Genomic DNA, 55,711 nt, shown 5'->3' on the forward strand with positions numbered 1-55,711 from the left:
AAAGACATTCTTCGCCAGATCGAGCCCGACCGTGATAATCTCCGACATGACCGCTCTCCTTTGTGGATCGTTGCAGACCCACCTTGGCACGTTGATGCCGTCGGGGGGCGGTCACATCATCAACGCCGGTCAGACCCCGGTTCTTCAGGCCCAGGGTCCGGATTTGGTGCGATCCCGTGTCCTGGGAACACGGCTGGGGGACAGGGGCTGGCGGCGCGCGCCCGAGGTGTGCCCGGCTTGCGATGCCATCGCGCGCAGCGCGGCCACCCGGTTTTCCGTCGCGGGGTGCGTCGCGAAAAGATTGTCGTGCTTGTGGGCGTGCAGCGGGTTGACGATGAACATGTGCGCCGTCGCCGGATTGCGTTCGGCCGCGTGGTTGTCGATCCGGGCCGCGCCCATGGCGATCTTTTCCAGGGCCGAGGCCAGCCAGAGCGGCTGCCCGCAGATCTCGGCACCGGCCTTGTCGGCGGCATATTCCCGCGTCCGGCTGATCGCCATCTGAACCAGCGCCGCCGCCATCGGGGCGAGGAACATCATCAGGAGTGTCCCGACCAGCCCCATCCGCTCGCGCGATCCGCCGAAGAACAGCGCAAAGTTGGCCAGCATCGAAATCGCACCGGCAAAGGTCGCGGTGACGGTCATGATCGCGGTGTCGTGGTTGCGGATATGGGCCAGTTCGTGGGCGATCACCCCGGCCAGCTCCTCGCGCGTCAGGCTGCGGACCAGGCCAGAGGTCACCGCGACGGCCGCGTTCGCAGGGTTGCGTCCGGTGGCAAAGGCATTGGGCTGCGGCGTGTCGATCAGGTAGACCGCCGGTTCGGGCAGGCCCGCGTTGCGGGCAAGTTCGGCGGTCAGGGCGTGCAGGCCGAGGCGGTCGCCGCGGATCACCGGCTGGGCGTTGTGCATCCGCAGCACCAGGCGGTCCGAGTTCCACCAGGTAAAGGCGTTCATCGCTGCCGCGACGACAAGCGCGAGCAGGGCGCCGCCGGATCCTCCGATCAGGTAGCCCACGCCCATGAAGAGCGCGGTCATCGCGGCCATCAGCATCGCTGTCTTCACATAGCCCATCCTGGTCTCCTGGTCGTCACGGTGGGGACGTGAGGGAATATGGGGAGGTTTCCGACCTGCACAAGCATGCGGTGCCGTGGCCACGGGCAAACCGGGCGTTCGGACACGGCTGTCCATGGCAGAGCCTTGCCCTGGCGGGGCGGACTCGACGGCACCTCGGGCATGCGGCCCGGTCGGTCGCGGGGGGTGGCAAAGGTGCTGTCGCCGGTCCGCCCGCTCCGATAAGCTGTTCTCGCTGGAGAGGGGTGCAGGCATGGAACTGATCGCAAGAGCAACGGCACTGGTGGGCGGCACGGTCGCGTTCGTGCGGCGTATGAGTGCGCCGTCACACCAGGCCTTCGGCGCCGCGCCGGATATTCCCGAGGCGCGCAAGCAGGGCATCATGACCCTCAAGATGCCCGTTGCCGAAGGCTGGAAAAATGGCCGCCTGCCCATCTGCGCGCCCGGCCTGACGGTCAATGCCTTTGCCTCGGGCCTTGACCACCCGCGCTGGATCGAGGTGCTGCCGAACGGTGACGTGCTCGTGGCGGAATCGAAGGAGCAGGCCGGTCCGCCGAAGACCCTGATGGACCACGCCGCGCAGGCGACGATGCGGCGGGTCAAGGCGATCGGCAAGAGCGCAAACCGCGTGACCCTGTGGCGCGACGCCGATGGAGACGGCGTTGCCGAGATCCGCAAGGTCTTTGTCGAAAACCAGAATCAGCCGTTCGGCATGGCGCTGGTGGGAGAGCGCTTTTACCTGGGCAATACCGACGGCATCCGGGTCTTTGACTATGCGCCGGGCGACACCGCGCTGTCGGGTGCGGGGGAAAAGCTGGTGGACTTCAAACCGCACGGGCACTGGACGCGCAGCCTGCTTGCCTCTCCCGATGGCACGAAGATCTACGCCGGCGTCGGTTCGCTGTCCAACATTGGCGACCAGGGCATGGCGGTCGAGGAAGGGCGCGCCGCGATCTGGGAGCTGGATGTCGCCACCGGGCAGGCCCGCATCTTTGCCTCGGGCCTGCGCAATGCCGTCGGCATGGCCTGGGAGCCGGTGACCGGCAAGCTCTGGACCGTGGTCAACGAACGCGACGGCCTGGGCGACGAAACCCCGCCCGACTACCTGACCTCCGTTCAGGACGGCGGGTTCTACGGCTGGCCCTACTGCTACTGGGGCAAGACGGTGGACGACCGGGTGCCGCAGGATCCCGCAATGGTCGCGCGGGCGATCCGGCCGGATTTTGCCCTCGGTGGCCACACCGCCCCTCTGGGCCTGTGCTGGATGCCCGAGGGCACCCTGCCGGGCTTCGGCGCGGGCATGGTGATCGGCCAGCACGGGTCGTGGAACCGGTCGACGCTGAGCGGCTACAAGCTGATCTTCGTGCCGTTCCGTGACGGCGCGCCGAGCGGCCCGGCCCGGGACATCCTGACCGGCTTCCTTTCGGAGGACGAAAAACTGGCCTACGGGCGGCCCGTCGGTGTGGCCCTGGGACCTGACCGGAAGTCGCTGCTGATGGCGGATGACGTGGGCGACATCATCTGGCGCGTCACGGCGGCCTGACTGAGGCACGTCGTCTGCCAGATGGATAGAACTTACGCGTCCGGCATCATCCTTGGGCTTGGGAATGGCGAACATGGTGCCATCCGAAGGGCGTCACTCACGAAGTCCAGGCTCCAGCGCCGATTGGGAGCATCTGGCACCAGCATCGGCCTGCGCGTTCCCAATGTCAGTTTCCGGTCGCCCCGACGGCGCACCTGGAGCTTTTCTTCGCGGTAGAGGCGCCTGAGCTTCTTCAGGTTCATCACGATGCCTTCTCGTTCGAGCATGATGTGGAGGCGACGGTAGCCGAAGCGCCGCCGCTCTGCCTCGACGGCTTTCATCGCCGCCCGCGCCTCGGCGTCAACCCCAAATGTTCCACAAGGGCGGCCGCACTTTGGCGAGGCTCTTCTTCCTGCTGAACTGATGGAGCAGGCAGGCAATTTCAGCGCGAACCGACCCACCCGCGAGCCACCGATTGCTTTGCTATACAGGGGCGTGTTCGAGAGAACCGAGCCAAGTAGCCTACTATTTGCCTATTAGTGCCAAACTCCCCCAAGAGCCAACCTTGCGAGTAGGCTAGCAACGTATTGCTACTCTGAGGAATTTTTGGCTCCGGCGGTAGGGGCGGGTGCCAGCCAGCAAACACCTCTGAAATCAAAGGAAAATTTGCTTCGAGTCCGGACCGAATCCGGCGGTGTGTAAGCAGAAATGCCGTACCCTGTGCACGTCGTCAATCGGTGCACATGTCCGCAGCGTCGCGAATGGTGTGAATGCATGTCCTTTCGCCCGAGGAGGACCGCGATCTGCACATTTCTGGCGAACGAGGGGTGCGGCAACGCCGCAACGATCTGGGACACGACAGCAGACCCTCATGAGCCAGCGCTGCACAGGGATCCGCCGCGGCAGGATCGAAGGGGGCCGCCAGCGGATCACGGTCGCAAGCTCTGCCGTCGCGTGGCATTAGATTTGCTCGCGTCTAAGGCATCCTATTGTGCGATGTCGAATTTCAGTCGGGTTGCCCCTGCACCGATTTCCTTGAAGAGACCCCGCCCGGCGGCGCTCAGTGGGTTCGGTGTGCGCATCGTGCGCGTTCTGGAAAAGCGCGAATAGGACGCGATCTCCATATTCGCCGCTGATCGCATCTCCAACACCACGTAGGCTCTCATACGGCCGTATTCCTTCTTTCGCAGCCGCAGCGTGCTCCAACTGATCCGTGAGAAGCTTTTCAAGTCGCTCGGACGGCGTCATTTCGACATGACCCGAATCTCCAGAGAGGAGCGAACTGAACTGCCCGATTGCTTCTGGTGCCAAGCTTTCCCCATTATCTCGTAAATCTTCCGAATTCTCTTGAATACAACTTATCTCACCCAATTCAGAAATTTCGAGTATTCAGCTGAAAGCGTTGAAACCCATGGCCTTCGATCTGTCGATGCTTGCAAGTTTGGTGCCTCGATCTCGATGCCGGCGGTAGTCTGCAAAGAGGCCAGAAATATCCTTCTCGAGCAAGTCGACCGGGAGATACAGCGGGCGGACCATTAGTGCCGACCTCCTGCTTTTGCACGGCCATCATCGACAACCGGGTAGTACGGGCGCCCCCAGCCTTCGGCGGGGTTGTCCATCATCAGGTCCACGAAGACGGGGAGCAGGAATCCCAGGATCTCCGCTCCGTCCGAGACCTGGCCCCGGTTCACGCTGCCGTTCCAGGTGGCGCCGCCATGCATGATCTGGTTCCGCAGGACATAGAGCCGGTCGAAGACGCAGGTCAGCACGGCGGTCGTGTCGCGCCGCGTGACGGCGTCACCGAAGAATCGTGCCGAATGCTGAAACCGGGCTTCCCAGTCCTCGTGCCCGGCGATGCCGTTATGGTGTGACCAGAACGGATTGAAGACGTAGCGGTTCTGCATCTGGAGGCGGATCGGTCCCGAGAAGCGGGTCCAGATCGCGTTGTAGATGCGATGATTCGCATCGAGGCGGATCAGGCGGGCGAAGAAGCTCTCGAAGTCCTCCCGTGCGGCGCCGAAGGACCGTCCGCCTGCATCGCTCTCGTCGGCATAGGCGGCGTTGAAGGCGATCCAGAGAAAGATGAAGCGCGCATCAGCGTCTTCGGATTCCCTTTCCGCCCGGCCGATCCAGGATATCGCACGATGCACGCGAAGGCCCATATCCTGCTCGAAGCCGTCGCGAATGGCGCGTTGTTTCGACTTCAGATCGTCGAAAGACAGGTCTGGCATTGCTTCCTCCAATTCCACTGATCACGTCGAAACACGTCAATTTGGCAAATTTGCGGATAACCCCGGGTTTCTCACGGCAGTATTCCGAAGTCGCGCCGACCCGGGTGAACGAGGTCACGCAGCCCGGCGGGTTCGAGCACTTCGACCTCTTCACCCCATTGGTAGAGAAACCAGGCCATCTCGAGCCATCCGCATGCCTTGAAGCGCACGATCAGGCTGCCGTCGGGGAGCGTTTCCTGCTCCTGTTCCGGATGAAAGAGAAACTCCAACGCGGCCTGCGCCGCGCGCGGTGTGAATTTCCATGCGACCGGACCGATCTGAGCGGGATCGTGGTAGGAGCCGAAGGCTTCACTCGCATGGGCGTTGATGTCGAACGCGGGATCGAGCGCGATCCACTCGTCGGTGCTTTCCGCCGCGAGGATGCGGTCCATGCGAAAATGGCGGAAGGCGGTGTCCTCGGGCACGCGGGCAACGAGGTAGCTTCGGGGGCCGAGCAGAACACCCAAGGGCTCGACATCACGCTTGCGGACGTCGCCGCCCTGCGAACGGTAGCGCATTCGAAGGCGGTAAGGGCCGCGGAGCGCGTCGTAGACGGCGTCTGCCACCGCTGGATCAATTCGGCCTCGCGGACCAGGGCGCGCGACACGTCCCATCGATTGGAGTATCGCTTCGGCATCGGTCTCCGCCGCTCGGGCCCTGGCGCCGGGGACCCGCTGCAGGAGATCGTCGCGCAACCGCATGAGTGTCCGGGCATGGCGGTGACGATCGGCGTCCCGGGCCTCGCGGATGGCGAAGTCGAGCGCTTCGATACTATCATCGACGGGCGGCGACAGGGCCGCCGGGACCGGATCCGGCAATTTCCACGCCTTGCGGCGATCGGGCTTGGTCGGATTTTCGATGCCGGAAAACGTCTCCTCGAGTGCCACGGTCATTCTCTGCGCCGTGCGGTGCGGCACCTGGAACCGATCGCATATTTCCTCGAGCGTGACACCTCCATGTCGTGCATGCGCCATTTTGGCGAGTTCAATCAGATCCCGGGCTTTCGTGAATGACATCTTTGACCATGACCGTTTTTGACGTGCACCAGAGTTATGCTGAATACGGGGCCGAAAATCGAGCGAATCGTGTGTGAAATGGAGGCCCGGATTCCGTGCAATTGATTGAAGGCAAATTCCTGTTCTCTGCATCAGACCTGATGCGGTTCTCCGGCTGCACGCATGCGACGTTTCTCGATCTCGCCCGGCTCGAGGGGCATGGCCCGCAGCCGCGGGCGGACGACGAGGAGGCGAAGCTTCTGCAGGAGATGGGAGACGCGCACGAGGCGGCGCATCTCGAAGCCCTGAAGGCATTGGGACGGCACGTCGTGGAAGTGCCGCGCGAGGGTTTGTCGCTGGAGAGCGGGCTGGCGGAAACCAGGAAGGCGCTGGCCTCCGGAGCGGATGTCATTTTCCAGGCCGCGCTCCACGGCGGCTCATGGGGCGGGTGGTCCGACTTCCTCGAACGGGTAGAGCGGTCCTCGGACCTGGGAGACTGGAGCTACGAGGTCACCGACACGAAGCTCAAGCGAAAACCGGATCCGAAACATCTTCTCTAGCTGGTCCTCTACTCGGACTTGCTCGCCGACCTCCAAGGTGTCGCTCCCGACGCCGCTCATGTCGAGCTTGGCAACGGCGAACGGGCGAGTTTCAGGCTGGCCGACTATGCCGCATACGCCCGGCGCGCACGCCTGCGGCTGGAGGAGTTCGTCCGAACCCGGCCGGGAACGCGGCCCGAGAGATGCGCCGCCTGCACCCTCTGTCGGTGGCAGGACCACTGTCAGGCCGTCTGGGACGAGACCGACAGTCTCTACAACGTCGCAGGCATCAGCACCGGCCAGATCGCGAAGCTGGAAGCCGATGACGTCCGCACCATGGAGGCGCTGGCCTCGCGCGACGCCTCCGTGCGGCACATGGCGGCGGCGACGCTGGACAAGTTCGTCGCGCAGGCACGGCTCCAGCACGCCCGCAAGGAAGGCGCGCCTTCCTTCGAACTCAGGGCACCGTCGCCCGGCAAGGGGTTTGACCTTCTGCCGCAGCCGCAATCTGGCGACGTCTTCTACGATATCGAAGGCGACCCCTACTATGAGGGCGGGTTGGAATACCTCCACGGGCTCTGGGCCGATGACGCCTTCACCGGTTTCTGGGCCCACGATCACGTGCAGGAGGCGCGGGCGCTTGCGGATCTCTTCTCCTGGTTCCGGGAGCGCCTGGCAGCTTTCCCGCACGCCCGCATCTATCACTACGCCGCCTACGAGGTGACGGCGCTCAAGCGGCTGACGGCGAAATACGGGATCGGCGAGGCCTTTCTCGACCGACTGCTTAGGGAACACCGGTTCGTGGACCTCTACGCCGTGGTGCGCGGCGGACTGCTGGCTTCGGAGAAGAACTACTCGATAAAGTCGATGGAGGCCTTCTATCGGGGCAAGCGGGAGGGCGACGTCACAACTTCAGGCGGTTCGGTGGTGGCCTACGAGGAGTGGCGCCGGACAGGTGACGACGCGATCCTCGAAGAGATCCGCGCCTATAACGAGGTCGATTGTGTCTCGACCGAGGAACTGCGCGACTGGCTGGTCTCGATCCGGCCCGAGGGACCCTGGCCGGCGCTGGCCGCTGAGAGCGCCGGCGAGAAGGAGGCGGAGGCCGACGAGCGGACGGAGGCCCTCCGCGCGCAGCTGGCTGCGTCGGACCTGCCGGAGGACCGCCAGCAACTGCTCTTCGACCTGGCGCAATATCACTGGCGCGAGGACAAGCCCGTCTACTGGTCGATTCATGACAGCATCGCGAAGGAGGAGGACGAGCTTGTCGAGAGCGTCGACGCCGTGGGTGGGCTGGTTCGAGCGGGCGGAGCTTTGGCGATCAAGCAGTCTGTCGGTCAGCGGTTCACGTTCCCGCAGCAGGAGACGCGACTGAAGGAGGGTGCCCGGCCCGCGATCGGCTATGACGAAGACGGGTTCATCGCGACGGCGGCTCTGCATGACTTCGACGCCGCCGCAGGAACCCTAACGCTGAAGATAGGAAAGGCGAAGGCCGGCCTTTTGGGAGGTGTGACGGCGTTGCATCCGGAAACGCCCCTGAACACGAAGCCGATCCGGGACGCGATCAATGCGGTGATCGACGATCAATGCGGTCCCAAGGTGCTGCGGGCCGCCGACGCCCTTCTGACCCGCGCCACACCCGGTTTCCGGGGCGGGCCGCGCGCGGACGTCCTGAACGGCCGCGACCCGGTGGAGGGCACGATCGGTGCGGTGATGGACATGGACGGGACAGTCCTGCCCATCCAGGGGCCGCCCGGCACCGGCAAGACATACGTCACGGCCCGCGCCATCCTCGCCCTGGTCCGGGCGGGCAGGAAGGTGGCCGTGGCGTCGACCAGTCACGAGGCGGTCAAGAACGTCCTGATGGGTATCCTCGACGCACACGAGTGGGACGATCCGGACTTCACCATTGTGCACAAGCTGAGCGACGACACCTACACGGAAGACTGCCCGATCCAGCGAACGGACAAGAATGACGAGGACTTGTTCCGCGTGGCGGACGTGGTCGGCGGCACCGCCTGGCTGTTCTCGCGCGAGGGATTGCGGGGGCATTTCGACCACATCTTCGTGGATGAGGCGGGGCAGGTCGGGCTGGTCAACATGCTGGCCATGTCGACCTGCGCCGAGAATGTCGTCCTGGTCGGAGACCCGCGCCAGTTGCCTCAGGTGCAGCAGGGCGCGCATCCGGCCCCGGCCGACTTGTCCTGCCTCGACTGGATGCAGGGCGGCGATGCCGCGATCCGATCCGACAGGGGAATCTTCCTCCCCGTCACGCGGCGGATGCATCCGGACGTCTGCCGGTTCATCTCGAACCACGTCTACGAAGGACGGCTCGAGAGCCACACTGATACTGCGCGACAACGCTTAGATGGGGTGCCGGAATGGCCCGCCACGGGCGCACATCTGGTCCCTGTCGAACACGAGGGCAACTCGCAATCCGCGCCGGAGGAGGTGGCAGCGATCCGCGCCGCCGCGGCGGATCTGCTGACCGGCACCTGGACTGATCGGGAGGGCTACACCCGTCCGATGACCGAGGCCGATATCATCGTCGTTGCGTCCTACAACCTCCAGGTCAACGCCCTGCGCCGGGCCTTGCCGCCGGGGATCCGCGTCGGAACGGTCGACAAATTCCAGGGACAGGAGGCGCCGGTCTGCCTCGTCTCGATGACCGCCTCCTCCGGCGAGGAGATGCCGCGCGGCATGGAGTTTCTTCTGTCGCGGGAACGGATCAATGTCGCTGTCTCCCGTGCGAAGGGTCTGGCGCTGGTCTTCGTATCGCCGCGCCTGCTGGATACGACATGCACGAGCGTCGAGCAGATGGCTTTGGTGAACCTGCTCTGCGCGCTTGCTGAACAACAGACAACGCACATTCGAAACGAGACGGAGGAATGTCCATGACGCGGGTGAAATCTCTGGCCGAGCGACTGGCGACCATGCCGGGGGAAAAAAGATGGGAGATCGGACGAAGGGCGACGCAATGGGTCGAAGACGGCGGACCCGATGCCGAGCGTGGTGCCGAAGCCCTGGAAGATATCGCCTGTTTCGAACGTGAACTCTATGCCCAGCGACGTATCACCATCGGTGCGCTATCTTGGGAGCCGCATGAGGGACAGTGGCTGATGCGCGGTTTCGACGGTGACCATCAAGTCGCTGGCATCGAGTACACAGCCACTCATACGGCGAGCCGCAAGAAGGTGTTCCGTCTGACCGTTCTCGGCCAGCGCCACGCCGAGATGTTTCACCATGTGGATGAGGCGCGCGCCCACGCGGACGAACTCTACCGCGAAAGGACCACGTCGCGATGATCCATTTCCTCCACGCCTCGGACCTTCATCTTGGCAAGCCATTCGGCGGATTCCCCGAGGAGGTGCGGCACCGCCTTCGGCAGGCTCGCCAAGAGTCCATCGGGGCGCTTGCCAAGGCCGCGCGTGACGGGGGCGCGAGCCATGTCCTGCTAGCCGGCGACACCTTCGACGCCGAGACCCCGACCCGTGCCACGCTGCGGCAGGCAATGAATGCCATGGCAGGACATGACGACCTGACCTGGGTGCTGATGCCCGGCAATCACGATCACCTCAGCGCGGCAGAGATCTGGGGCACGCTGGAGCGGGAGCGACCAGACAACGTGACACTCGCACTCGCCCCCGAGCCTACAAGACTCGGGGACGGCGCGATACTTCTTCCCGCGCCCTGCACGACGCGCAATCCGGGCCGTGACCTGACAGAATGGATGGACGGCGCCGAGACCGGCGAGGCGATCCGGATCGGTCTTGGGCATGGCTCGATCCGCGATTTCCGATCGGTGGACGAGATGGGCGGCGAAGGTGGCGCCGTCATCGCACCCGACCGGGCCATGCGGGCGGGGCTCGATTACCTCGGGTTCGGCGACTGGCACGGCCGGATCGAGGTGGCGGCGAATACCTGGTATTCCGGCACGCCCGAGCCGGACAGCTTCAAGCCGCACCGGCCCGCCGGAGCCTTGCTGGTGTCGCTCGCCGCAGCCGGCGCGGCGCCCGAGGTGACGGAGGTGGAGACGGGACAGATCGACTGGACCCGGTTGATGCTCGATATTCTCGATACCGAAGACGCGACAGAGCGTCTGTCTGAAGCTCTACGGAATGCCCTTGTCGGTTCCGAAGTCCTCCGGGCCGAGCTGAAGGATCTCCTCCATCCGCATCCCCTGGTGCCGTGCGATCAGCGGGGCCCAGAACAGAGGATCTCCGATGTCTTCGAGCGGCTCCTGGAAAATCGGGGATCCCCAAAGGTCGTAGACTCGGTCGTCCCAGGCTTCCCGTTTGCGCTGACCCTCGGTGCTCTTGAGGTCCTTTTCGTCGTCGTTGCTCCACGTGCAGATGCTGAAGGGGTTCTGGTCGATCAGCTGCATGTCCATCAGCATCTCGCCAACCCCGCGCAGGACGCGCCCATGCTTGATGTATGTCGTGACCGTGATCCGGGCTTTCTCACCATCGAGGCGCTTCTTGTCGATCTCCTCGGAGCTCGCGCCGCTCGCCTTTGCGGCCGCGATATCCCTCTCGAGCTGAACCTGCGCAGCGTCCGCCTTTTCGATCAGCTCCATGACAGTGTATTTCTCACGATCTTTCTCGGACTTGCTATGGTTTGTCGGGAGCCGCCGGAAGTATTCGAGAGCATCGTTCACCTCGTCGACATGGATCTCATCGACCGGTTCATCACCGAGCACGGCGGGCCAGAAAGCGAGCGCCAGCCGGCGCTTGCTCTTGTGATCCTCGCAGAGGCGCTCCTCGACAGACGCGGTTTTCAGCTTCTCCGGGATGCCTTTGCGTTTCTGATGCTTGTTGAAGGGTGCCCTGTAGCCCCAGCTCAGCAGCTCGAAATAGAGTTCGATCGACTCGGTGACGGTTATCCCACGCTGCTTGTCGAGCGCCGCACGGGACTCTTCCGACAGCAGCTTCCGATCGACCAGAATGCAAGGCGGGCGCGCCGCGACACGTGCTTTCTGCCAAGTTTCCTCATCATAGCCGTGGGGAAGGTCGAACCCGGCCGGCACGATTGCCTGGGATAGGGATGTCGAATTCCTGAGAGACAACACGGCGGCCGAAGGTTCTTCCTCGGCGGCGTCGTCTTGCGGCTGATCCGACACGGTCGGTGCCTCGGCTGCAGCGGATGCTTTGGGAGCGTCGGCACGGTCGTCGGTTGCGAACGACGCCGGGGCAGGTGCAACAGGTGCGTCAATCACCGCGTCGCTCGCGAAGGCTGCCGGTGCAACGGTGATCTCTGCTGGGGCGGTTCGATCCTCGCGCGGGGTTATTCCGGCCGTTCTGACCGCACGGCGGAAGAACAGTGTCGGCTGTTCGTAGATCCCTTGCTGACGGCGGGAGCGCTCTTGGCTTTTGTCGAGCAGGACCTTGGTCGCCTCGTAGGCCAGCGCGCTCCAGTCCTCGTCGCGCTCGTCCAGTTCGAGGCCGAGGTGCGCGGCAACATGGTGCAACGGGCGCTGCGCGACCTGCCGGTCGCCGAGATAAATCGCTTGTCGCAAGGTCGTCTGCAGCGCCTCTTCACGCCGCAGATCCTGGGCGGCGGCCTCCGGACTGCGGGGAGCGGCCACGGCGCGCATACGCTCGAAGGCCTCGATCTCGAACCGAGCGAGGCTCTCCAGCATCCGGACCTGAATTTCGGGCGCAATCGCCATCATCGTCTCCGCGTCTGCGGCGAAGACCAGGTCACTCATCTCGGTGAGGCGGCGGGCCAGGATCTTCGCGTCGCGGAGGATTTGGTTGCGAAGGGAGAAGCGCAAAAAAAACTTTCTTGGGCCTCGTCATGTTTTCTTCTCCCGGCAGGTCGGGCCAGGGCGCGCCCCGGTCCCGTAGGGACCGGGGTAGGCGTCTGCGCCAGAAGTAGCCGGCGCGGCGGATTTCGAGGTGGGGCGGCAAGCTCCGATTCCGGGGCATGGACATGCCCTCCTGTGCACACGTTGTGCACCACCGTGTGCAGCAGACTGTGCACCTCGTCGTCGAGCTCCGATTCCGAGCCTCGAAAAACCAATGATTTCAGGGGGTAGCTGGTTTTTTGGCTCCGGCGGTAGGGATCGAACCTACGACCAATTGATTAACAGTCAACTGCTCTACCGCTGAGCTACGCCGGAACACGTGGCGTCTATAGCAACGTCGACTCCGGGCGTCCAGAGGGTTTTGTCACAATAATTCGCAGGCCCGCGATCATGCCCTAGCGGCGAGTGAAAACCGCGTCGACGCGCAGGGGGCCATCCGCAACGACGATGGATTTCTCCGCAAGATCAACGAGGTGCGCCAGGACATTCCGGGCCGCGGCGGGCAGGAGCGCCGTCGGGGTGTCGGTGTAGATGCGCTGTGCGAGCTGCGTGGCTGTCGCCGGGGCCTCGGCGAGCGCGGCGAGGATCGCCGCCTCGCGGCCGCGGCGGTGCGCCAGCAGTTCGGCCAAACGCGCCGTCGGGTCGGCGACGGGCGCACCGTGCCCGGCGTGGAACACCGACCAGTGCCGCGCCTGCAGGCGCTCGAGCGAGGCCATGAAGGCGGTCAGATCGCCATCCGGTGGAGAAACCAGCGAGCTGGCCCAGCCCATCACCAGGTCGCCGGTGAACAGCTTGTCGTCCCAGGCAAAGGCGAGGTGGTTGGCCATGTGGCCGGGCGTGTGCAAAGCCTCGAGCCGCCAACCGTCGCCCTCGACTGTCGCGCCGTCGGCCAACGCCGTGTCGGGCTGGAAATCCGGATCCACACCTTCGCCGCCGCCGACCAGCCCTTGGCGCGCCAGCCGCTCCATCACCGGGCGGCGCCCCGCCGTGGCGGGGCCGAAGCCGAGGACCGGCGCGCCTGTGGCCTGTGCCAGGCGCCGCGCCAAAGGGGCGTGATCGAGGTGGGCGTGGGTCACCAGGATATGCGTCACGCGCTGTCCGGGTCCGACCGCCGCCAGCACGGCCTCGAGATGTCCGGGATCGTCCGGGCCGGGGTCGATCACCGCAAGACCGCGCGTGCCGACGAGATAGGTGTTTGTGCCCCGAAAGGTCATGGCCGAGGGATTCGGCGCCAGCACCCGGCGCAGCCCGGGTCCGAGGTCCTCGGCCTGGCCTGGAAGCGGGCGGAAATCGGGCTGCGGGTCTTGCATCGTCGGGGTTCCTCTTGCAGATGGCGGGGCGGGGCGCCGCAATCAGGGGTAGCGCATGTTCTTCCAGTGGCTCAAACGATATATGCCGCGCACGCTGTTCGGCAGGGCGGCGCTGATCCTGGTGCTGCCGGTGGTGACGCTGCAACTGGTGGTGTCGGTGGTCTTTGTCCAGCGCCACTTCGAAGGCGTGACACAGCAGATGAGCGGCGAACTGGCCCGCGCGGTGAACCTGGCGGTGAGCGGCCTGCCGGACAGCAGCCTGTCCCCGGTGCTGGGCATCCGTCCGGTGGCGGTGCGGGACACGGACCTGCCGGCCGTGAATGAGCGGCGATGGTATGATTTCACCGGCATCGTGGTGATCCGGGAACTGGGCGCGAAGGTCGCGGGGCTGGAGCGTGTGGCGCTGCCGAATGACCGCGAGGTGGTGCTGTACCTGCGCCACGAGGGCAATCTGTACCGGGCGATCGTCGACCGGCGTCGCGCCTCGGCGACCAATGCGCACCAGCTGTTCGTCAACATGGTCTTCTTCGGCGCGCTGATGACGCTGATCGCCTTTCTCTACCTGCGCAACCAGCTGCGGCCGATCACCCGGCTGGCCGAGGCGGCCGAGGCCTTCGGCAAGGGCAACGTCGTGCCCTATTCGCCGTCCGGCGCCACCGAGGTGCGCGCGGCGGGGCAGGCCTTTCTCGACATGCGTGACCGGATCGAGCGGCACATCGAACAGCGCACCATGATGCTCTCCGGGGTCAGCCACGATCTGCGCACGCCGATCACCCGGCTGCGGCTGGGCCTGTCGCTGCTGGACGACGAGGATCGCGAACCGTTGGAGCGCGACGTGGAGGAGATGCAGCACCTGATCGACACCTTCCTGGATTTCGCCCGCGGCGATGCGGCGGACGCGCTGTCCGAGCCGACCGACCCCTTCGACCTGGTGCGCCGCATCGTCGAGGACGCGCAGCGCGGCGGGCAGTCGGTCGAACTGGGCGAGATGGCGGGCGAGGGGGGGACCGTCCTGCTGCGGCCCCGGGCCCTGCGCCGGGCGCTGGAGAACCTGGTGGCGAATGCCGGGCGTTACGCCGATCATTGCCGGGTGTCGGTGTCGCTGACCGCCAGCGCGCTGCGCCTGCGGGTCGAGGACGACGGGCCCGGCATCCCGCCCGAGAGCCGGGACAGCGCGCTGCGCCCCTTTGTGCGGCTGGATCCGGCGCGCAACCAGGACCGCGGGTCGGGGGTGGGCCTGGGACTGGCGATCGCCGCCGACATCGCCCGCGCCCATGGCGGCGTGCTGCGGATGGGCGAGAGCGACAGCCTGGGCGGGCTCCGGGCCGAGATCGTGATCGCGCTGTGAGAACGCCGGCCTGGCGCCGCTTTGCCTAAAATCCGCGGCAAGCGCCAAGGTTTCGCCCCTTGGCGGTCACCGGCCGGAAAGGCTTGTGCGGCAGTTTGTCGGTCAGCGTGTCGCCCGCGACGGGCCGGCGCCGCCAACCGATCGTGAAACCCAAGTCTCAAAGGGAGCCGTGCCATGGCCATCCTCAGCTTCGCCGCCGCCGCCTTCACCCTCGCCTCGCTGACCGCCACGGATGCGGAGGCGCCCAAACACCTTTATCTCGCGCAGGCGCAGCCCTACGTCGCGACGCAAGGCGCCGTCATGGGGCCGCAGGGCGACTACATGACCACGAAGGATGGCTGCACCTACCGCCGCACCCAGGCGCCCGGCTACCCGGTCCGCTGGATCATCGTTCTGAACCCGCACCACATCGGAAAGGGGTCTTCGCCGGGCAAGTGCAAGGGCATGCTGTAACCGCCGCGCGCGACGGTGAAAGGCCCTTCGAAGGGCCTTTCCAGCGCACAGGTCAACCCGCACACTGGCGGGGCTGTTTGCGCCACGCGGTCGGTGACATCCGGCTACCGCCACGCGCAACGGAAAAAGGCCCTTCGAAGGGCCTTTCCCGCCTCGTTCCACGCACGCGCATCGCGGCGCGGCCAGCGCCGGGCCTGGTCTAGAACCAGCCCTGCACGGTCCGCGCCCCGGCCGAAATATCCTGGCCGAGACCCTCGACCGTGCCACAGGATGCCAGTCCCGTGACCAGCAGGATCATGATTGCTGCTCTCATCTTTGCCTCTTGTCCGGTCTTGTTGCCGTTTCGGGAGGACCGTCTCAGTCCTCCCACCACCATACATCGGGATGCCACTCGATCCAATCGCCGTAGATCGGGAGATACTCTGGATACTTCAACTCCTTCGCATGGGCGATCAGGCTGACGGCGTAGCGGTCCTGCACCGGGATCACGTAGCGCCCGGTGGTCAGCACCCGGTCCAGCGCCCGTGTCGCGGCCAGGAACTCGTCGCGCGTCTGCGCGCCCAGCAGGGCGTCGATCATCGCCTCGGCGGCGGGGGACTTCATCCCCATCCAGTTGGCCGACCCCTCGGTCTCGGCGGCCTTGGCGCTCCAGTAATCGTATTGCTCGTTTCCCGGGCTCAGCGACAGCCCGCGGCGGTAGCTGGTCATGTCGAAGTCGAAGGTGTTGGTGCGCTCCTTGTACTGCGCCGGGTCGATCATCGTCACGCTGGCCTCGATCCCCATGCGGTCGAGCGACTGGATGAAGATCTCGGCCATCGACACGTTCTCGCCCTGGCCCTGTTGCAGCAGGATCTCGAAGCTGAAGGGTTCGCCCTCGGCGTTCTTCATCACGCCGTCCTGCACGGTCCAGCCGGCCTCGGCCATCAGGTCGATCGCCTTGGCCAGGTTGGCGCGGTTGCGCGCGGTGCCGTCGGAGACGGGCAGGCTGTAGGCCTCCAGCGCGCCGGGCAGCAGTTCGTCCTTGAAGGGCTCCAGCAGTTCCCGCACCTTGCCCTCGGCCGGACCGTCGCCCATGCCCAGCTGGGAATTGCCGTAATAGGAGGTGATGCGCGGCTGCGCGCCGCCGGTCAACGTGTCGTTGATGTATTCGAAGTTGAAGGCGTGCAGCATCGCCTCGCGCACGCGCCAGTCGGCGAACTCGGGCCTCCGGGTGTTCATGACAAAGCCGGAGATGCCGGTCGGCCGTGCGTGGCCGATCTCTGACTTGACGATCTCGCCGATCGAGACGGCCGGGAAATCGTACTGCGTCTTCCACTTCTCCGAATTGGTCTCGCGGATGGTGTTGACGATGCCGGCCTTGAACGCCTCGAACAGCGCGGTGTCGTCGGCAAAGAACTCCAGCCGGATGGTGTCGATGTTGTTGGTGCCGCGCCGGATCGGCACGTCCTTGCCCCAGTAGTCCGGATCGCGGCTCAGCTCGACGTAACGGCCCGCCTCGTACTTGGAAATGACATAGGGGGCGGTGGCGATCGGCACGATGTCGAGGCTGGAGTTCGCGAAATCGCGGCCCTCCCACTGTGCCTTTTTCAGGATCGGTCGCATGCCGACCAGCAGCGCCAGTTCCGGGTTGTCCTCGTTGAAGGTGAAGCGGATCGCGCGGTCGCCGGTCTGCTCCATCTTGGCGATCTTGCCCCAGAGGCTGAGGTAGCGGGGGTGCCCCTTGGTGCCCAGCGTCTCGTAGGTCCACATCACGTCCTCGACGGTGACCGGGCTGCCATCGGAAAACCGCGCCTCGGGGCGCAGCACGAATTCCGCCCATTCCCGATTCGGCCCGACCTCGATCGATTCGGCCAGCAGACCGTAGAGCGAGAAGGGTTCGTCCCAGCTGCGGCCCATCAATGTCTCGTACGCGAGGAAGCGCAGCTGCCAGGGCGAAGAGCCTTTGAGGATGTGCGGATTGAGGCTGTCGTAGCTGCCAAGCTCGCCGGTGACGACGATGCCGCCGGTGGGCGCGTCGCGATTGGCGTAAGGCAGCGACACAAAATCGGGTGGCAGTTGCGGGTCGCCGTACATAGCTATGCCATGCTGCGGCTCGGCGGCCAGGCTGCCGGCGGAGAGAATCGCGGCGGCCGCAATCAGCCTGGCCTTCCGATTCCGGAAAAAATTTATGCTCATTTTGACAACGATCCCCGTCTGCCCTTGTTTTCTTGGACCGGAGCGTATCGCTCCTTTTACGCCTTTTCAAACTTTTAGCTTGGACTCACGCGGCGAAAGGCTTATACATGAGGCACTGCTCGATAGGTTTCTTGCCTGTATGAAACCTGCCTCAATAACTGAACCCCGGCTTCGGCCGGGGTTTTTTTGTGCCGTGTGATCGGGCTGTCCCCGCGACACAAGGCCTGCCTGCGGCCTGCGCGGGAATCTGCCGAGGGATGACGCGTTTTTCTGCACCTGCGCGCCATTGTGCAGGTGCATGAGGCCGCATCCGGCCTTATGCTGCACCTGCAAAACAACATGGATATCGGGAGCAGACATGTCGCTTCAGGGCAAGACCGCCGTCATCACGGGATCGAATTCGGGGATCGGGCTGGGCATCGCGCAGGCGCTGGCCAAGGCCGGCGCCTCGGTGGTGATCAATTCCTTCACCGACCGCGACGAGGACCACGCGCTGGCGCGCAAGATCGCCGAAGAACACGGCGTCACCGCGCGCTACATCAAGGCGGACATGTCCAAGGGCCACGAGTGCCGCGCGCTGATCGAACAGGCCGGCGCCTGCGACATCCTGGTGAACAACGCCGGGATCCAGCACGTCGCCTCGATCGACACATTCCCGGTCGACAAATGGGACGCGATCATCGCGATCAACCTGAGTTCGGCCTTTCACACCACGGCGGCCGCGCTGCCGATGATGCGCACCGCGGGCTGGGGCAGGGTGGTCAACATCGCCTCGGCGCACGGGCTGACCGCCTCGCCCTACAAGAGCGCCTACATCGCCGCCAAGCACGGCGTCGTCGGGCTGACCAAGACCACCGCGCTGGAAACCGCCGAGGAGCCGATCACCGCCAACGCGATCTGCCCGGGCTACGTTCTGACCCCGCTGGTCGAGGCGCAGATCCCGGACACCATGAAGAAATACGACATGGACCGCGAGACGGTGATCCGCGAGGTCATGCTGGCGCGCCAGCCCTCCAAGCAGTTTGCCACGGTGGAGCAGATGGGCGGCACCACGGTGTTCCTGTGTTCGGACGCGGCGGCGCAGATCACCGGCACCACGATCAGCGTCGACGGCGGCTGGACCGCGCTGTGAGCGATGAACCGGAGGCCGGGCGCGACCGGCTGGAGATCGACAACATGTACCTCTGCGGCTCGCGTCTGACGCGGGTCAGCCTCAAGGATTCGTTCATCGGGGACGCGCACCTGATGGGGGCCGAGTTCAACGACGTGAACGCCGCGGGCGTGACGTTCGAGAATGCCAACCTCAGCGGCGCGCGGTTTCGCAACGTCAACCTGTCCGGGGCGACGATCGAGGCGGCGACGCTGAAGGGCCTGAGCATCCGCCACGCGGATCTGGAGGGCATGACCATCGACGGCATCCCGGTCAGCGACTTGCTGGCCGCCTATCGGGCGCAGCAGAGCGATGGCTGACCGGGTGCGCATCAACCTCGCTCTCCAGGGCGGCGGCGCGCATGGCGCCTTTACCTGGGGCGTGCTGGACCGGCTGCTGGAGGACGAGGACCTGGAGATCGCCGCGATCTCGGGCACCTCGGCGGGGGCCCTGAACGGGGCGGCGGTGAAGGCCGGGCTGGTGCAGGGCGGGCCGGAGGCGGCGCGCGAGATGCTGGACTGGGTCTGGCGGCAGATCGGCGCGCTCGAGGACGCGGCCCTGCCCGAGTGGCTGCACGCCTGGCTGCCGCGACCGGACTGGGTGAGCAGGAGCCTGGAGTATTCGCTGCCCTACGCGGTGGGCGATGCGGTGGGGCGCATGGTGTCGCCCTATGCCTGGGGGCCGCTGTATCGCAACCCGCTGGAGCGGGTGGTGGAGCGGCTGGATTTCGACAAGGTCTGCGCGAAAACCGGACCGGAGCTGTTCGTTTGCGCCACCCAGGTGCGCGACGGCAAGATCCGCATCTTCGAGGGGGACCGGATCACCACGCAGGCGATCCTGGCCTCGGCCTGCCTGCCGACGCTGTTCCAGGCGGTCGAGCTGGAGGACCCGCAGACCGGCAAGATCGAGGCGTTCTGGGACGGCGGCTATACCGGCAACCCGGCCTTGTTCCCGCTGTTCGCGCGGCATCTGCCCGATGACCTGGTGGTGGTGAACATCAACCCGCTGTTGCGGGACAAGCTGCCCTCAAGCCCGCCGGAGATCCAGAACCGGATCAACGAGATCAGCTTCAACTCGTCGCTGCTGCGCGAGTTGCGGGCGATCGAGTTCGTCCAGCGGTTGCTGCGGTCCGGCGCGCTTCAGCCCGGCACGATGAAGGATGTGCGGGTCCACATGATCGCCGACGACGCGCTGATGAACGCGCTGTCGGTGGCGACAAAGGTGGTGCCGGTGCCGTCGGTGCTGGCACAGCTGAAGGCGGCCGGGCGGGTGGCGGCGCAGGGGTTCCTGGACGCCAACAAGGCGGAAATCGGCGTGCGCCAGACGGCGGACCTGCGGACGATGTTCAACTGACGGGGCCGGCTCAGGACGCCTTGCGGAACTGCGCGTCCAGCGCCTGCTTGGCGTCCTGCCCGTTGGGGTAGACCAGCCCGGCCGAGATCACCAGCTTGGCCGCGTCCTCCAGCGTCATGTCCAGTTCGATCACGTCCGACTGCGGCAGGTACAGCAAAAAGCCCGAGGTCGGGTTCGGCGTGGTCGGCACGAAGATCGACAACAGCTGCTCGTCTATTCCGGCGCGGGCGGCGATTTCGCCCCTGGCCGGGGTCGAGATGAAGCCGATGACCCAGATCCCCCTGCGTGGATACTCGATCAGGCAGGCCTTTTCAAAGCTGCGCTCGCTCTGGGCAAAAATCGTCTCGGCCAGTTGCTTCAGCCCCGAATAGATCGACCGCACCACCGGCGTGCGCTGCACGACCCCTTCGGCAAAGGAGATCAGCGAACGGCCGATCAACCCCTTGGCGACCCAGCCGACCGCGATGGTGAACAGCAGGAAGACCACGACGCCCAGCCCGCGCACGTTGATTTCCAGCCGCCCGTCGTTGTTGCTGTCGAGGATCTCGAACAGCCAGGGGATGCGCGGCCCGTCCGGGCCCATCATCCAGCGATTGAGCAGGGCGTTGGGCTGGTAGGCGTCGGGCACGAACGGCCAGACAAAGCCATCGACCCAGCCGACCACGGTCCAGATCAGCCAGATCGTCAGCCCGACCGGCGCGATCACCACGATCCCCGTCAGGAACGAATTGCGCAGGCGGGCCAGCAGGCCCGGCCGCTTGGGCGCGGCGGTCTCTGTGTCGAAAGGTGTGGTCATCGTGCGTCCCGTGGCGATTGCCTCGAAAGTAGGCGCTGGCGGCGGGTACTACAATGGCTCGCTGGGGTTTCGCGCGGCTCAGGCGGGCAGGGCGCTCAATTCCTGCGCGATGCCGGCGGCCAGTCGCGCGTTGTTCAGCACCAGCGCGATGTTCGCGGTCAGCGAGCGGCCCTCGGTCAGCTCGTAGATGCGTTGCAGCAGGTAGGGCGTCAGCGCCTTGCCGGAAATGCCGTGCTTTTCTGCGTCGCGGGTGGCCTCGGCGATGACCGGGGCCAGGGTGGCGCGCGGGATCTCGGCCTCCACCGGGATCGGGTTGGCGATCAGCTGGCCGCCGGGCAGGCCAAGCCGGGCGCGCATACGGTGAGCTTCGGCGATCTCCCGGGGTGTGTCGGCGCGCAGCGGCGCGCGCAGCCCGGCCTCGCGGGACCAGAAGGCCGGCAGATGGTCCTGGCCGTAGGCGATCACCGGAACACCCAGGGTTTCCAGCACCTCCAGCGTCTTGGGCAGGTCGAGGATGGCCTTGGCTCCGGCGGCGACCACCGTCACCGCTGTCTGCGCCAGTTCCTGCAAATCGGCCGAGATGTCGAAGGAGGATTCGGCGCCGCGATGCACGCCGCCGATGCCGCCGGTGGCGAAACATTCGATCCCCGCAAGGCGGGCGGCGATCATGGTGGCGGCGACGGTGGTGGCGCCGGTGCCGCCGCGTGCCATGCACACGGCCATGTCGGCGCGCGACAGCTTGGCCACGTGTTTGGACTGCGCCAGGGCCACCAATTGGTCATCCTCCAGCCCGACGTGCAGTCGCCCGCCGATCACCGCGATGGTGGCGGGGGTGGCGCCCTGGGCGCGCACGGTCGCCTCTACCTCGCGCGCGACCTCCAGGTTCTGTGGCCAGGGCATGCCATGGGTGACGATGGTGCTTTCCAGCGCGACGACGGGCTTGCCCGCGTCTAGGGCCTGGATCACGGCGGCGGAACGGCTGAGCAGGGTCATGGGGTCTCTCCGGAAACAAAGTCGGCGGCGGCGCGCAGGGCGTGGTGCAGCGCGTCAGGGCGGGCGGCACCGCCGCGTTCGGCGACGATATGCGCCGCCATGAAGGTATCTCCCGCGCCGGTGACGCGGCGCAGGGTGACGGCGGGAGGGGAGTCGGTAAAGGCTTCGTTGCCGTCGGCGTCGCAGCAGGCGCCCGCGCCATCGGTGACCAGCGCGCGCTGCGCCCCGACCGCGACAAGCCGCTGCGCCGCCTCGGTCGCGTTGGCAAAGCGGGCACCGCAAAGCAGGCCGGCCTCTTCGAGATTGACATACAGCGTGCCGCGCCCTTGCCGGACAAAGGGATCGAGGCGCAACGCCTTGCCGGGGCTGGCCGGCGCGATGCGCAGGTCGGCGGCGGCAAAGGCCGGGCTTTGCGCGATGTCGGCCAGAAGTGCCGCGGTCAGGTTGCCGTCCAGCGCGATCATCCCGGCATAGGGGGCCTGCGGGCTGCCCAGCGGCCCGCGGGTCAGCGGCGTCAGGATGCGGTCGCCGGCCGACTCCAGCGAATGCGCATCTGCGATGGCGGCGATCAGCCCGTTGGGCGCCTCGATCGCCATGTAGACATCGGTCGGCAGGTCGCCGGCGCGCGTCACATGCGACGTGTCCAGCCCCAGGCGGGCGCATTCGGCCAGCAGCGCCGTGCCCTCCACGTCCTGCCCGACGACCGACAGCAGCGCGGGCCGAAGGCCCAGCCGAGCCAAGGTCATGGCAATGTTCAGCGCGACGCCGCCGGGAATCCGGGTGATGCGGCCCGGCATGTCGTTGCCCGCCACCATCGGCGTGGCGCAACGGCCGATGATGTCCCAGAGGACGGAGCCGATGCAGAGAATGTCGGGTGTGTCGGACATGACGCCCGTTTTGGCGCGGGACGCCCGCCCGTGCAAGCCGCAATACGCAGGGTTCAGCGCGGCAGCATGTCGTCGTCGTCCGAATGTTGCGCCAGCCAGTCGCGGAACGCGGTCAGCGCGGGCGGGGCCGGGCGGTCGGCCGGCCAGACCAGGTAGTAGGCGCCCAGGCTGACCGGCGCCGCGCCGTGCACCGGGCGCAGGGTGCCGGCGGCGCGTTCGGCGGTGCTGAGGTAGTCGGGCAGCAAAGCCACGCCAAGGCCGTGCAGCGCGGCCTGGAGGATCGCGGTGAACTGGTCGAAGGTCGGGCCGGGCAGCGGTCCCGGGGTCAGGCCCTGCGCGGTGAACCAGCGCGCCCAGGCGTCGGGCCTTGTCTGGATGTGCAAGAGCGGCAGGCGGCGCAGCGCGTCCAGCGTCAGCGGCGCATCGGGCACCAATGACGGCGCTGCCAGCGGCCGCACCGTTTCGGTCATCAGCCGCAGACGGTGCGTGTCCGGCCAATCCGCTGCGCCGAAATGTAGAGCAGCATCAAACGGTTCGGCGGCAAAGTTGAACGGCCGCAGCCGCGTCGTCATGTTCAGCGTCACCTCGGGGTGGCGCTGGGTGAAATCGGGCAGGCGCGGCACCAGCCAGCGCATGCCAAAGCTGGGCAGGATCGCCAGGTTCAGCGCGCCGCCCGACGGATCCAGCCGCAGCGCCATCGCCGCCTCGGTCAGGCGGTCCAGTGTCTCGCGCACCGCGGCGGCAAAGCTCCGTGCCTGAGGTGTGAGCCGCAAGGCCCTGTTTCCACGCAGGAAAAGCGCCACGCCCAGCTGTTCTTCGAGAGTCTTGAGCTGGCGCGAGACGGCGCTTTGCGTCAGGTTCATTTCCTCGGCCACGGCGGTGGCGCTGCCCAGCCGGTCCAGCGCCTCGAGCGCGCGCAGGGCGGGAAGGGGTGGCAGATGCATGACGATCCCTCATGAATTCCTGCGATAATGTCGTTTTTCCATTCCGCTTGTGCAAGCTATACTGCGCCCAACCTTCAACAGGAGCGCGACATGAACGAGATGACCCCGACCAAACCGCATCTGAAGCCCAAGGACGCGCCGGACCTGGGCGCCTTTGACTGGCAGGACCCGTTCCGCCTGGTGGACCAGCTGAGCGAGGAGGAGCGCATGCTGGCCGAGGCCGCACGCAGCTTTGCCCAGGAAAAGCTGGCGCCGCGCATCGTGCAGGCCTTCAACGAGGAAACCGTGGCGCCCGAGGTCTTTGCCGAGATGGGCGGCATGGGCCTGCTGGGCATCACCGTGCCCGAGGAATACGGCGGGTTGGGCAGTTCCTACGTGTCCTACGGCCTGGTCGCACGCGAGATCGAGAAGGTGGATTCGGGCTATCGGTCGATGATGTCGGTGCAGTCGAGCCTGGTGATGTACCCGATCTACGCCTACGGATCCGAAGATCAGCGCAAGAAATACCTGCCGAAACTGGCCAGCGGTGAATGGATCGGCTGTTTCGGCCTGACCGAGCCGGACGCCGGCAGCGACCCGGGCAGCATGAAGACCCGCGCCGAAAAGGTGGACGGCGGTTACCGGCTGACCGGCTCCAAGATGTGGATTTCCAACAGCCCGATCGCCGATGTCTTTGTCGTATGGGCGAAATCCGACGCGCATGGCGGCAAGATCCGCGGGTTCGTTCTGGAAAAGGGCATGAAGGGCCTGAGCGCGCCCAAGGTCGGCAACAAATTGAGCCTGCGTGCCTCTGTCACCGGGGAAATCGTGCTGGATGGCGTCGAGGTGGGCGAAGATGCACTTCTGCCGCATGTGCAGGGGCTTAAGGGGCCTTTCGGCTGTCTCAACCGGGCCCGGTACGGGATTGCCTGGGGGGCGCTGGGAGCGGCCGAGTTCTGCTGGATGGCAGCGCGGCAGTACGGCCTGGACCGCAAGCAGTTCGGCAAGCCGATCGCCGGCATGCAGCTGTTCCAGAAAAAGCTGGCCGACATGCAGACCGAGATCGCGCTGGGGCTTCAGGGCTGCCTGCGGGTCGGGCGGCTGATGGACGAGGCGCAGGCCGCGCCCGAGATGATCTCGATCCTCAAGCGCAACAACTGCGGCAAGGCGCTGGAGATCGCGCGGATGGCGCGCGACATGCACGGCGGCAACGGCATCTCGGCCGAGTTCCAGGTGATCCGGCACATGCTGAACCTCGAGACGGTGAACACCTACGAGGGCACGCACGATGTGCACGCGCTGATCCTGGGCCGCGCGCAGACCGGGTTGCAGGCGTTCTTCTGACGCCGTTGCGCCGGAAGGGGCGTATTTTCAAAGAGAAGAAACCAGGGGCCGGGCGAAATGCCCGGCCTCCGTTGCACGGGCAAGGCATGTTCGTAAATCTTATAATCAGTATTATGTAAATTAAAGCACTATCCGAACGGATGGGCCTGTCGCCCTTTGCACCCCTGGGCTGGCCGGTCGCGGCGTTGCCCTATGGGCCGAAGCGCAGGATAGATCGGCCGCAGGTTCACCCAGGAAACGTGCATGTCATCCAATCTCACCACCTGTGCCCTTGCGGCGGTTTTTGTGCTTTCGCTTGGGCTTGGCGGTGGAGCCGCATGGATCATGCAGGCCGCGCCGGTCCAGGCGGCCGCGGCGCCGGCCCGGGGCTGCGCGGCGAACGCTCCGGCGCTCGATTGTCCCTGCGCGGCGCAAAGGACGCGGCATATCCTCGACGCCGCTTCGCCACGCATTCCCGGCCTGCGCTACGCCTCCGCCTGGGACCTGGCCGAGTCGCAGCGTCCCCCGGCCTGCCGACAGCGGTTCTGATCCGCGCGGCGCTGGCGCAACGATGGCCCGGAAATCCGGCGCCGCGGCCGCTGCGTGCTGGACAGCGCACGGCAAGCCCCTCTAGGCGTTGGCAAACACCCGGAGACCGCGCATGCCCTCGATCCTTGTCCTCAACGGCCCCAACCTGAACCTGCTGGGCACCCGCCAGCCCGAGATCTACGGCCGCACCACGCTGGCCGATGTCGAGCAGATGTGCCGCAGCCATGGTGCTGCGCGCGGCGTAGAGGTGCATTGCGCCCAGTCCAACCACGAAGGCGCGCTGGTCACCCATATCCACGAGGCGCGCGGCGTGCATGCCGGGCTGATCCTGAACGCGGGCGCCTATACCCACACCTCCGTCGCGCTGATGGACGCGATCAAGGGCACCGAAATGCCCACGGTCGAACTGCACCTGTCCAACGTGCACGCCCGCGAAAGCTTTCGCCACCACTCCTATATCAGCCCTGTCGCAATCGGGGTCATAGCGGGATTTGGCGCAAACGGGTATAAGTTGGCCATTGACGCCCTTCTGGGCCATCTGGAGACCCCGCGATGACACCAGAGATGAGAGACGACCTGATCGGTCTGACCAATACCGAAAGCGTGCAGGAGCTGTGGGAACGGCACTGCCAGCGCATGGAACAATACGGTTTCGATCGGCTGCTCTACGGCTTTACCCGGTTCCTGACGGCAACTTCGTTCGGCGATCCGAATGACTTCATCGTGCTGACGAACCACACGCCTGCCTACCGCAAGGGCTTTGTCGAGGACGGGCTGTACCGCCACGCGCCGATGGTTCGCTGGGCGCTGGAGAACGCGGGGCATTGCAGCTGGCGCGCGCTGGCCGAGCAGATCAACAAGGGCACGCTGGACGACAAGGCGCAGAAGGTCGTGGCCTTCAACCTTCAACACAAGGTGCACGCCGGTTACACGATCAGCTTCAAGTCGGTGTCGCACCGCGCCAAGGGGGCGATCTCGCTCACCACGCGGCCGGAGATGACGCAGGACGACGCGGATGCAATCTGGGCCAAGCACGGGCAGGACATCGTGCTGCTGAACAACGTGGTCCACCTCAAGATCCTCACCCTGCCCCTGCCCCTCACCAACCAGAAGCTGACCCCGCGCCAGCGCGAGGCGCTGGAATGGGTGGGTGATGGCAAGACCATGCAGGACATCGCCCAGATCATGGGGCTGACCCAGGCGACGATCGAAAAGCATCTGCGACTCGCCCGCGAGACGCTGAACGTGGAGACCACGGCGCAGGCCGTGGCCAAAGCGGCCTTTCACAACCAAATGTACATTCTCGAAGCACAATAGCCCGCCGGCGAAGAAATCTCTTGGCTCAGCGAAGGGGGTATTCCGTTCACGGTTGCGTGAATTCTGCGCAATTTTCCGGCTTTTATCCTTTGGTCCGGAATACCGGACTTCCTTTACGAAGGGTTAATTGCGATTGTGAGCGTGTTCCGTGAGTGGTGGCTTTGGCCATGGAACGCAGGAGACGCACCCCGGGTATTTTTCGGGCCAGGTGTTTCCTCCGGTGCAAGCCGGACGCTGGTTCGGCGGTGCAATTCTCGCACCGCCGGCCAGCACCTTTCGGGGTCCCTGGATCTCATCCCCAATGTCTCGACCGGGGGCCCCGAATTCCGCCTTGCGGCAGGGTCCGCCTTGGCGGGAACGCCTCAGACGATATTCGGGCCGATAGTAGCCGCTTGGCCTGACCCCGCAAGGCATGACCGCGCCACCTACCCTTTTGCTCCATTTCCCGCCGATCGCGCGGCGCAGCGCCTTGCATGGCGGCCACGAAAAACGCTCCGGAGTTGCCCCCGGAGCGTCCAGTCCTGTTGACAGCAAGAGGCGCAGAGTGTCAGCCCTGCGCGGCCTTGGCCACCTCGGCGGCGAAGTCCTCTTCCTTCTTCTCGATGCCTTCACCGACCTGGAGCCGGACAAAGCCGAGGATCTCGGCGCCGGCGTCCTTGGCGGCCTGCTCGACGGTGATGTCGGGGTTCAGGGCGAACTGCTGGCCCACCAGCGTCACCTCGGCGAGGAACTTCTTCATCCGGCCGACGATCATCTTCTCGATCACGGCATCGGGCTTGCCCGACTCGCGCGCGATGTCGATCTGGATCTGGCGTTCCTTCTCGACGATGGCCGGGTCCAGCTCGGACTCGTTCAGCGAGGCCGGGTTGGCGGCGGCGATGTGCATCGCGACCTGGCGGCCGAACTCTTCGGACCCGCCCTTGAGCGCGACCATCACGCCGATCTGGCCCATGCCGGGCGCCGCGGCGTTGTGGATGTAGGAGGCGACGATTTCGCCCTCCAGCTTGGCCATCCGGCGCAGGGTCATGTTCTCGCCGATCTTGGCGACCGCGTCGGTGATGCATTCGGACACCGGCTTGCCGCCCATGTCGGCGTTTTTCAGCGCCTCGATGTCAGACACGTTCAGGGCGACCTCGGCGATGCCCGCGACCATGTCCTGGAAGCCGGCGTTCTTGGCGACGAAGTCGGTTTCCGAGTTCACCTCGACAGCGACGCCCTTGCCGCCTTCGGTCTTGACGGCCACGAGGCCCTCGGCCGCGGTGCGGCCCGACTTCTTGGCCGCCTTGGCAAGGCCCTTGGTGCGCAGCCAGTCGACCGCGGCCTCCATGTCGCCGTCGGTCTCGACCAGCGCCTTCTTGGCGTCCATCATGCCTGCGCCGGTCATCTCGCGCAGTTCTTTCACCTGGGATGCAGTGATCGCCATCTCTTGGCTCTCCTCATAATCTTTGGCAGGAAGTCGGGTGGCCCCTGCCGGAGACGGGCCGTCAGGCCCGGCCACCCGTCCATGTCACGGCGTCGTGTCGTCTGGACGACAGTCCGCCTCAGGCGTTCAGGCCTTGCCGCTGGCGTCGGCCAGCAGTTCCTCGGCCGGCGCGTCCTCGAGCGCGCCCAGGTCGACGCCTGCGGCTTCCATCTGGCCGGTCATGCCGTCCAGGGCCGCGCGCGAGACGAGGTCGCAGTACAGCGCAATGGCGCGGGCGGCGTCATCGTTGCCGGGGATGATGTAATCGATGCCGGCGGGCGAACAGTTGGTGTCGACGATGGCGACGACCGGGATGCCCAGCTTGTTGGCTTCGAGAACAGCCAGCGCCTCTTTCTTGACGTCGATCACGAACAGCATGTCCGGCACGCCGCCCATTTCGCGGATGCCGCCCAGCGACGCCTGCAGCTTGGCCTGGTCGCGTTCCATGTTCAGACGCTCTTTCTTGGTGAGGCCCTCGGCGCCACCTTCCATCAGCTCGTCGATCTGGCGCAGGCGGTTGATCGACTGCGACACGGTCTGCCAGTTGGTCAGCGTACCGCCCAGCCAGCGGTGGTTCATGTAGTACTGGGCGCACTTCTCGGCGGCTTCGGCGATCGGCTGCGCGGCCTGGCGCTTGGTGCCGACGAACAGCAGGCGGCCGCCCTTGGCGACCTTGTCGCGGATCGCGACCAGCGCGGCGTCCAGCATCGGGACGGTCTGCGTCAGGTCCATGATGTGGATGCCGTTGCGCGCACCGTAGATGAACTCGCCCATGCGGGGGTTCCAGCGCTGCGTCTGGTGGCCGAAGTGAACGCCAGCTTCCAGCAGCTGACGCATGGTGAACTCAGGAAGAGCCATGCCTTTTATCCTTTCCGGTTTCATGCCTCGGCGGGGGATCATCGCGGACCAGGTCCGTGACAACCGGTGGACGCCCGGGGATGTCTCCCCCGATACGCCCGCCCCCGCCTGCGGGGTTCGTGGGGGCGCCTTACAGGGGTTTGACGGCGGGCGCAAGCCCATCATGCCACGGCCGAGGCCGCCGTGCCGTTCGCCGTCAAGGGGCCGAACCGGGTTGATCGATGCCCCCGCGTGACTTAGCATCCGTCGCTATTGTTGCAACCGACTTTGAGGGCGGCGCAGGCATCCGAACGGTACCGGCGCCGGAGGGGTGTTCCATGATCAGGACTGTATTGGCAATCGGATTGGCCACGTTTCTGGCCATGCCCGTGCGGGCAGAATTCATCGCCCCCGCAGGCGGAAACGGCGGCTGGCTTCGTGAAATCGCGCTGGGCCGGTTTGAAATCGCCCGCGGCGCGACGCGCAACGAACGCGATGTCATCGCGTACCAGACACGGCGGCTCAAGCTCCTCGTCGCGCTCTACCACGATGTCTACGACGGCATGTGCCCGATCACCGGCCCGGCACGCGGGTTTTCCCAGCAGATCGACCTGGTGACCCGCAAGGCGCTGACCGGTCAGGAAACCGATCGTGTCGCGGGCGAGCCGCTGACGATCCAGGTCCGGCAGGAGTACGTCGACGTCTTCTCCGACGGCTGGGCACTGGCCGCCAGTCCCGCCGAACTGGTGCTGACGATGGGTCCGAACGTCACCGCGCTGTTCGAGGAGTTGGCGGTCGCAAGCCGTGACGTCATTCGCGCCAACGGCTGCGGCTCGGCCGGGCTGGAGCTGTTCGAACGGAACCTCGCCGAGATCGTGCGCGGCCGGCCTTCGCTGCAGCGGCGCGGTCTCGAGCGGACGGAAATGGAAAGACGCTGCCTCGACACCGGCATGGCGGGCCTCGAAGCGCGTCTTGGAACGCCGCTCGACGCCGCCTGCGGCTGCATGGCGCGGCAAATGTGGGAGCATCTGCCGGAGGACTGGGTCGCCAGGGTCGAGGACCGTTTCGTCAGGGAGGAAGTGCTGTTGAGCGCGGCGCTGACCCCGGAAAGCTGGGAAGGAGTGCGGTCATGCCTGCGTTGAGAACCGTGATGGGCGCCGCCCTGTTTTGGGGCGCGCTGGCCCCCGTGTCCCTTGCCGAGGAAGGCCGCGTCCCGCCGTTGCTGCTGGCCGAGCTGGTGCTGCCGGATGCCATGTCAGGGCCGCAGCCGAGGGGCGAGATCGCCCGCAATCTGCGGCTGGGCCTCGACGCCTGGGAAAAGCTGAAGGACTACGATCGCCCCAGCCAGCCCGACCGCCTCGTGGTGCGGGACTTTGCACCGGTGCCCCTGGCCGACGGCAGCGTCGTCTTCCCGGGGTTGGGCGTGCGCTTGCGCGACACCACCTTTGCAGGTCAGCAGGTGATGGAAATCCTCGACGTGCAGGAATACGGCGCGTTCTGGAAAGCTCGGGAGAACCCCGCGATCCAGGTGGGCGGCTTGCTGGGAGGGCAGATCGCGTCGCTCGAGCAGACCTTGAGGGTCGAGTTGTCACGCTCGGGCGACAAGAAGACCCGCCAGGGTTTCGGCATCACCATCACGACCGCCACGCCCTACAAGCACAAGGGCGCCGACCGCGTGCAGACCCTGCCCGGCCGCCTGCTGGTCGAGCCGATGGTCCAGCCGCGGGGCCGCTGGCTCGTGGCCGAGCCGGAAGCCCCGCCCGGCCAGCCTTCCCCGGCCGAGGCACACGCGGCCCTCGCGGCGGAATTCCGCGACAGGCTGGCTTCAGCCCCCTGTGCAATGGACGGGCGTGCCCTGATGACCTACGAGCGCCGAATGGACCTCATCGAGACGGCCAGCGACAGCCCCCTGCCCTTCGTCAACTTCCGGCAGGAACAGAAGGCCGCCTGTGCGATCGCGACCCATGGCGCCTATGACATGGCGCACATGCGACGGCTGGCGGTGCTGCGCAACGCGACCTGCGCGGACCTCGAAGCCGGTCTTTCCGAGCAGATCGAGACGCTCGCCGCCGACCTGCGGCGCGAAGTCGGGCCGCCGCGCTACATCGACTACGCCAGCATCGGCATCTTCGACCTGACCACGCCCTCCCGGGTGCCCGATCCCGTGGCGCAGGCGGACCGGCGGGCCTGCGTGGTGCGCTACCTCGAAGACAGCCTCTTCTCGCCGGATTGACGCCCTGCTACCGCGCTGCGGTTATAGGAACACGCGTTCCACGAACCACCAGGCGCCCACGCAGGCGATGGCCAGCGAGGCGGGCACAGCCACGAAGTGGCGGTAGGCGCCCACCTTGTCGACAAAGGTCGAGGCCAGCAGGCACAGCCCGCAGAGCGCCGCCAGCGGCCAGAGAAAGACCGGCGCCCCTGCCCCCATGATGGCGGTGAACCCCGGCCCGTTCAGCGCAAAGCTGAGGCCCACGAAGGCCAGCGCCAGCACGCCGTAGACAACCTGCGCAACCCGCAGGTCGGTGCGCCCCGAGTTGGCCCGCTGCGCCAGCAGCACCAGCAGGAAGGCCAGCGCGATCACCGACAATTGGCCGATCTCGACCCCGACGTTGAAACCGATCAGCGCCGGCACGAACTGGTCGGCCGGCAGGCCGAATTCGCCCAGCACCGAGGCAAACCCCAGCCCGTGCAGCAGCCCGAAGGCAAAGATCACGGCGGGCCGCCAGCGGTGCAGCCTGTCGGAAACGATGTTCTCGACCGCGACGTAGACGATCGAGGCGGCGATGATCGGCTCGACGATGCTGCCGGGGATGTTGACGTATCCCAGCGCGCCCAGCGCCAGCGTCACCGTATGCGCCAGCGTGAAGGCCGAGATCTGCCACAGCAGCGGACCTAGCCGCGTCGTCAGGAAGAACAGGCCCAGCACGAACAGGATATGGTCCAGCCCCATCGGCACGATGTGCTGAAAGCCGACCGGCACGTAGTAGGCAAAGGCGCCCAGCCCGGTCATCGCGTTGCCCCCGGCAATGGCGATCGGGTCCGAGGTGCCGCCGGTGAGATATCCGGTAAAGCCATCCTCGACGTCCATCTGCCGCAGGATCAGGGTGCCGTACTCGGAGGGCCAGCTGACGGTCAGCGCCTCGGTGCCCGGAGGCAGCGCGCCGCTCAGGAACAGCCGGGACTCGCGCGGCAGGGTGACGTCGGCGATGTCGTCGACCTGCACCTCGGTCACGGTCAGCGGCACCGCCTGCCCGTCCGCCGCGATGCCGACCCGGGCCAGCACCTGCGGCAGATCGCGGGCGATCTCGGCCTTCAGCGCCTCTGGGTCGAGCGCGCGCAACGCGTCCACGCGGTCGGCCTTGTCGGATTCGTTGGTGTCGTCCAGCCCTTCAAGGTCGACCCCGGCGATCACCGGCTCCATGCTCAGCCGCAGCACCAGCGAAACGGTGCCATCCGGCGCGGTCAGGTCCCCGATCGCGGGGCGCACCTCGTGCGCCTGTGCGGCGGAGAGCGACAGCAGGACGGTCAGGATCGCGGCAAGAAAACGGTACATCGGGAAACCTCGTCTGGACGAATGCCTGGACGGAAAGATGACGCGCGGGCGCAGGAGTTCAAGCAGGTTTTCGACCGGCGCGATGACCGAAGGCCTCGAAGCGCGATGTGACCCGGGGCTCCGCCCGTTCGCGGCTTGAAAGCTCCACCGGAGCTTTCATCCGGCGTTGCCTGAACCGCGACCCCTGGGCTCCGCCCGTGATTTCCCCGAACCCTCCACCGGAGGGTTCACCGCGCTCCGCGCGGTGCGGTACCCCGGGGCTCCGGTCGTTCGCGGCTTGAAAGCTCCACCGGAGCTTTCATCCGGCGTTGCCTGAACCGCGACCCCTGGGCTCCGCCCGTGATTTCCCCGAACCCTCCACCGGAGGGTTCACCGCGCTCCGCGCGGTGCGGCACCCCGGGGCTCCGCTCGTTCGCCGCTTGAAAGCTCCACCGGAGCTTTCATCCGGCGTTGCCGGAACCGCCGCTCACCCCAGCGCATACCCCGCGCCGCGGACGGTGCGCAGCGGATCGTCGCCGCCGAACTGGCACAGCGCCTTGCGCAGACGGCCGATATGCACGTCCACCGTGCGCGTGTCGACATAGATGTCGCGCCCCCAGACCCGGTCCAGCAGCATCTCGCGCGACCAGACCCGGCCCGGCTTTTCCATCAGGGTGGTCAGCAGGCGGAACTCGGTCGGGCCCAGCTTCAACTCCTTGCCGGCACGCGTCACGCGGTGCGTCTCGCTGTCCAGCAGGATGTCCTGATACTCCAGCGCCAGCCCGGCCGCCGCGGGCCGCGTGCGGCGCAGCTGCGCGCGCACCCGCGCCATCAGCTCGATCACCGAGTAGGGTTTCACGACATAGTCGTCGGCCCCGGTTTCCAGCCCGCGCACCCGGTCCACCTCTTCGGAGCGGGCCGACAGCATGATGATCGGCGTGTGCCGCGTCTCGGGGCGGGGCTTGATTTGGCGGCAGACCTCGATCCCCCAGACATTCGGCAGCATCCAGTCCAGCACGATGATGTCCGGGCTTTCCTCGGCCACAAGCATCAGTGCCTCCTCGCCGTTCTCGGCGCGGGTGACGCGAAAGCCCTCGGCCTCGAGGTTGTAGGTCAGGATTTCGCGCTGCGCGGGCTCGTCCTCGACCACCAGGACCGTGGGGCGATCCGCGGACATGGCTCAGGCCCCGCCCGCGTCGGGCATGTCCGGCGCCAGCGTGGCGTCGGTCGAGGTGCGGTCCGCCTTGACGCGCATCTCGGACGGCTTGCGACCGGAGGTGAGAAAGACCACCTGCTCGGCGATCGAGGTGACATGGTCGCCCATGCGTTCGATGTTCTTGGCGATGAAATGCAGGTGCATGCAGGCGGTGATGTTGCGCGGGTCCTCCAGCATGAAGGTCAGGAACTCGCGGAACAGCGTGTTGTACATCTGGTCGATGTCGCGGTCGCGGTCGATCACGTCCAGCGCCAGCGCCTCGTCGCGCTGGATGTAGGCATCGAGCGCGTCCTTGAGCATCAGTTCGACCTCGCGCGCCATGCGGCGGATCGACCGCGAGGTGTCGCCGATGGGCTGCATCTGCACCAGCACCGTGGTGCGCTTGGCGATGTTCTTGGACAGGTCGCCCATGCGTTCGAGGTTGGCCGACATGCGCATCACCGACAGCACGATGCGCAGGTCCGAGGCGGTGGGCGCGCGCAGCGCGATGACCCTTGCCACCTCCTGGTTGAGGCTTTCCTCCAATGCGTCGATGGTGGCGTCGCCGCTGCGCACGCTCTGGGCCAGTTCCTCGTCGCGGCTCTCCAGCGACTTGGTGGACAGCTGGATCGAATCTTCGACCAACCCGCCCATCTTCATGATCTTGGCCTGGATGCCTTCGAGATCGCGGTCAAAGGCGCTGGCGATATGGTGCTTGAGGTCTGACATCAGCCGATCCGTCCTGTTATGTAGCTTTCCGTCCGGCTGTCGACCGGGTTGGTAAAGATGTTTTCGGTATCGCCGTACTCTACCAGGTGGCCGAGGTGGAAAAAGGCGGTCTTCTGGCTGACCCGCGCGGCCTGCTGCATCGAGTGGGTGACGATCACCACCGAATAGTCACGCCGCAGCTCGTCAATCAGTTCCTCGACCTGGCTGGTGGCGATGGGATCCAGCGCCGAACAGGGCTCGTCCATCAACAGCACCTCGGGTTCGGTGGCGATGGCGCGGGCAATGCACAAGCGCTGCTGCTGGCCGCCCGACAGCCCGGTGCCGGGGGCGTTCAGTCGGTCCTTGACCTCGTCCCAGATGGCGCCGCGACGCAGGGATTTCTCGACGATATCGTCCAGCTCGGCCTTGGTGCGGGCCAGGCCGTGGATGCGCGGCCCGTAGGCGATGTTGTCGTAGATCGACTTGGGGAAGGGGTTCGGCTTTTGAAAGACCATGCCGACCTTGGCGCGCAGCTGAACCGGGTCCACCCGCTTGTCGTAGATATCTTCGCCGTCGATGCGGATGTCGCCCTCGACGCGGCAGATGTCGATGGTGTCGTTCATCCGGTTGAGGCAGCGCAGAAACGTCGACTTGCCGCAGCCCGACGGCCCGATGAAGGCTGTGACGGTGTTGTCCTCGATGTCCACGTCCACGTCCTTGATGGCGTGGTTCGCGCCGTAATAGACCTGCACCTTGCGGGCGCTGATCTTGGTTGCGTTCTGCGTCACGTTTCTCTCCGAGTGCGGTGCGTCGTACATGTCGTTGATCCCGGCTCCAGGCTTTACCAGCGGCGCTCGAAGCGGCGGCGCAGCAGGATCGCGATGATGTTCATGGTCAACAGAAAGACCAGCAGGATGATGATACCGCCCCAGGCGCGTTCATAATAGGCCGGGTCGGCGCGTTTTGCCCATTCGTAGATCTGCGCCGGCATGGCCGAGTTCGGCGAAAGGAAGCCGGCGGCGATCCCGTCGGGGTAGTTGGTGGCGATGTAGCCCACCATGCCGATCAGCAGCAGCGGCGCGGTTTCCCCCAGCGCCTGCGCCAGCCCGATGATGGTGCCGGTCAGGATGCCCGGCATCGCCAGCGGCAGGACATGGTGAAACACCGACTGCATTTTCGACGCGCCGATGCCCAGAGCGGCGTCGCGGATCGACGGCGGCACCGCCTTGAGCGAGGCGCGGGTCGAGATGATGATGGTGGGCATCGTCATCAGCGTCAGCACCAGCCCGCCGACCAGCGGCGCGGACTGCGGCAGGTGCGCGAACTGGATGAACACGGCCAGGCCCAGGATGCCAAAGACGATGGACGGCACGGCGGCGAGGTTCGAGATGTTCACCTCGATCAGGTCGGTCCAGCGGTTTTTCGGGGCGAATTCCTCGAGGTAGATGGAGGCCGCGACACCGAGGGGCAGCGACAGTGCCAGCACCACGAACATCATGAACAGCGAGCCCAGCATCGCCACCCCCATGCCCGCCTGTTCCGCCCGGCTTTCCGAGGCATCGGCGCCCAGGATGAAGTCGAGGTTGAATTCCTTGGCGATCACGCCGGTATTGACCAGCGCATCGGTCAGGTCGAGGTGTTCGGCGTCGATGTTCTTGTCCCGCGCCACGTCCTCGCGCACCACGCGGCCCTTGAGATAGCCGTCCACCCGCGAGGCGGCGAGCAGGCGGAACTCCACCGTCTGGCCGATCAGCGCCGGGTCGGCGATCACCACGTCGCGCACCTGGGCGGCGGCCGAGGCGGAGATCAGCGCCTTCATGTCCTTGCTGCTGTCCAGCGGCGTCTGGATGCCCAGTGCCGTGACCTGCGCAAAAAGCGCATCCTGGATCAGCGGCGTGTAGCCGAAGGTCGAGACTTTCTTGATCTCCTCGATGTCGCGGTTGCCCTTCTTGTCCAGCTTTGCCGGGTCGAGGAAGATCTCGGTCTTGATGAAGGTCTGCTGGAAGGCGCCGACGCCGTTGCTGAGGATCGCGCCCAGCAGCACCACGAGAAAGAACAGCCCGGTGGCGATGGCGGCGATGCCATAGGCGCGAAACCGCTTTTCTGCGGCGTTGCGGCGTTTCGTGCGCGCATCCTCGGCCGTCAGCGAGATGCGGCGGCGCGGTTCGGGCGTGTCGATTGTCGGATCGGTCATCAGTCGTACTGCTCCCGGTACTTGCGCACGATGTACAGCGCAAAGACGTTCAGCCCCAGCGTCATGACGAACAGCGTCATGCCCAGGGCAAAGGCCACCAGCGCCTCGGGCGAGGCGAAATCGCTGTCGCCGGTCAGCTGGCTGACGATCTTGGCGGTGACGGTGGTCATCGCCTCGAAAGGGTTCAGCGACAGCCGGGCCGCGGCTCCTGCCCCCAGCACCACGATCATCGTCTCGCCGATGGCGCGCGAGGTGGCCAGCAGGATCGCGCCGACGATGCCCGGCAGGGCGGCGGGCAGGATCACCTGCTTGATGGTTTCGGATTTCGTGGCACCCAAGCCATACGATCCGTCGCGCAGCGACTGCGGCACCGCGTTGATGATGTCATCGGACAGCGACGACACGAAGGGGATCAGCATGATGCCCATGGTGATGCCGGCGGTCATCACCGCACGCTGCCCGCCCATCCAGCCGGCGCCGTCCGGGCCGAACACGGTCAGCAGCATCGGGCCGATGGTCAGCAGGGCAAACAGGCCGTAGACGATGGTCGGGATCCCTGCCAGCACCTCCAGCGCCGGCTTGGCCAGCGCGCGCGTCTTGGGTCCGGCATATTCCGACAGGTAGACCGCGGCAAACAGGCCGATCGGCACCGCCACCAGCAGCGCGATCAGCGAGATGTAGAGCGTGCCCCAGAGCAGCGGCAGGATACCCAGCTGCGAGCCGCCGCCAAAGGACGGCGACCAGGTGAGCGAGCCAAAGAACTCGGCCGCCGGGTACAGGCGAAAGAACTCGACCGTGTTGAAGATCAGCGAAAAGACGATGCCCACGGTGGTCAGCACCGCGACCGAGGCGGCGCCGACCAGCAGGACCATCACGCTTTTCTCGACGCTGTTGCGGGCGCGGAACGCCTTGTGTGTCTCGCTCAGCCCCCAGAGCAGCCCACCCGCCGCCGCCAGCAAGACAAGGACCGTCATCGCAATCCCGCCGGTGGCGTTCAGCGCGCGGTAACGTTGCGCCGCGTTCAGGATGGGTTGGGTGATCTCGGCGGTCAGCACCTGGCCCGCGTCCTTCAGCAACTGCGTGGCGTCGTCCGGGGTCATTCCCGCATCACGGGCGGCAATGGCGTTGACCGCGCCGCCGGCCACCGCCTTGTCCAGCCCGTCGGCCACGCGGCGCACCTCGGCCAGCACCAGCCCGCGGCTGGAGCCTTCGGCGACCGCACTTTCGGGGATCAGGCTGGAGACCACGCTGTTGACGTACAGCGGCTGTGCCAGCAGCCAGAGCAGCAGCACCAGCAACGCGGGCGCAAGCGCCTTGATCGCCACGTTGGCGCCATAGTAGCCGGGCAGCGAATGCAGGGCGCGGCTGTCGCCAACGGCGCTACGCAGGGCACGCAGGCGGCCTTGCACATAGCCCACGGCGGCCAGGCCAAGCAGGATCAGGAGTAGCCAGAGAACGGGCATGGACACCTCGGGGAATACGGCTCGGGCGCGGGGCCCGAACGGACGGGGCGGCAGACAGGGCCGCCCCGCGCGGGAGTGTGGGCCATCAAGGCCCGTTTACATGCCTTGGCCCATAGTGATCTCGTCCGCCACCAGCGCCTGCGTATCGGCCAGCTCCGGGTCGGAGACCAGGCCGTATTCGGCCAGCGGGCCATCGGGGCCGGCGATCTCGTCGGCGACGAAGAACTCGGCGAACTCCTTCAGGCCGGGGATCACGCCGATGTGCGCCTTCTTGATGTAGAAGAACAGCGGCCGCGACACCGGGTACTCGCCAGCGGCGATCGACTCGGTGGTCGGTTCGACGCCGGACATGGTGGCGATCTTCAGCTTGTCGGTGTTGTTCTCGTAGAACGCGAGGCCGAACACGCCGATGGCATGGGCGTTGGCGTCGATCGAGGCCAGCGTTTCGGTGTAGTCGCCGTCGATGTCGACCGAACGGCCGTCGGTGCGGACCTTCAGGCAGGCGTCTTCGGCGTCATCCTCGGACATGCCGGCGGCAACCATGGCCTCCAGCGCGCCGGTGGCCTCGCAGCCCGCCGCGATCACCTTTTCCTCGAACACCTCGCGGGTGCCGTGCTTGGTGCCCGGGATGAAGGCCAGGATCTCGGCATCCGGCAGGTCGGCGTTGACCTCGTTCCAGCGGGTGTAGGGGTTGTCGACCAGCGCGCCGTCCCTGACGACCTTGGGGGCCAGCGCGTTGAACAGGTCGGACGGGGTCAAGTTGTCGTAGGCGGGGCCGTCGATCTGGCTGGCAAAGACGATGCCGTCATAGCCGATGCGCACCTCGATGATGTCGGTCACGCCGTTGGCGGCGCAGGCTGCCACTTCATTCTCGCGCATCGCGCGCGACGCGTTGGCGATGTCGATGGTATTTTCGCCCACGCCTTCGCAGAACCGCTTGAGCCCGGCCGAAGAGCCGCCCGATTCCACCACTGGGGTCCGAAAGTCGAAGTTTTCGCCAAAGGCTTCGGCGACGATCGCGGCATAGGGCAGCACGGTCGACGAGCCGGCCACCTGCACGTTGTCGCGCGCGGCGGCGGCCGTGGCCGAAACGGCGGCGATCGCCAGGGTGGAGGCGGTCAGTTTGACGAGTTTCATGGAAAGCTCCCAGGATTTGGACACGACCATCCCCACGATGATCCTCTGCTGCGGAGCGCTACAGGCGGCGCGCTATGCTTTTGTGACAGGCGTGTAACAGTTTTATGAAGCCCTGCGCCGGGCAGCGCGGTTTTCCGCGTGACGTCGGGAAAGCCGCGGCGCGCACGATCGCCGGGCGACCGCCCGCCAAGGCGGCGGCCCCCTACCCGGCCCCGCCTGGCGTCCCGCTGGGCAGGGTGATGAGGAATCGCGTGCCTTTGCCCTGGTCACTTTCGATGCGCAGCCGTCCGCGATGGCGGTTGACGATGTGCTTGACGATGGCCAGGCCCAGCCCGGTCCCGCCCATCTCGCGCGAGCGGTGGCTGTCGACGCGGTAGAACCGTTCCGTCAGGCGCGGCAGGTGGATCGGGTCGATGCCCGGGCCGGTGTCCGCGACCGTCAGCACCACCGCCTGGGCGCGCAGCCGTGGGGCGTAGTCCGGCGGGTCCAGCCGCACGGTCACGCGGGCGCCCTTTCCGGCGTACTTGATGCCGTTCTCGACAAGGTTGGTCAGCACCTGGCGCAGCTGGTCGGCATCCGCCGGGATCACCACCGGCGCCTCCGGCAGGTCCGCGGCCAGCGTGACGCCGCCCGTCTCGGCCATGCGCGCCAGCCCGCGCAGCACCGAACGGACCAGTTCGGTCAGCTCGACCGCTGCTGTCGGGCGCACGCGCTCCTCCGCCTCGACCCGGCTCAGCGACAGCAGGTCGCCCACCAGCCGGTTCATGCGGTGCGCCTCGGCCGCCATGATGTCGAGAAACCGTGCCCGCCCAGCAGCATCGTCGCGTGCCGGCCCCTGCAAGGTCTCGATGAAGCCGATCAGCGCGGTCAACGGTGTCTTCAACTCGTGGCTGACATTGGCGACGAAGTCGCGTCGCATCTGGCCCATCTGCTCGACGTGGGTCACGTCCTCGAAACACACCAGCAGGCCCGTGCCGCCGGGCAGCTCGACCGGGCGCACCGACACGCGAAAGGTGGTGTCCTGCCGCCCCTCGCTGGTCATGTAGGGGCAGCTGCGCGGTGCCCGGTCGCGCAGGCTGCTTTCGATCGCGTCCAGCAGTTGCGGCTGGCGCAGGGCGGTGATGAAGTGCCGCCCCACGATGCCGCCCCCCAGCAGCGTCAGCGCCGACGCGTTGGCGGCCTCGATGCGTTCGTCGCGGCGGATCAGCAGCGCCGGCATCGGCACCGCCTCGACAAAGCCCGCGAAGGCGCCCGCCATGTCAGGCGTCCCGCGCGGCCGCCAGCCCCTCGGCAAAGGTCGCCATCAGCGCCTCGGGCTCTTCCAGCCCCACGGAGACCCGAAAGAAGCCTTCGGACACGCCCATCGCGGTGCGCGCCTCGGCTGTCAGCGCACGGTGCGAGCTGGAGGCGGGGTGCGACAACGTCGTGCCCACGTCGCCCAGCGTCGGCGCAAAGGCGATGCCCTTGGCCGTCTCGGCAAAGGCATTGGCCGCAGCGCGTCCACCTTCGATCTCGAAACTCAGCAGGTGCCCGCCGCGCCCCTGCAACAGCGATTGCGCGCGCGCCGCCTCGGGGTGATCGGGCCGCGTCGGATAAAGCACCCGGCGCACGCCGTCCTGCCCGGCCAGGAAATCGCCCAGCCGCTGCGCGCTGTCCTGCGCCCGCGCGTAGCGCAGCGCAAAGGTGGCAAGCCCACGCTCGGCCAGCCAGCAGTCGAACGGGCTGGCGGTCAAGCCGGTGGTGACGGCAAAGACGCGCATCCGGTCGGTCAGCGCCGGGTCCTTTGCCGCGACCCAGCCCAGCGTGGCGTCGGAATGGCCCGACAGCAGCTTGGTCACCGAATGCAGCACGATGTCGGCACCGTGCTCGAACGGCCGGATTCCCAGCGGCGTGGTAAAGGTGTTGTCGACCACCAGCAGCACGCCGCGTTCGGCGCAGAGCGCGGCGATGCCGGTGAGGTCGGCGATCCGCAGCGTCGGGTTCGACACCACCTCGACCAGCACCATGCGGGTCTCGGGGCGCAGCGCCGCCGCCACCGCCTCGGTCCGTGTGGCATCCACCAGCGAGGTGGCGATGCCCAGCCGCGGCAGGTCTTCCTTCATCATGCGCAGCGACCGGCCATAAAGCTGATCGGCGCCGATCACGTGGTCGCCGCTCTGGCACAGGCCCAGCAGCACCGCCGCCACCGCCGCCATGCCCGAGCCAAGGACGACACCGCCGGTCGCCCCCTCCAACGCGTCGACGCGGCGGGCCAGCACGTCGGCGTTGGGGTGGCCTTCGCGCGCGTAGGTGTACCCCGAGGCGCGGCCTTCGTACTGCGAGTCAAGCTCGTCCGGGCTGCGCGACGCATACACGACCGAGGGCGCGATGGGGGACACAACGGGGGTGGAGACCGACAAGGGCCATCCTGCCGGGCGTTGCAATGTCGGTTTCATGGTGCGCTCCTCGCGAAAAACGGCCTGATTTCGGTTGATTACCGCAACGCTCGGGGGAGGTCGATAGGCACAGAACGGCCGACCTAGGGTCAGTTTGCCCAATTTGGGTGTCAGCCCTGTATATGAGCGTCGTACAACCGGGATACCAGTGCCCATCACCTTGCCGAGCGGAGTTTTCTGTCATGAAGGACGAGCAGACCGACACGGGTCGCGCGCAGGACGCGCCGCAGCCCTCCGATCCGCTTGCGCAAGCGCACTACCAGGCCATGCTCGACCGCATCAATCGGCACTTCTGGGCGCGCGACTGGCAGGCGCTGGGCGACTGCATCTCCGTGCCCAATCGCATCAGCTCGCTGGATGCCGAACGCGTGGTCGACACGATCGACGAATGGCTGGAGCTGGCAAGGGCGGCACGGCAGAGCTTTGTCCAGGTCGGCGCGACCGAGTACCACCGCATCTGCACCGAGGCGCGCTTTGACGACGCCGCCCGGACCCGGATCACCGGCGCGCACAAGACCTATATCCTGCGCAACTCGTCCCTCGTGCTGCCGGTCTACTGCGCGCGGATGACCCTTGCCTGGACGGACGGTGTCTGGCTGTCATCCAGCCTGTTCACCGCGTCGCGCGACAAGGACCTGCCGACGATCCACGCCGACCGCGTGACCCGCCGCGCCTGACCTCAGACCGGCTTCAGCCCTTTGGCAAAGCGCGCGGCGTTGCCCTGGTAGCCCCGCGCCGATTTCTCCAGGCGCGCGATGGCGGCCTCGTCCAGCGCGCGGACCAACTTGCCCGGCACACCCATCACCAGGCTGCCGTCGGGGATCTCCTTGCCTTCGGTGATCAGGGCGCCCGCGCCGATCAGGCAGTTGGCGCCGATCTTCGCCCCGTTCAGGATGGTCGCGCCCATGCCGACCAGGGTGTTGGCGCCGATGGTGCAGCCGTGCAGCATGACCTTGTGGCCGATGGTGCAGCCCGGTCCGATCACCAGCGGGTAGCCCAAGTCGGTGTGGCAGACCACATTCTCCTGCACGTTCGATCCTGCGCCGACTCGGATTTCCTCGTTGTCGCCGCGCAGCGTGCAGCCGAACCAGACCGAGGCGCGCGCTTCCAGCACGACCTTGCCGATCAGGTTGGCGTCCGGCGCGACCCAGGCGTCCGTGGCAATCTCGGGCGCGATGCCGTCCAGTGAATAGATCATTCCCCCTCCTCGAATTCTGCCTGAAGACCGCGGACATGGTCCAGCAGCCCGGGCTGCTGCGTGCGGCGCAGGCGGGCCGCGGTGACGATGCTTTTCAGCCGTTGTTCGGTCTGGTCAAGGTCTTCGTTGACCAGCACGAAGTCGTAGGAGCCCCAGTGGCTGATCTCGTCCCAGCTCTTCTGCATCCGCCGGGCGATCACCTCGGGGCCGTCCTGGCCGCGGCTTTCCAGACGGCGCTTCAGCTCGGCGATGGAGGGCGGCAGCAGGAAGATCGACAAGGTGTGCAGCGCCAGTTCCGAGTTGGTCATCTGCTGCGCGCCCTGCCAGTCGATGTCAAAGAGCACGTCCTTGCCATCGATGATCGCGTCGCGCACCGGCCCCTTGGGCGAGCCGTAGAAATTGCCGAAGACATGCGCATGTTCCAGCATCTCGCCGTTGTTGACCGCCTTCTTGAAGGCGTTCTCGGTCATGAAATGATAGTCCGAGCCGTTGACCTCGCCGGGTCGGGGCGCGCGCGTGGTGGCCGAGACCGAGAATAGGATCGACGGATCCCAGTCGCGCAGCCGCCGCGCCAGCGTCGATTTCCCCGCGCCCGAGGGCGAGGAAAGGATGATCAGCAATCCGCGTCGTTGCATCGGCGTCACTCCACGTTCTGGACCTGCTCGCGCATCTGGTCGATCACGGTCTTGAGGGCAAGGCCCGCCTGCGTCAGCCGGGCATCGCCGGACTTGGAACAGAGCGTGTTGGCCTCGCGGTTGAACTCCTGCATCAGGAAGTCGAACTTGCGACCTACCGCGCCCTCGGCGGACAGCAGGTCGCGCGCGGCGGCGACGTGCGTGCGCAGGCGGTCGATCTCCTCGGTGATGTCGGACTTGACCGCGATCAGCGCCAGTTCCTGGGCGATACGGGCCTGGTCCACGCCGTCGACCGCCTCCATCACGCGGACCAGCTGCTGGCGCAGCCGCTCGGCCTGCTGCGGCGCGCGCTCGACCACGGCGGCCTCGGCCTCGCTCACATGGGCTTCGATCTCGTCCAGCTGGCGGGTCAGCACGGCGGCCAGCGCCTGGCCTTCGGCCGCGCGCATCTGCAGGAAACTGTCCAGGGCCGCGTCGAAATCCGCCAGCAGGGCGGCGCGCAGCGCCTCGGCGTCGGCCTCGGGCGCCTCGGTGGTCATGACGCCGCGCAGGCCGACGATGTCGGCGGCGGTGGAGGGCGCCAGCGAAAGCCCGCGGTGCATCGCCTCGGTCTCGATCAGCGTCATCGCCTTGAGCACCTCGGTCAGCTGCGCCTCGTCCAGCCGGTGCCCGCCGGCGAAATCCTCGGCGGCCAGCTTCAGGCCGATCTGCACGTTGCCGCGGATCAGCCGCGCCGCGGCGCGGGCGCGCACCTCGGCCTCCAGCCCGACGATGCCGTCCGGCAGCCGCAGCCGCAGGTCCAGCCCCTTGCCGTTGACCCCGCGCAGCTCCCATGTCCAGCTGCGCCCCAGGCCCTGCCCCGAAAGGCTGGCGAACCCCGTCATAGATTGCCGCATCACGTTCCTCCGATCGTCGAAAGGGGGGTATCGGCTGCGGCGGTCCGGCGCAAGTATCCGCCACAAACGTTAACCTTCGAACAAGAATTGGGACGAATTCGAGACGAAGCTCTGCTAGTAATGAATTCGTAACTTTGATTAAGCAGGCTGGTGGTCGGGGGGCCCCTCCATGCTGCGTAGACCGGGTGGAGAACGCGCATGTTCGGCAAAGGTGGCAACGGTCAGGACATCGTATCGATGACGGATCGGGAAAAAATGCGACGGCTGGCGCCCTTGCGCCACGTGGAGGCCTATTGGCACGGGCTCTGCGCCAGCGATGCCGTGCCGCTGCGCAGCCAGATCGACCCGCGCGGTATGCAGGATGCGCTGGAAAACGCCTTTCTGATGGAACGCATCGCGCCGACCATGGCCAAGATCCGGGTCGCCGGCACGCATCTGAACGACCTGATGGGCATGCAGATCGCCGGGATGCCGCTGTCCAGCCTGATCGCCCCGCAGGACCGCGATCGCTTTGGCGAGGCGGTCGCGCGGATGTTCGCCGATCCCGCCATCGTGCGGATCGACCTCGCGGGCGAAGGCGGCTTTGGCAAGCCCGCGCTCGAGGCGAACATGGTGCTGTTGCCGCTGCGGTCGGATTTCGGCGACCAGACCCGCGCGCTGGGCGCGCTGGTCAGCCATGGCCGCATCGGCCGCACGCCGCGCCGCTTTACCGTGCGCCACGTCGAGGTGATCCCGGCGCTGGGCGCCGAGCGCGAGGTGACGCAAACCCATCGCGATACCGATGCGCCGCTGCCCGCCCCCGCCTTGCAGGAGGACCCGGCCCGCTACGTGCCGCGCGCCGCGCCGGCCACGTCCCCGGCCAGGGACGAACCGGCGCTGACGACAAAAGGCCACCTGCGGCTGGTCGTGCGCAACGACTGATTCCCGGCGGTCAGGACAGACCCGACGCCCCGGCCCGCGCCGGGGCGTTTGCGTGTCAGGCCCGCGCCTGTGCCGCCTCGTCCAGCGAATTGGCCAGCGATTCCGCCCGCGCGGCAAGTTCGGCCAGCGCATCGGTCAGGTCGTCCGGGATCACCGGCACCTCGACCTTGTCGGGCGCCGGCGCCGGGCGGGCCTTGACCTCGGCCAGCTCCATTTCGGCGGTCCTGAGCTTCTCCTCGGCCTCGCGCAGCCGTTCCTCCAGCCCCGCCGTCTTGTCGGCCAGCATCAGACCGGCCATCAGCAGCATCCGCGCCTCGGGCATCCGGCCGATCTGGCCCACGAGAACCTGCGCCTCGGTGTCCAGCAACTGGGCGGCGGACAACAGGTACTGTTCCTCGCCCTGCTGGCAGGCCACTTCAAAGCTGCGGCCGCCGATCTTGATTTCGACTTCGATCTGAGACATCAGTGCGCCCCCTCTTCGGCAGCTTCGGCCAGCAGCGGGGTCAGCGCGCCCAGCACGGCCTGCGCCTCGGCGGCATCGGCGGCGCGCATCGCGCGCAGCGCGGCCAGCTCCGCCTCAAGGCCCCGATTGATCAGTTCCGGCTCACCCACGCCTTGCGCATTGGCTTCGCGCAGCGCGGCGTTTGAGGCGGCCAGTTCCTCGTTGGCGGCGCGCAACCGGTGCAGTTCGGCGTCCAGCTCGGCCAGGCCGGCCGGAGTCTCGACCGGGACCGGCGCAGCCACCGGTGCCGCGGCCTCGGCCTCGCTCAAACGCTGCTTGAGCGTGCGCAAGCGCTCTTCCAGCTGGGCGTTGGCGATCTTTTCTTCTTCCAGCGCCTCTTGCAGCGCGGCGGCATCCAGCGCCTCGCCCGCGTCCTCGGCCGCCGGTTCGGGCGCCGCCTGCTGCGTCTCGGCGCGCAGCCGTTCCATTTCCTCGGCGGCTTCGGCGCGTACCGCGGCCAGCGCGCCTTCCAGCTCGGCCTGCGCCGCGCGTCTTGTCGCGTCCAACTCGGCCCGCACCTCTGCAAGCGCCTCCTCGGCCGCCTCGGCCCGGCCCAACAGCGCGTCGAACTCGGCCTGTATCGGACCGGGGGCAAAGTCATCGACCCTCTGTCCGATACGGTCCAGCGCGCGGGTGATGCGCGCCTGCAATTCTTCGATCTGGCTCATCTTGCCCTCTTGCCTGTCCCCGCGGCCTCATTCCACGGGCCGTACCGCACCGCGGGACGAATCGTCCCGTGCCCGGCACCGCAAAGTTTACCAAGCGATTTCGGAAATTGCGCCCCCTTATGTTCCAAGGCCTTACAGGACGGCCTTCACCCGGGGTCAGCGCCCATGCTTGCACTTCGCCGCGTGGCTGCTATTCACCCCGCAAAAGCCCTCAGCCAAAGGACGGAAACCCGGTGGATATCCAAGAGCTTCGCACCCGCAACCCCGATCACTGGATGCGCGCCACCGCGATCCGAGCGCTTGCGCTGGACGCCGTCGCCGCAGCCAATTCCGGCCATTCCGGCATGCCCATCGGCATGGCCGACGTGGCGACCGTGCTCTATTCCCGGCACCTGAAGTTCGACGCGCGCCAGCCTGGTTGGGCGGATCGTGACCGCTTCATCCTGTCGGCCGGCCACGGCTCGATGCTGCTCTATGCGCTGCTCTATCTCTGCGGCGACCCGGAGATCACGCTGGACGAGATCAGGAATTTCCGCCAGCTGGGCGCGCGCACCGCGGGTCACCCGGAGAATTTCCATGCCCAGGCCATCGAGACGACAACCGGCCCGCTGGGCCAGGGCATCGCCAACTCGGTCGGCTTCGCCATCGCCGAGGAAAGCCTGCGCGCCCGCTTCGGCAAAAAGCTGGTGGATCACTATACCTATGTCATCGCCGGCGACGGTTGCCTGATGGAGGGTGTCAGCCAGGAGGCCATCACCCTGGCCGGGCGGCAGGAACTGGGCCGGCTGATCGTCTTCTGGGACAACAACGGCATCACCATCGACGGCAAGGTCGATCTGTCCGACCGCACCGACCAGGTCGCGCGTTTCAAGTCCTGCGGCTGGCACGTGCAGGAAATCGACGGCCACGACCCCGAGGCCATCGACGCGGCGATCACCGCCGCCAAGGCCAGCGCGCAACCGTCGATGATCGCCTGCAAGACGCACATCGCCCTGGGCCACGCGGCGCAGGACACCTCCAAGGGGCACGGTGCGTTGACCAACGCCGACCAGAACACCGCCGCCAAGGAGGTCTGGGGCTGGACCGCCGCGCCCTTTGACATTCCCGCCGACATCAAGTCCTGGTGGGAAGCGGCCGGCGCCCGCGGCGGCGAAGAACGCACCGCCTGGGAGGCCCGCCTCGCCGAGACCAGCGAGTCCCGCCAGAAGGAATTCGCCCGCGTGATGGCCGGTGAAACCCCCAAGAAGCTGTCCGCCGTGATCAAGGCCTTCAAGAAGCAGGTGTCCGACAGCAAGCCCGACGTGGCGACACGCAAGGCGTCGGAAATGGCGCTGGAGGTGATCAACCCGGTTATGCCCGAGACGATCGGCGGCTCGGCCGACCTGACCGGCTCGAACAACACCAAGACCGGCGATATGGGAGTCTTTGACACCGACAACCGCAAGGGTCGTTACATCTACTACGGCATCCGCGAGCACGGCATGGCGGCGGCGATGAACGGCATGGCGCTGCATGGCGGCGTGCGGCCCTACGGCGGCACCTTCATGGCCTTCACCGACTATGCCCGCCCGTCGATGCGGCTGGCCGCGCTGATGCAGATCCCGACCGTGTTCGTCATGACGCATGACTCGATCGGCCTGGGCGAGGACGGACCGACCCACCAGCCGGTCGAGCACCTGGCGATCAGCCGCGCGACGCCGAACACCCTGGTGTTCCGCCCGGCGGACGTGGTGGAAACGGCCGAAGCCTGGGAAATCGCGTTGCGCCAGACCGCGACCCCCTCGGTGCTGTCGCTGACCCGGCAGAACCTGCCCACCGTGCGGACCGAGCACAAGAACGCCAACCTGGTGGAAAAGGGCGCCTACGTGCTGGCCGACGCCGAGGGCAAGCGCCAGGCGATCCTGATGGCGACCGGCTCCGAAGTGGCCATCGCCCTGGCGGCGCGCGACCTGTTGCAGGCCGAGGGGATCGGCACGCGGGTGGTGTCGATGCCCTGCTGGGAGCTGTTCGAGGAACAGGACGACAGCTATCGCCGCAAGGTGCTGCCGGCCGGGCCGGTGCGGGTGGCGGTCGAGGCGGCGGTCCGTTTCGGCTGGGACCGCTGGCTCTACGGCGAGCGCGGCAAGCGCGAGAAGGGTGCATTCGTCGGGATGCACGGCTTTGGCGCCTCGGCCCCGGCGGAGGTGCTGTACGAGCACTTCGGCATCACCGCCGAGGCGGTGGTCGAACAGGTCAAGGCCATGCTCTGAGGCTATATCGCCTGATGACTGGGATTGGGGCCGGTTCCTGCAGGGGGGCCGGCCCTTTGCCTTGACCTGCGCGCGTGGTGAGGGTGCAGGGGGCGCTGCCCCCGTCGCGCGTGCCGCGCGACTCCCCCGGGATATTTTCGGCCAGAAGAAACGCGCGGGGCGCGCGCCATCCCCGGGGGGCGTAGCGATCAGTGACGGGTTGTGCCGTGGCCAATCCCATCCAGCACGGCGCGGGCGGCGCGCAGGCCGGGCGGCTCCCCGCCCTGCCCCAGCCGCTGCATCGTCAGGCGCATCGCCTCGGCCTGGGCCTGCGGCGCGTCGAGCACCTGCGCCACGGCCTCTGCGATCGGACCGGGGCGGCAGGCGTTGCCGATGAATTCCGGCACGGCGCGGGTCTCCGACACGAGGTTGACCAGCGTCAGGCTGTCGACCAGCAGCATGCGGCCGATGATCTGGCGCGAAAGCCAGCTCATGTCGTAAGCGATGACCATCGGCGTGCCGGCGGCGGCAAGCTCCAGCGACACGGTGCCCGAGGCCGCCAGCGCCACGTCGGCGGCGCGGAAGGCCGCGCGTTTCTGCGCGCCATCCGGGTCCTGCTGCGGGTCGATCACCAGCGGGGCACCGGGCCAGTTGCGGGTCGCCTCGCGCACTGTCTGCGCCACCGGCGCTGCGGCGGGCAGCACGAGGCGCAGGCCGGGCCGCAGCGCAAGCAACTGCCGTGTCGCCTCTTCGAAGACCGGCAGCAGGCGGGCGACCTCGGACCGGCGCGAGCCGGGCAGGACCAGGGCCATTTCGCCGGTGATGTCGTGGCGGGTGCGAAAGGCCTGCGCCTCGGCCTCGGTGGCTTGGGGATCGGTCACCACGGGGTGGCCGACAAAATCGCAGGCGATCCCGGCGGCCTGCATGTAAGGCGGCTCGAACGGCAGCAGGGCCAGCACCTGGTCGACATGTGCCGCCATCTTTTGCGCGCGCTTCGGCCGCCAGGCCCAGACCGTGGGCGCGACGTAGTGGACGACCCGCACGTCCGAGACCGCCTTGACCAGCCGGTTCACCCGCAGGGAGAACTCGGGCAGGTCGATGGTGATCAGCACGTCCGGGCGGTCGGCGATCACGGCGTCGGCGGTCTGGCGGATGCGCGCCTTGAGGTGGCGGTATTCCCTGAGGATCTCGGCGATCCCCATGATCGAGATCTCGTCCATGTCGAACAGGCTGTCGAGCCCTTCGGCGATCATGCGCGGCCCGCCGATGCCGCGAAAACTGACACCCGGCACTAGCTGTTTCAGCCCGGCCATCAGGGCGGCGCCCAGCTTGTCGCCGGATTGTTCGCCTGCGGTGATGAAGACCCGCATCAGGCGCCCCGCTCGCGGATCCAGAGGAACAGGCCCGTGTCGTCGAGCATTTCGACCACTGCGCGCCGGTCCAGCACGATGACGCCGCCGGCCTCGATGACGATGCCGGAAAGGCCCGCGGCCACGGCGGCCACGGCGGTCTGGAGGCCGATCACCGGCAGGTCGGCGCGGCGATCCTGCCCCGGCTTTGACGCCTTGTAGAGCAGCCCGCCCCGGGCCACGGGGCCAAGGCCGTGCAACATGGCGTCGGTGCCGGCCACGGTTTCGCGGGCGATCACCGCACCGTCACGCAGGACGCAGGCCTGGCCGAGGTCGCGCCGGCCCTGTTCGCGCGACACGCGGTCGCCCAGGCGGGCATCGATCGTGGCGCTGTCCGGCGGGTGGGTCGTGGTCAGGACCCCGGCGGGCGGCAGGAGATGCGGCGCGAGGTCATGCGCCGCCAGCACCCCGAGGCCCGCGCCTTCGAGGATCTCGATGGCGATGCGCAGCGCGCCGTCGTCGCCGCGCCGCAGCGCGCGCAGCAGGTCCGGCAGCAAGGGAAGGGTGCGCAGGCCAAGCCGCCACACCGAGAGATCGGGCCGGGTGATGGCGCCGCAGAGGCAAACGCGGGTCACCCCGCGCCGGTGCAGCCAGCGCAGGAACTCGCCCAGCCGTTCAAGACGAAAGAGATGCTCGGCAGCGATCTCGTCAGGCGGGCAATGGGCCAGGCCGCAGGTGACGAAGGGCTCGGACAGCCCCTCGGAGACGGCCTTGGGCAAGGCACCGCGACCTGCGATCAGTGCCAGCATCGCCCAACTCAGCCCGGCGTCAGGAAGGAACGGTCGGTGTCGCCGAGGATGAAGTCGACGATCTCGCGCACATAGGCGCTTTGCGTCTCGTCGCCGAGGCGCTTGGCACGGTCCTGAAAGGCGCCTTCGCCCTGTGCCAGCATCTGGAAGGCGGCCCGCAGCGCGGTGATGTCCGACCGCGCGACGCCCTTGCGCTTGAGCCCGACCAGGTTCAGCCCGTCCAGCCGGCCGCGCGGCGCCTGCACAAGGCCATAGGGGATCACGTCGTTGGTCACCATGGTGACGGCGCCGATGATCGCGCCACGGCCGATGCGCACCCACTGGTGTACGCCCGACAGGCCGCCGATGATGACGTCGTCCTCGATCACGCAATGGCCCGCCAAGGCCGCGTTGTTCACCAGGATCACCCGGTTGCCCACCTGCACGTCATGCGCGACATGGCAGCCCGCCATGAACAGCCCGTCGTCGCCGATGCGGGTCACGCCGCCGCCGCCCTCGGTGCCGGTGTTCATGGTGACGTGTTCGCGGATGCGGTTGCGCGCGCCGATCTCCAGCCGCGTCTTCTCCCCCTTGAACTTGAGATCCTGCGGGATCTCGCCGATGACGGCAAAGGGAAAGACCACCGTCTCGGGGCCGACCGTGGTCTGGCCCGTCACGACGACATGCGATTTCAGCGTCACCCGGTCGCCCAGCACGGCGTCGGGGCCGACATGGCAGAACGGGCCGATCCGGCAGCCCTGCCCGATCTGCGCCCCGTCCTCGATCACGGCCGAGGGGTGAATCACGGTCTCGGTCAAGACGGCAGGTCCATCATGGCGGTGAACTCGGCCTCGGCGGCCATCTCGCCCTCGACCTCGGCGACGCCGGAGAACTTCCACACCTTGCCGCCGGGTTTGCCGCGCAGGGTGGTCAGCTGCATGCGCAGCTGGTCGCCGGGGGTGACCTTGCGGCGGAACTTGCAGTTGTCGATGGCCATGAAATAGACCTTCATTTCCTTGTCGGCCATGTCCAGCGCGGTGCCGACCATGACGGCGGCGGTCTGCGCCATGGCCTCGACGATGGTGACGCCGGGCATGATCGGCAGGCCGGGGAAATGGCCCTGGAAATGCGGCTCGTTCATGGTGACGTTCTTGATGCCGATGGCCGATTGCGTGCCGTCGATCTGTTCGACCCGGTCGACCAGCAGAAAGGGATAACGGTGCGGCAGGATGCGCTGGATCAGCTGGATGTCCGCGCTCAGCAACGGTTCGGTCATGGGCACGCGCCTTTCTCGTTTTGCGGCAACCCCTAGCAATCGCCGCCCCGGGGGGCAAGCCTGCCGTCAGTCCTGCCCGACCGGCGGCTGGGTCGGTTCCGGCTGGGTCGGTTCCGGTAGGGTCGGTTCTGGCTGGACCGGCTCTGGCGGGGTGCCGCTGCCGATCTGCACGTCAATCCGCTCGATCGCGCGTTCGGTGATGTCGATCGCGTCGGCGGCGACAAGGACGGTGCGCCGTTCAAGGATCAGCGCGGCCCCGGCTTCGCGCAACAGCCCCTCCAGCACCGGCTGGGCGACGCCCAGGAAACGCCGGCGCGCCTCGTCGGTGCGGACCCCCAGGGCGCGGGCCTTGGCGTCCTGTTCGTCGCGCAGGCGCTGCACCTTGGCGTCGAAGGCATCGGCCAGCTTGCGGAACTCGTCGGGCGCCAAGGTCGGGCGCAGCTCGGTCAGTTCGCGCTCTTCCTCGATCAGCTCGGCCTCGATCTTGCGGTTCTCGGCGGCAATGGCGCGGCCGTCGCGCTCGATCTCCTCGTTCACGCGCTGGCCAAAAGCGCTTTCGGCAAAGACGCGCTCGAAGTCGATGACCAGGATCTCGCTCTGCGGTGTGCCGGTGGCAAAGGGGCTGCCCAGCCCCTGCGCCGAGACGCTCCCCGCAAGCAGAGAGAACCAGAGCGCGACAAGCCGGGCGGTCCGTCGCACAGCGGCCTCAGAACTTGGTCGAGATCGTCAGGTTGAAGTTCTGCGCCTTGTCGTACTTGTTCTTTTGCAGCGGCTCGGAGAAGTTCAGCCGGAGCGGCCCCAGCGCGCTTTCCCACAGGATCGAGAACCCGATCGCCTGCCGGGGTTCAAAGCCGGACGACACGATCCGGTTGGCCGTACCGACGTTGCCCTTGGTCGAGGCGTCGAGCCCCCAGACCGAGCCGATGTCGTAGAACAACCCGCCGGAAATGCCGTATTCCTCCGGCAGGCCCAGCGGGAATTCCGCCTCGAACCGCGCCACCGCATAGAAGTTGCCCCCCAGCGCATCGTCGACCTTGTCGCCCTTCTTGCTGACCTCGCGCGGACCAATGCCGCCATTGGTAAAGCCGCGCATGATGTCCGGGTTGGTGAAGAAGCGGTCGGTCACCCGGCTGCTGCCGGTGGTGTAGTTCAGCGCACCGCCTTCAAGGGTGGCCCGCAGCGTGACCTCCTCGTTCATGATGCGGGTCTGGGCAACCGCCTTGACGTTGGTCTTGATGAAGGTGCTGTCGCCACCCAGGCCGGCAAAGTCCTGGCCGAACTCCAGCCGGTAGCGGGTGTTCGGGTCCAGCCCGGTGCTGAGCGTGTCAAAGATGTAGGTGTAGCCGACAGAGCTGTCGATCCGTTCGCCTTCCAGCGCCTCGGCCTTGACCACGCCGCCGATATCCTTGGCCTTTTTGCCGACCCCGGTGATCAGGCCGTAATCCAGCGTGTAGCGCAGCTGCACGCGGCTGCGCTCCGCCGTGGGGAATTCCAGGAAGGGGCGGAACACCCCGGTGGTGGTGTCAAAGACCGCGTTCTGGTTGTCGGTCTCGCTGTAGGTCAGTTGCAGGCCCAGGGCCAGGTCGCGGCCGAACAGCCCCGGCTCGACAAAGCTGAAGCCGTACTGCGACGCCTCGGCGGCGGTGTTGATGGTAAAGCCGAACTGCTGGCCCCGGCCGAGGAAGTTCCGCTCGGAGAAGGAGAAGGCCGCGCCAAAGCCGTTGGCGGTGGAGTACGACCCGCCGAAGCTGATCGAGCCGGTGGGCTGTTCCTCGACGTCGACCTCGACGATGACCTGCTGCGGGGTCGAGCCCTCACGCGCATCGACATCGGCGGTCTTGAAATATCCCAGCGCGCGGATGCGTTCGGCGCTTTCGCGGATGGCGCGCGGGTTGAACGGATCGCCTTCGACGGTTTCGAACTGGCGGCGGATGACGCGGTCCAGCGTGGTGGTGTTGCCCTCGATGTCGATGCGTTCGACAAAGATCCGCTCGCCGCGGACCAGGGCAAATTCCACGTCCAGCGTCAGGTCGCGGTCGTTGCGGGTGACGCGCGGCTCGACCCGGACAAAGTTCAGGCCTTCGTTCACGGCCAGCTTTTCAAGGCGCGAAATCTCGTTCTCGACCAGCGAGGGCGAATAGACCACCCCCTTGCGCAACCTGACCCTGCTCTGGAACAGATCGGCATCGACCTCTGGCAGTTCGGAGGTGACACCGACGTTGCCAAAGCGGAACTGCTGGCCTTCCTCGACGTTGATCGTCAGGAAATAGCCGTCGCGCTCCTGGCTGAGTTCGGCGTTCACGCCGGTGATGCGGAAATCGACAAAGCCGCGCGAGGCGTAGAAGTCGCGCAACAGCTGCTTGTCGAATTCGATCCGGTCCTCGATGAAGGTGTCCTTGCGGATGATGGCGCGCAGCAGGCCGGCCTGCTTGGTGTCCAGCACGCGGCGCAGGCGGCGATCGGAATACTTGGAGTTGCCGACAAAGCCGATGCGCTCGACCTCGGCGACACCGCCTTCGAACACCTCGAACACCAGGTCGACGCGGTTGTCGCTGCGGCGGATCACCTTGGGGGCGACGCGCGCGGCAAGACGGCCCTGCACCTCGTAGGCGCGGGAAATCTGCTGGGCATCGGCCTCGGCGACGCGCGGGCTGAACACCCGGCGCGACTGCGACTGCACGATCTTGGCCAGATCATCGTCCTTGATGCGCTTGTTGCCCTCAAAGGTGATGCGGTTGATCGTCGGGTATTCGACGACCCGGATCACCAGCGTGCCCCCCTGCGGGATGATCTCGACGGTCTCGAACAGGCCGGAGTTCAGGATTCGCTGGTAGGCGTCGTTCAGTTCGGCCGCGCTGACGGTCTGGCCGCGCGCGATGCCGGCATAGGACAGGATCGTGCCCGGCTCGACCCGGCGGTTGCCCTCGATGCTGACGGCGGTGAATCGGTAGGATTGCGCGTAGGCAATATCAGGGATCGTGGCGACCCCTGCCCCCATCGCAACGGCGAAGCTCAGGCACACGGCCCTCACAGCATTCGCGGTGTCATTACCCCGAGTCCGGCTCTGCGCTTTTCGCGCGGAAATGACCTTTGCCATTGTCGCAATCCAATCTGACATCCCAGAGTCGTCAGTATCGGGAATGCCCCGGCTTGTCAAAAGCCTGCGGTGTCAAAAACGGCAAGTGTCGCACGCCGGCGACTAGTTCATCAGCGCACCCAGCCAGCCCCCGAAAAACAGGGCGAAGACGATGGTGCAGATGTACAGAAGCCGGTCCCAATTGATGGTCACCAGCAGGCTCACGCTGCGGTATCCTGCCTGAAGCGTTTGCATGGATTCGGTCCTCGGTTGCGTCGTCGACCAAGGTATCGCGCATGAATCGGGCAGGAGTTTGACGCCCTGCCCCGGTGATTGTGTCAGGGACAGAACAAATCGTTCGAAAGCGCGAAGACCATCAACGAAAGCACGACAGTCAGCCCGATCGACATCATGACCTTGAGCGCGCGGTC

The 55,711-nt window shown here is 66.7% G+C and carries 53 protein-coding genes, 1 tRNA gene and 2 pseudogenes (1 of these 56 cut by a window edge); 18 read left to right on the forward strand and 38 right to left on the reverse strand.

The genetic code is table 11. The features are described from left to right. Positions 1–144 precede the first annotated feature (144 nt). Positions 145–1,068, reverse strand: coding sequence for a zinc metalloprotease HtpX (gene htpX, locus MAA8898_RS02790; protein WP_094019474.1), 924 nt, complete (start codon positions 1,066–1,068; stop codon positions 145–147). A 253-nt stretch (positions 1,069–1,321) separates the two neighbouring features. On the opposite strand from htpX, the gene MAA8898_RS02795 reads away from it, so the two are divergent. Beyond that, on the forward strand, positions 1,322–2,611 hold the full coding sequence (locus MAA8898_RS02795) for a PQQ-dependent sugar dehydrogenase (protein WP_094019475.1): 1,290 nt from the start codon (positions 1,322–1,324) through the stop codon (positions 2,609–2,611). Positions 2,612–2,703: 92 nt separating this feature from the next. On the opposite strand, the pseudogene MAA8898_RS02800 reads toward MAA8898_RS02795, so the two are convergent. From MAA8898_RS02800 to MAA8898_RS02815, 4 genes and pseudogenes are all read right to left on the reverse strand, one after another. Then, a pseudogene (locus MAA8898_RS02800) lies at positions 2,704–2,946 on the reverse strand (IS3 family transposase); the annotation flags it as partial. Positions 2,947–3,576: 630 nt separating this feature from the next. Further along, positions 3,577–3,819 (reverse strand): hypothetical protein, encoded by a 243-nt coding sequence (locus tag MAA8898_RS02805; protein WP_141194775.1) that lies wholly within the window; start codon positions 3,817–3,819, stop codon positions 3,577–3,579. A gap of 306 nt (positions 3,820–4,125) precedes the next feature. After that, entirely contained in the window at positions 4,126–4,833 is a 708-nt protein-coding gene (locus MAA8898_RS02810; RefSeq protein ID WP_245853223.1) for a HEPN domain-containing protein, read from the reverse strand. Positions 4,834–4,892: 59 nt separating this feature from the next. After that, entirely contained in the window at positions 4,893–5,876 is a 984-nt protein-coding gene (locus MAA8898_RS02815) for a helix-turn-helix transcriptional regulator (protein ID WP_094019477.1), read from the reverse strand. A gap of 95 nt (positions 5,877–5,971) precedes the next feature. Between MAA8898_RS02815 and MAA8898_RS26550 the strand changes: the two genes are divergently transcribed. From MAA8898_RS26550 to MAA8898_RS27250, 4 genes and pseudogenes are all read left to right on the forward strand, one after another. Next, the gene (locus MAA8898_RS26550; RefSeq protein ID WP_217900477.1) at positions 5,972–6,415 is read left to right on the forward strand and encodes a hypothetical protein; all 444 of its coding nucleotides are present in this window, start codon (positions 5,972–5,974) and stop codon (positions 6,413–6,415) included. Beyond that, positions 6,416–9,292: a TM0106 family RecB-like putative nuclease gene (locus tag MAA8898_RS02820; protein WP_281252845.1), complete on the forward strand. Its 2,877-nt coding sequence runs from the start codon at positions 6,416–6,418 to the stop codon at positions 9,290–9,292. Continuing rightward, a complete protein-coding gene (locus MAA8898_RS02825) occupies positions 9,289–9,699 on the forward strand; it encodes a hypothetical protein (RefSeq protein ID WP_094019478.1) in 411 nt (136 codons plus the stop codon). The genes MAA8898_RS02820 and MAA8898_RS02825 overlap by 4 nt, the downstream gene beginning before the upstream one ends. Continuing rightward, positions 9,696–9,983, forward strand: a pseudogene (locus MAA8898_RS27250) (metallophosphoesterase family protein); the annotation flags it as partial. The gene MAA8898_RS02825 and the pseudogene MAA8898_RS27250, both read left to right, overlap by 4 nt. A 522-nt stretch (positions 9,984–10,505) precedes the next feature. On the opposite strand, the gene MAA8898_RS26650 reads toward MAA8898_RS27250, so the two are convergent. The 3 genes from MAA8898_RS26650 to MAA8898_RS02845 all read right to left on the reverse strand — a co-directional run bounded on the left by MAA8898_RS26650 (position 10,506) and on the right by MAA8898_RS02845 (position 13,510). Beyond that, positions 10,506–12,167 (reverse strand): site-specific integrase, encoded by a 1,662-nt coding sequence (locus MAA8898_RS26650; protein WP_094019479.1) that lies wholly within the window; start codon positions 12,165–12,167, stop codon positions 10,506–10,508. A gap of 273 nt (positions 12,168–12,440) precedes the next feature. Beyond that, positions 12,441–12,515, reverse strand: a tRNA-Asn gene (locus tag MAA8898_RS02840). Between the two features lie 80 nt (positions 12,516–12,595). Further along, positions 12,596–13,510, reverse strand: coding sequence for an MBL fold metallo-hydrolase (locus tag MAA8898_RS02845; protein WP_094019480.1), 915 nt, complete (start codon positions 13,508–13,510; stop codon positions 12,596–12,598). Positions 13,511–13,565: 55 nt separating this feature from the next. Between MAA8898_RS02845 and MAA8898_RS02850 the strand changes: the two genes are divergently transcribed. Together MAA8898_RS02850 and MAA8898_RS02855 are read left to right on the forward strand one after the other, a co-directional pair. Beyond that, positions 13,566–14,858, forward strand: coding sequence for an ATP-binding protein (locus MAA8898_RS02850; protein ID WP_094019481.1), 1,293 nt, complete (start codon positions 13,566–13,568; stop codon positions 14,856–14,858). Positions 14,859–15,032: 174 nt separating this feature from the next. Continuing rightward, complete coding sequence (locus tag MAA8898_RS02855; protein WP_094019482.1) at positions 15,033–15,311, forward strand: hypothetical protein; 279 nt, start codon at positions 15,033–15,035, stop codon at positions 15,309–15,311. A 199-nt stretch (positions 15,312–15,510) separates the two neighbouring features. Here MAA8898_RS02855 and MAA8898_RS02860 read toward each other — a convergent pair whose 3' ends face one another. Further along, on the reverse strand, positions 15,511–15,624 hold the full coding sequence (locus tag MAA8898_RS02860) for an entericidin EcnA/B family protein (RefSeq protein ID WP_094019483.1): 114 nt from the start codon (positions 15,622–15,624) through the stop codon (positions 15,511–15,513). A 44-nt stretch (positions 15,625–15,668) separates the two neighbouring features. Then, on the reverse strand, positions 15,669–17,486 hold the full coding sequence (locus MAA8898_RS02865; protein WP_094019484.1) for an extracellular solute-binding protein: 1,818 nt from the start codon (positions 17,484–17,486) through the stop codon (positions 15,669–15,671). 358 nt (positions 17,487–17,844) lie between these two features. On the opposite strand from MAA8898_RS02865, the gene MAA8898_RS02870 reads away from it, so the two are divergent. The 3 genes from MAA8898_RS02870 to MAA8898_RS02880 are packed head-to-tail and all read left to right on the forward strand — an operon-like array spanning position 17,845 to position 19,989. Next, positions 17,845–18,618, forward strand: coding sequence for a 3-hydroxybutyrate dehydrogenase (locus tag MAA8898_RS02870; protein ID WP_094019485.1), 774 nt, complete (start codon positions 17,845–17,847; stop codon positions 18,616–18,618). Continuing rightward, on the forward strand, positions 18,615–18,956 hold the full coding sequence (locus MAA8898_RS02875; protein WP_217900479.1) for a pentapeptide repeat-containing protein: 342 nt from the start codon (positions 18,615–18,617) through the stop codon (positions 18,954–18,956). The genes MAA8898_RS02870 and MAA8898_RS02875 overlap by 4 nt, the downstream gene beginning before the upstream one ends. Then, positions 18,949–19,989, forward strand: a complete 1,041-nt coding sequence (locus tag MAA8898_RS02880; RefSeq protein WP_094019486.1) for a patatin-like phospholipase family protein — start codon at positions 18,949–18,951, stop codon at positions 19,987–19,989. Before MAA8898_RS02875 ends, MAA8898_RS02880 begins: the two co-directional genes overlap by 8 nt. A 10-nt stretch (positions 19,990–19,999) precedes the next feature. Here MAA8898_RS02880 and MAA8898_RS02885 read toward each other — a convergent pair whose 3' ends face one another. From MAA8898_RS02885 to MAA8898_RS02900, 4 genes are all read right to left on the reverse strand, one after another. Then, positions 20,000–20,785: a DUF502 domain-containing protein gene (locus MAA8898_RS02885; RefSeq protein ID WP_094019487.1), complete on the reverse strand. Its 786-nt coding sequence runs from the start codon at positions 20,783–20,785 to the stop codon at positions 20,000–20,002. 78 nt (positions 20,786–20,863) lie between these two features. Beyond that, on the reverse strand, positions 20,864–21,778 hold the full coding sequence (locus MAA8898_RS02890; RefSeq protein WP_094019488.1) for a pseudouridine-5'-phosphate glycosidase: 915 nt from the start codon (positions 21,776–21,778) through the stop codon (positions 20,864–20,866). Beyond that, positions 21,775–22,665: a PfkB family carbohydrate kinase gene (locus tag MAA8898_RS02895; protein ID WP_094019489.1), complete on the reverse strand. Its 891-nt coding sequence runs from the start codon at positions 22,663–22,665 to the stop codon at positions 21,775–21,777. Before MAA8898_RS02895 ends, MAA8898_RS02890 begins: the two co-directional genes overlap by 4 nt. A 53-nt stretch (positions 22,666–22,718) precedes the next feature. After that, entirely contained in the window at positions 22,719–23,609 is an 891-nt protein-coding gene (locus MAA8898_RS02900) for a LysR substrate-binding domain-containing protein (protein ID WP_094019490.1), read from the reverse strand. A gap of 99 nt (positions 23,610–23,708) precedes the next feature. On the opposite strand from MAA8898_RS02900, the gene MAA8898_RS02905 reads away from it, so the two are divergent. From MAA8898_RS02905 to MAA8898_RS02920, 3 genes are all read left to right on the forward strand, one after another. Next, a complete protein-coding gene (locus MAA8898_RS02905; protein ID WP_094019982.1) occupies positions 23,709–24,932 on the forward strand; it encodes an acyl-CoA dehydrogenase in 1,224 nt (407 codons plus the stop codon). 640 nt (positions 24,933–25,572) lie between these two features. After that, positions 25,573–26,016 carry a type II 3-dehydroquinate dehydratase gene (aroQ, locus tag MAA8898_RS02915; RefSeq protein ID WP_094019492.1) on the forward strand — a complete coding sequence of 148 codons (444 nt, stop codon included), beginning with the start codon at positions 25,573–25,575 and terminating at the stop codon, positions 26,014–26,016. Continuing rightward, positions 26,013–26,777, forward strand: coding sequence for a helix-turn-helix transcriptional regulator (locus MAA8898_RS02920; protein ID WP_094019493.1), 765 nt, complete (start codon positions 26,013–26,015; stop codon positions 26,775–26,777). The genes aroQ and MAA8898_RS02920 overlap by 4 nt, the downstream gene beginning before the upstream one ends. A gap of 547 nt (positions 26,778–27,324) precedes the next feature. Here MAA8898_RS02920 and tsf read toward each other — a convergent pair. Further along, positions 27,325–28,200: a translation elongation factor Ts gene (tsf, locus tag MAA8898_RS02925; RefSeq protein WP_094019494.1), complete on the reverse strand. Its 876-nt coding sequence runs from the start codon at positions 28,198–28,200 to the stop codon at positions 27,325–27,327. A gap of 126 nt (positions 28,201–28,326) precedes the next feature. After that, the gene (rpsB, locus tag MAA8898_RS02930; protein ID WP_094019495.1) at positions 28,327–29,097 is read right to left on the reverse strand and encodes a 30S ribosomal protein S2; all 771 of its coding nucleotides are present in this window, start codon (positions 29,095–29,097) and stop codon (positions 28,327–28,329) included. A gap of 317 nt (positions 29,098–29,414) precedes the next feature. Between rpsB and MAA8898_RS02935 the strand changes: the two genes are divergently transcribed. Next, complete coding sequence (locus MAA8898_RS02935; RefSeq protein WP_141194778.1) at positions 29,415–30,218, forward strand: hypothetical protein; 804 nt, start codon at positions 29,415–29,417, stop codon at positions 30,216–30,218. Continuing rightward, complete coding sequence (locus MAA8898_RS02940; protein ID WP_141194779.1) at positions 30,206–31,309, forward strand: hypothetical protein; 1,104 nt, start codon at positions 30,206–30,208, stop codon at positions 31,307–31,309. Before MAA8898_RS02935 ends, MAA8898_RS02940 begins: the two co-directional genes overlap by 13 nt. Positions 31,310–31,330: 21 nt before the next feature. Here MAA8898_RS02940 and MAA8898_RS02945 read toward each other — a convergent pair whose 3' ends face one another. The 9 genes from MAA8898_RS02945 to MAA8898_RS02985 all read right to left on the reverse strand — a co-directional run bounded on the left by MAA8898_RS02945 (position 31,331) and on the right by MAA8898_RS02985 (position 41,743). After that, complete coding sequence (locus MAA8898_RS02945) at positions 31,331–32,632, reverse strand: HupE/UreJ family protein (RefSeq protein WP_094019498.1); 1,302 nt, start codon at positions 32,630–32,632, stop codon at positions 31,331–31,333. A 466-nt stretch (positions 32,633–33,098) separates the two neighbouring features. Continuing rightward, positions 33,099–33,788 carry a phosphate regulon transcriptional regulator PhoB gene (gene phoB / locus MAA8898_RS02950; protein WP_094019499.1) on the reverse strand — a complete coding sequence of 230 codons (690 nt, stop codon included), beginning with the start codon at positions 33,786–33,788 and terminating at the stop codon, positions 33,099–33,101. A 3-nt stretch (positions 33,789–33,791) separates the two neighbouring features. Beyond that, positions 33,792–34,535 carry a phosphate signaling complex protein PhoU gene (phoU, locus tag MAA8898_RS02955; RefSeq protein WP_094019500.1) on the reverse strand — a complete coding sequence of 248 codons (744 nt, stop codon included), beginning with the start codon at positions 34,533–34,535 and terminating at the stop codon, positions 33,792–33,794. Continuing rightward, entirely contained in the window at positions 34,535–35,332 is a 798-nt protein-coding gene (pstB, locus tag MAA8898_RS02960) for a phosphate ABC transporter ATP-binding protein PstB (protein ID WP_094019501.1), read from the reverse strand. Before pstB ends, phoU begins: the two co-directional genes overlap by 1 nt. 23 nt (positions 35,333–35,355) lie before the next feature. Continuing rightward, complete coding sequence (pstA, locus tag MAA8898_RS02965) at positions 35,356–36,708, reverse strand: phosphate ABC transporter permease PstA (protein ID WP_094019502.1); 1,353 nt, start codon at positions 36,706–36,708, stop codon at positions 35,356–35,358. After that, the gene (pstC, locus tag MAA8898_RS02970; RefSeq protein ID WP_094019503.1) at positions 36,708–38,171 is read right to left on the reverse strand and encodes a phosphate ABC transporter permease subunit PstC; all 1,464 of its coding nucleotides are present in this window, start codon (positions 38,169–38,171) and stop codon (positions 36,708–36,710) included. The genes pstA and pstC overlap by 1 nt, the downstream gene beginning before the upstream one ends. A gap of 96 nt (positions 38,172–38,267) precedes the next feature. Continuing rightward, positions 38,268–39,308, reverse strand: a complete 1,041-nt coding sequence (locus MAA8898_RS02975) for a substrate-binding domain-containing protein (RefSeq protein WP_094019983.1) — start codon at positions 39,306–39,308, stop codon at positions 38,268–38,270. A gap of 202 nt (positions 39,309–39,510) precedes the next feature. Further along, positions 39,511–40,566, reverse strand: coding sequence for an ATP-binding protein (locus MAA8898_RS02980; protein WP_094019504.1), 1,056 nt, complete (start codon positions 40,564–40,566; stop codon positions 39,511–39,513). Position 40,567: 1 nt separating this feature from the next. Further along, positions 40,568–41,743 (reverse strand): trans-sulfuration enzyme family protein, encoded by a 1,176-nt coding sequence (locus MAA8898_RS02985; RefSeq protein ID WP_094019505.1) that lies wholly within the window; start codon positions 41,741–41,743, stop codon positions 40,568–40,570. Between the two features lie 182 nt (positions 41,744–41,925). Here MAA8898_RS02985 and MAA8898_RS02990 point away from each other — a divergent pair, with 182 nt between their 5' ends. Next, a complete protein-coding gene (locus MAA8898_RS02990) occupies positions 41,926–42,420 on the forward strand; it encodes a hypothetical protein (RefSeq protein WP_094019506.1) in 495 nt (164 codons plus the stop codon). Positions 42,421–42,422: 2 nt separating this feature from the next. On the opposite strand, the gene MAA8898_RS02995 is transcribed toward MAA8898_RS02990, so the two are convergent. The 3 genes from MAA8898_RS02995 to MAA8898_RS03005 are packed head-to-tail and all read right to left on the reverse strand — an operon-like array spanning position 42,423 to position 44,472. Next, positions 42,423–42,941, reverse strand: a complete 519-nt coding sequence (locus MAA8898_RS02995; RefSeq protein ID WP_094019507.1) for a gamma carbonic anhydrase family protein — start codon at positions 42,939–42,941, stop codon at positions 42,423–42,425. Further along, a complete protein-coding gene (gmk, locus tag MAA8898_RS03000) occupies positions 42,938–43,576 on the reverse strand; it encodes a guanylate kinase (RefSeq protein WP_094019508.1) in 639 nt (212 codons plus the stop codon). The genes MAA8898_RS02995 and gmk overlap by 4 nt, the downstream gene beginning before the upstream one ends. A 5-nt stretch (positions 43,577–43,581) precedes the next feature. Next, positions 43,582–44,472, reverse strand: a complete 891-nt coding sequence (locus MAA8898_RS03005; protein WP_094019509.1) for a YicC/YloC family endoribonuclease — start codon at positions 44,470–44,472, stop codon at positions 43,582–43,584. 198 nt (positions 44,473–44,670) lie between these two features. Here MAA8898_RS03005 and MAA8898_RS03010 point away from each other — a divergent pair, with 198 nt between their 5' ends. Further along, a complete protein-coding gene (locus MAA8898_RS03010; protein ID WP_094019510.1) occupies positions 44,671–45,393 on the forward strand; it encodes a PAS domain-containing protein in 723 nt (240 codons plus the stop codon). A 55-nt stretch (positions 45,394–45,448) separates the two neighbouring features. Here the strand turns inward: MAA8898_RS03010 and MAA8898_RS03015 are convergent, their stop codons facing one another. Then, entirely contained in the window at positions 45,449–45,856 is a 408-nt protein-coding gene (locus MAA8898_RS03015; protein WP_094019511.1) for a cell division protein ZapA, read from the reverse strand. Next, entirely contained in the window at positions 45,856–46,563 is a 708-nt protein-coding gene (locus tag MAA8898_RS03020) for a hypothetical protein (RefSeq protein ID WP_245853225.1), read from the reverse strand. Before MAA8898_RS03020 ends, MAA8898_RS03015 begins: the two co-directional genes overlap by 1 nt. Before the next feature lie 233 nt (positions 46,564–46,796). On the opposite strand from MAA8898_RS03020, the gene tkt reads away from it, so the two are divergent. Beyond that, positions 46,797–48,812 (forward strand): transketolase, encoded by a 2,016-nt coding sequence (gene tkt, locus MAA8898_RS03025; protein ID WP_094019512.1) that lies wholly within the window; start codon positions 46,797–46,799, stop codon positions 48,810–48,812. 188 nt (positions 48,813–49,000) lie between these two features. On the opposite strand, the gene lpxB is transcribed toward tkt, so the two are convergent. The 8 genes from lpxB to rseP form a co-directional block, all read right to left on the reverse strand. Further along, positions 49,001–50,161 carry a lipid-A-disaccharide synthase gene (gene lpxB, locus MAA8898_RS03030; protein WP_094019513.1) on the reverse strand — a complete coding sequence of 387 codons (1,161 nt, stop codon included), beginning with the start codon at positions 50,159–50,161 and terminating at the stop codon, positions 49,001–49,003. Further along, positions 50,161–50,949 (reverse strand): LpxI family protein, encoded by a 789-nt coding sequence (locus MAA8898_RS03035; RefSeq protein WP_094019514.1) that lies wholly within the window; start codon positions 50,947–50,949, stop codon positions 50,161–50,163. The genes lpxB and MAA8898_RS03035 overlap by 1 nt, the downstream gene beginning before the upstream one ends. Before the next feature lie 8 nt (positions 50,950–50,957). Beyond that, on the reverse strand, positions 50,958–51,746 hold the full coding sequence (lpxA, locus tag MAA8898_RS03040) for an acyl-ACP--UDP-N-acetylglucosamine O-acyltransferase (protein WP_094019515.1): 789 nt from the start codon (positions 51,744–51,746) through the stop codon (positions 50,958–50,960). After that, positions 51,743–52,204, reverse strand: coding sequence for a 3-hydroxyacyl-ACP dehydratase FabZ (fabZ, locus tag MAA8898_RS03045; protein ID WP_094019516.1), 462 nt, complete (start codon positions 52,202–52,204; stop codon positions 51,743–51,745). The genes lpxA and fabZ overlap by 4 nt, the downstream gene beginning before the upstream one ends. 66 nt (positions 52,205–52,270) lie before the next feature. Beyond that, complete coding sequence (locus MAA8898_RS03050; protein WP_176445050.1) at positions 52,271–52,903, reverse strand: OmpH/Skp family outer membrane protein; 633 nt, start codon at positions 52,901–52,903, stop codon at positions 52,271–52,273. Between the two features lie 7 nt (positions 52,904–52,910). Beyond that, a complete protein-coding gene (gene bamA, locus MAA8898_RS03055) occupies positions 52,911–55,301 on the reverse strand; it encodes an outer membrane protein assembly factor BamA (protein WP_094019517.1) in 2,391 nt (796 codons plus the stop codon). Between the two features lie 102 nt (positions 55,302–55,403). Continuing rightward, positions 55,404–55,535 carry a hypothetical protein gene (locus MAA8898_RS27030; RefSeq protein WP_281252799.1) on the reverse strand — a complete coding sequence of 44 codons (132 nt, stop codon included), beginning with the start codon at positions 55,533–55,535 and terminating at the stop codon, positions 55,404–55,406. Positions 55,536–55,618: 83 nt separating this feature from the next. Beyond that, positions 55,619–55,711: the final stretch of an RIP metalloprotease RseP gene (gene rseP, locus MAA8898_RS03060; protein ID WP_094019518.1), read on the reverse strand. 1,251 nt of this gene lie beyond the right edge of the window; only the last 93 of its 1,344 coding nucleotides appear in the window; the start codon falls outside the window, past its right edge; it ends in the stop codon at positions 55,619–55,621.

The organism is Antarctobacter aquimaris (assembly GCF_900184945.1).
Lineage (GTDB): Bacteria > Pseudomonadota > Alphaproteobacteria > Rhodobacterales > Rhodobacteraceae > Maliponia > Maliponia aquimaris.

What these genes read in the sequence shown, in the direction of transcription:
- htpX (WP_094019474.1), bottom strand. Translation starts at nt 1,068, where the DNA reads ATGGGCTATGTGAAGACAGCGATGCTGATGGCCGCGATGACCGCGCTC.
- MAA8898_RS02795 (WP_094019475.1), top strand. Translation starts at nt 1,322, where the DNA reads ATGGAACTGATCGCAAGAGCAACGGCACTGGTGGGCGGCACGGTCGCG.
- MAA8898_RS02815 (WP_094019477.1), bottom strand. Translation starts at nt 5,876, where the DNA reads ATGTCATTCACGAAAGCCCGGGATCTGATTGAACTCGCCAAAATGGCG.
- MAA8898_RS02825 (WP_094019478.1), top strand. Translation starts at nt 9,289, where the DNA reads ATGACGCGGGTGAAATCTCTGGCCGAGCGACTGGCGACCATGCCGGGG.
- MAA8898_RS02845 (WP_094019480.1), bottom strand. Translation starts at nt 13,510, where the DNA reads ATGCAAGACCCGCAGCCCGATTTCCGCCCGCTTCCAGGCCAGGCCGAG.
- MAA8898_RS02850 (WP_094019481.1), top strand. Translation starts at nt 13,566, where the DNA reads ATGTTCTTCCAGTGGCTCAAACGATATATGCCGCGCACGCTGTTCGGC.
- MAA8898_RS02855 (WP_094019482.1), top strand. Translation starts at nt 15,033, where the DNA reads ATGGCCATCCTCAGCTTCGCCGCCGCCGCCTTCACCCTCGCCTCGCTG.
- MAA8898_RS02860 (WP_094019483.1), bottom strand. Translation starts at nt 15,624, where the DNA reads ATGAGAGCAGCAATCATGATCCTGCTGGTCACGGGACTGGCATCCTGT.
- MAA8898_RS02865 (WP_094019484.1), bottom strand. Translation starts at nt 17,486, where the DNA reads ATGAGCATAAATTTTTTCCGGAATCGGAAGGCCAGGCTGATTGCGGCC.
- MAA8898_RS02870 (WP_094019485.1), top strand. Translation starts at nt 17,845, where the DNA reads ATGTCGCTTCAGGGCAAGACCGCCGTCATCACGGGATCGAATTCGGGG.
- MAA8898_RS02880 (WP_094019486.1), top strand. Translation starts at nt 18,949, where the DNA reads ATGGCTGACCGGGTGCGCATCAACCTCGCTCTCCAGGGCGGCGGCGCG.
- MAA8898_RS02885 (WP_094019487.1), bottom strand. Translation starts at nt 20,785, where the DNA reads ATGACCACACCTTTCGACACAGAGACCGCCGCGCCCAAGCGGCCGGGC.
- MAA8898_RS02890 (WP_094019488.1), bottom strand. Translation starts at nt 21,778, where the DNA reads ATGACCCTGCTCAGCCGTTCCGCCGCCGTGATCCAGGCCCTAGACGCG.
- MAA8898_RS02895 (WP_094019489.1), bottom strand. Translation starts at nt 22,665, where the DNA reads ATGTCCGACACACCCGACATTCTCTGCATCGGCTCCGTCCTCTGGGAC.
- MAA8898_RS02900 (WP_094019490.1), bottom strand. Translation starts at nt 23,609, where the DNA reads ATGCATCTGCCACCCCTTCCCGCCCTGCGCGCGCTCGAGGCGCTGGAC.
- MAA8898_RS02905 (WP_094019982.1), top strand. Translation starts at nt 23,709, where the DNA reads ATGACCCCGACCAAACCGCATCTGAAGCCCAAGGACGCGCCGGACCTG.
- aroQ (WP_094019492.1), top strand. Translation starts at nt 25,573, where the DNA reads ATGCCCTCGATCCTTGTCCTCAACGGCCCCAACCTGAACCTGCTGGGC.
- MAA8898_RS02920 (WP_094019493.1), top strand. Translation starts at nt 26,013, where the DNA reads ATGACACCAGAGATGAGAGACGACCTGATCGGTCTGACCAATACCGAA.
- tsf (WP_094019494.1), bottom strand. Translation starts at nt 28,200, where the DNA reads ATGGCGATCACTGCATCCCAGGTGAAAGAACTGCGCGAGATGACCGGC.
- rpsB (WP_094019495.1), bottom strand. Translation starts at nt 29,097, where the DNA reads ATGGCTCTTCCTGAGTTCACCATGCGTCAGCTGCTGGAAGCTGGCGTT.
- MAA8898_RS02935 (WP_141194778.1), top strand. Translation starts at nt 29,415, where the DNA reads ATGATCAGGACTGTATTGGCAATCGGATTGGCCACGTTTCTGGCCATG.
- MAA8898_RS02940 (WP_141194779.1), top strand. Translation starts at nt 30,206, where the DNA reads ATGCCTGCGTTGAGAACCGTGATGGGCGCCGCCCTGTTTTGGGGCGCG.
- MAA8898_RS02945 (WP_094019498.1), bottom strand. Translation starts at nt 32,632, where the DNA reads ATGTACCGTTTTCTTGCCGCGATCCTGACCGTCCTGCTGTCGCTCTCC.
- phoB (WP_094019499.1), bottom strand. Translation starts at nt 33,788, where the DNA reads ATGTCCGCGGATCGCCCCACGGTCCTGGTGGTCGAGGACGAGCCCGCG.
- phoU (WP_094019500.1), bottom strand. Translation starts at nt 34,535, where the DNA reads ATGTCAGACCTCAAGCACCATATCGCCAGCGCCTTTGACCGCGATCTC.
- pstB (WP_094019501.1), bottom strand. Translation starts at nt 35,332, where the DNA reads ATGTACGACGCACCGCACTCGGAGAGAAACGTGACGCAGAACGCAACC.
- pstA (WP_094019502.1), bottom strand. Translation starts at nt 36,708, where the DNA reads ATGACCGATCCGACAATCGACACGCCCGAACCGCGCCGCCGCATCTCG.
- pstC (WP_094019503.1), bottom strand. Translation starts at nt 38,171, where the DNA reads ATGCCCGTTCTCTGGCTACTCCTGATCCTGCTTGGCCTGGCCGCCGTG.
- MAA8898_RS02975 (WP_094019983.1), bottom strand. Translation starts at nt 39,308, where the DNA reads ATGAAACTCGTCAAACTGACCGCCTCCACCCTGGCGATCGCCGCCGTT.
- MAA8898_RS02980 (WP_094019504.1), bottom strand. Translation starts at nt 40,566, where the DNA reads ATGGCGGGCGCCTTCGCGGGCTTTGTCGAGGCGGTGCCGATGCCGGCG.
- MAA8898_RS02985 (WP_094019505.1), bottom strand. Translation starts at nt 41,743, where the DNA reads ATGAAACCGACATTGCAACGCCCGGCAGGATGGCCCTTGTCGGTCTCC.
- MAA8898_RS02990 (WP_094019506.1), top strand. Translation starts at nt 41,926, where the DNA reads ATGAAGGACGAGCAGACCGACACGGGTCGCGCGCAGGACGCGCCGCAG.
- MAA8898_RS02995 (WP_094019507.1), bottom strand. Translation starts at nt 42,941, where the DNA reads ATGATCTATTCACTGGACGGCATCGCGCCCGAGATTGCCACGGACGCC.
- gmk (WP_094019508.1), bottom strand. Translation starts at nt 43,576, where the DNA reads ATGCAACGACGCGGATTGCTGATCATCCTTTCCTCGCCCTCGGGCGCG.
- MAA8898_RS03005 (WP_094019509.1), bottom strand. Translation starts at nt 44,472, where the DNA reads ATGCGGCAATCTATGACGGGGTTCGCCAGCCTTTCGGGGCAGGGCCTG.
- MAA8898_RS03010 (WP_094019510.1), top strand. Translation starts at nt 44,671, where the DNA reads ATGTTCGGCAAAGGTGGCAACGGTCAGGACATCGTATCGATGACGGAT.
- MAA8898_RS03015 (WP_094019511.1), bottom strand. Translation starts at nt 45,856, where the DNA reads ATGTCTCAGATCGAAGTCGAAATCAAGATCGGCGGCCGCAGCTTTGAA.
- MAA8898_RS03020 (WP_245853225.1), bottom strand. Translation starts at nt 46,563, where the DNA reads ATGAGCCAGATCGAAGAATTGCAGGCGCGCATCACCCGCGCGCTGGAC.
- lpxB (WP_094019513.1), bottom strand. Translation starts at nt 50,161, where the DNA reads ATGCGGGTCTTCATCACCGCAGGCGAACAATCCGGCGACAAGCTGGGC.
- MAA8898_RS03035 (WP_094019514.1), bottom strand. Translation starts at nt 50,949, where the DNA reads ATGCTGGCACTGATCGCAGGTCGCGGTGCCTTGCCCAAGGCCGTCTCC.
- fabZ (WP_094019516.1), bottom strand. Translation starts at nt 52,204, where the DNA reads ATGACCGAACCGTTGCTGAGCGCGGACATCCAGCTGATCCAGCGCATC.
- bamA (WP_094019517.1), bottom strand. Translation starts at nt 55,301, where the DNA reads ATGGCAAAGGTCATTTCCGCGCGAAAAGCGCAGAGCCGGACTCGGGGT.
- MAA8898_RS27030 (WP_281252799.1), bottom strand. Translation starts at nt 55,535, where the DNA reads ATGCAAACGCTTCAGGCAGGATACCGCAGCGTGAGCCTGCTGGTGACC.